49 protein-coding genes, 4 tRNA genes and 4 pseudogenes (2 of these 57 cut by a window edge) are annotated in these 56045 nt (G+C 71.1%); 22 read left to right on the top strand and 35 right to left on the bottom strand.

Annotated elements, in window-relative coordinates; all coding sequences use genetic code 11:
* Positions 1-899 carry the 3' portion of a glycoside hydrolase family 6 protein gene (locus KWI83_RS24755; RefSeq protein ID WP_218516586.1) on the top strand. Its footprint begins 148 nt before the window's first position, so 899 of the gene's 1047 nt are visible here — the last part of the coding sequence; its start codon lies beyond the left edge, outside the window; it ends in the stop codon at positions 897-899.
* Positions 900-988: 89 nt separating this feature from the next.
* Here KWI83_RS24755 and KWI83_RS24750 read toward each other — a convergent pair whose 3' ends face one another.
* The 4 genes from KWI83_RS24750 to KWI83_RS24735 form a co-directional block, all read right to left on the bottom strand.
* Positions 989-2926: a kelch motif-containing protein gene (locus KWI83_RS24750; protein WP_218516585.1), complete on the bottom strand. Its 1938-nt coding sequence runs from the start codon at positions 2924-2926 to the stop codon at positions 989-991.
* On the bottom strand, positions 2923-4929 hold the full coding sequence (locus tag KWI83_RS24745) for a glycosyltransferase family 2 protein (protein WP_218516584.1): 2007 nt from the start codon (positions 4927-4929) through the stop codon (positions 2923-2925). Before KWI83_RS24745 ends, KWI83_RS24750 begins: the two co-directional genes overlap by 4 nt.
* A gap of 231 nt (positions 4930-5160) precedes the next feature.
* Positions 5161-5874, bottom strand: coding sequence for a FadR/GntR family transcriptional regulator (locus tag KWI83_RS24740; protein WP_218516583.1), 714 nt, complete (start codon positions 5872-5874; stop codon positions 5161-5163).
* An 82-nt stretch (positions 5875-5956) separates the two neighbouring features.
* A tRNA-Lys gene (locus KWI83_RS24735) sits at positions 5957-6030 on the bottom strand.
* Between the two features lie 187 nt (positions 6031-6217).
* Here KWI83_RS24735 and KWI83_RS24730 point away from each other — a divergent pair.
* The 3 genes from KWI83_RS24730 to KWI83_RS24720 all read left to right on the top strand — a co-directional run bounded on the left by KWI83_RS24730 (position 6218) and on the right by KWI83_RS24720 (position 9589).
* Complete coding sequence (locus KWI83_RS24730; protein ID WP_218516582.1) at positions 6218-7678, top strand: peptidoglycan-binding protein; 1461 nt, start codon at positions 6218-6220, stop codon at positions 7676-7678.
* 79 nt (positions 7679-7757) lie between these two features.
* Positions 7758-8888 (top strand): SPFH domain-containing protein, encoded by a 1131-nt coding sequence (locus tag KWI83_RS24725; protein ID WP_218516581.1) that lies wholly within the window; start codon positions 7758-7760, stop codon positions 8886-8888.
* A 95-nt stretch (positions 8889-8983) separates the two neighbouring features.
* Complete coding sequence (locus KWI83_RS24720) at positions 8984-9589, top strand: lytic polysaccharide monooxygenase (protein WP_218516580.1); 606 nt, start codon at positions 8984-8986, stop codon at positions 9587-9589.
* Positions 9590-9643: 54 nt separating this feature from the next.
* Here the strand turns inward: KWI83_RS24720 and KWI83_RS24715 are convergent.
* From KWI83_RS24715 to ehuB, 6 genes are all read right to left on the bottom strand, one after another.
* Positions 9644-9717, bottom strand: a tRNA-Lys gene (locus KWI83_RS24715).
* Positions 9718-9818: 101 nt separating this feature from the next.
* Positions 9819-10577 carry an IclR family transcriptional regulator gene (locus tag KWI83_RS24710; protein ID WP_218516579.1) on the bottom strand — a complete coding sequence of 253 codons (759 nt, stop codon included), beginning with the start codon at positions 10575-10577 and terminating at the stop codon, positions 9819-9821.
* A 154-nt stretch (positions 10578-10731) separates the two neighbouring features.
* Complete coding sequence (ehuA, locus tag KWI83_RS24705) at positions 10732-11505, bottom strand: ectoine/hydroxyectoine ABC transporter ATP-binding protein EhuA (RefSeq protein ID WP_218516627.1); 774 nt, start codon at positions 11503-11505, stop codon at positions 10732-10734.
* A gap of 1 nt (position 11506) precedes the next feature.
* Complete coding sequence (gene ehuD / locus KWI83_RS24700; protein WP_218516578.1) at positions 11507-12157, bottom strand: ectoine/hydroxyectoine ABC transporter permease subunit EhuD; 651 nt, start codon at positions 12155-12157, stop codon at positions 11507-11509.
* Positions 12154-12801, bottom strand: coding sequence for an ectoine/hydroxyectoine ABC transporter permease subunit EhuC (gene ehuC / locus KWI83_RS24695; RefSeq protein ID WP_218516577.1), 648 nt, complete (start codon positions 12799-12801; stop codon positions 12154-12156). Before ehuC ends, ehuD begins: the two co-directional genes overlap by 4 nt.
* Positions 12798-13703, bottom strand: coding sequence for an ectoine/hydroxyectoine ABC transporter substrate-binding protein EhuB (gene ehuB, locus KWI83_RS24690; protein ID WP_218516576.1), 906 nt, complete (start codon positions 13701-13703; stop codon positions 12798-12800). Before ehuB ends, ehuC begins: the two co-directional genes overlap by 4 nt.
* A gap of 56 nt (positions 13704-13759) precedes the next feature.
* On the opposite strand from ehuB, the gene KWI83_RS24685 reads away from it, so the two are divergent.
* Positions 13760-14254: a DUF3830 family protein gene (locus tag KWI83_RS24685; protein WP_218516575.1), complete on the top strand. Its 495-nt coding sequence runs from the start codon at positions 13760-13762 to the stop codon at positions 14252-14254.
* Here the strand turns inward: KWI83_RS24685 and KWI83_RS24680 are convergent.
* Positions 14235-15626 carry an amidase gene (locus KWI83_RS24680; RefSeq protein WP_218516574.1) on the bottom strand — a complete coding sequence of 464 codons (1392 nt, stop codon included), beginning with the start codon at positions 15624-15626 and terminating at the stop codon, positions 14235-14237. The genes KWI83_RS24685 and KWI83_RS24680 overlap by 20 nt on opposite strands.
* A 17-nt stretch (positions 15627-15643) precedes the next feature.
* On the bottom strand, positions 15644-16591 hold the full coding sequence (locus KWI83_RS24675; RefSeq protein ID WP_218516573.1) for a D-2-hydroxyacid dehydrogenase: 948 nt from the start codon (positions 16589-16591) through the stop codon (positions 15644-15646).
* A 207-nt stretch (positions 16592-16798) separates the two neighbouring features.
* Between KWI83_RS24675 and KWI83_RS24670 the strand changes: the two genes are divergently transcribed.
* The 3 genes from KWI83_RS24670 (at position 16799) to KWI83_RS24660 (ending at position 19570) form a co-directional block, all read left to right on the top strand.
* On the top strand, positions 16799-17614 hold the full coding sequence (locus tag KWI83_RS24670) for an aspartate/glutamate racemase family protein (protein WP_218516572.1): 816 nt from the start codon (positions 16799-16801) through the stop codon (positions 17612-17614).
* On the top strand, positions 17611-18342 hold the full coding sequence (locus tag KWI83_RS24665; protein WP_218516571.1) for an aspartate/glutamate racemase family protein: 732 nt from the start codon (positions 17611-17613) through the stop codon (positions 18340-18342). Before KWI83_RS24670 ends, KWI83_RS24665 begins: the two co-directional genes overlap by 4 nt.
* Positions 18343-18427: 85 nt before the next feature.
* On the top strand, positions 18428-19570 hold the full coding sequence (locus tag KWI83_RS24660) for an LLM class flavin-dependent oxidoreductase (RefSeq protein ID WP_218516570.1): 1143 nt from the start codon (positions 18428-18430) through the stop codon (positions 19568-19570).
* Here KWI83_RS24660 and KWI83_RS24655 read toward each other — a convergent pair.
* A complete protein-coding gene (locus KWI83_RS24655; RefSeq protein WP_218516569.1) occupies positions 19549-21444 on the bottom strand; it encodes a bifunctional diguanylate cyclase/phosphodiesterase in 1896 nt (631 codons plus the stop codon). The genes KWI83_RS24660 and KWI83_RS24655 overlap by 22 nt on opposite strands.
* A 338-nt stretch (positions 21445-21782) precedes the next feature.
* On the opposite strand from KWI83_RS24655, the gene KWI83_RS24650 reads away from it, so the two are divergent.
* Positions 21783-23126, top strand: coding sequence for a M6 family metalloprotease domain-containing protein (locus tag KWI83_RS24650; protein ID WP_218516568.1), 1344 nt, complete (start codon positions 21783-21785; stop codon positions 23124-23126).
* A gap of 57 nt (positions 23127-23183) precedes the next feature.
* Here the strand turns inward: KWI83_RS24650 and KWI83_RS24645 are convergent.
* From KWI83_RS24645 to KWI83_RS24615, 7 genes are all read right to left on the bottom strand, one after another.
* Positions 23184-23257: transfer RNA gene (locus KWI83_RS24645), tRNA-Lys, on the bottom strand.
* Entirely contained in the window at positions 23248-23826 is a 579-nt protein-coding gene (locus tag KWI83_RS24640; protein ID WP_256362769.1) for a bifunctional DNA primase/polymerase, read from the bottom strand. The genes KWI83_RS24645 and KWI83_RS24640 overlap by 10 nt, the downstream gene beginning before the upstream one ends.
* Before the next feature lie 150 nt (positions 23827-23976).
* Positions 23977-24339 (bottom strand): hypothetical protein, encoded by a 363-nt coding sequence (locus KWI83_RS24635; RefSeq protein ID WP_218516566.1) that lies wholly within the window; start codon positions 24337-24339, stop codon positions 23977-23979.
* Between the two features lie 266 nt (positions 24340-24605).
* Positions 24606-25946: an AAA family ATPase gene (locus KWI83_RS24630; protein ID WP_218516565.1), complete on the bottom strand. Its 1341-nt coding sequence runs from the start codon at positions 25944-25946 to the stop codon at positions 24606-24608.
* A complete protein-coding gene (locus tag KWI83_RS24625) occupies positions 25943-27556 on the bottom strand; it encodes a hypothetical protein (protein WP_218516564.1) in 1614 nt (537 codons plus the stop codon). The genes KWI83_RS24630 and KWI83_RS24625 overlap by 4 nt, the downstream gene beginning before the upstream one ends.
* A complete protein-coding gene (locus tag KWI83_RS24620; protein WP_308122155.1) occupies positions 27547-28761 on the bottom strand; it encodes a hypothetical protein in 1215 nt (404 codons plus the stop codon). Before KWI83_RS24620 ends, KWI83_RS24625 begins: the two co-directional genes overlap by 10 nt.
* Entirely contained in the window at positions 28712-29668 is a 957-nt protein-coding gene (locus tag KWI83_RS24615; protein WP_218516563.1) for a phosphatase PAP2 family protein, read from the bottom strand. The genes KWI83_RS24620 and KWI83_RS24615 overlap by 50 nt, the downstream gene beginning before the upstream one ends.
* A 196-nt stretch (positions 29669-29864) precedes the next feature.
* Between KWI83_RS24615 and KWI83_RS24610 the strand changes: the two genes are divergently transcribed.
* Positions 29865-30461 (top strand): histidine phosphatase family protein, encoded by a 597-nt coding sequence (locus tag KWI83_RS24610; RefSeq protein ID WP_218516562.1) that lies wholly within the window; start codon positions 29865-29867, stop codon positions 30459-30461.
* A 109-nt stretch (positions 30462-30570) separates the two neighbouring features.
* On the opposite strand, the gene KWI83_RS24605 is transcribed toward KWI83_RS24610, so the two are convergent.
* Positions 30571-32019 (bottom strand): hypothetical protein, encoded by a 1449-nt coding sequence (locus KWI83_RS24605; RefSeq protein WP_218516561.1) that lies wholly within the window; start codon positions 32017-32019, stop codon positions 30571-30573.
* Between the two features lie 280 nt (positions 32020-32299).
* Between KWI83_RS24605 and KWI83_RS24600 the strand changes: the two genes are divergently transcribed.
* Positions 32300-32716, top strand: coding sequence for a hypothetical protein (locus KWI83_RS24600; protein ID WP_218516560.1), 417 nt, complete (start codon positions 32300-32302; stop codon positions 32714-32716).
* Between the two features lie 95 nt (positions 32717-32811).
* Positions 32812-33681, top strand: coding sequence for a spermidine synthase (locus KWI83_RS24595; protein WP_218516559.1), 870 nt, complete (start codon positions 32812-32814; stop codon positions 33679-33681).
* An 88-nt stretch (positions 33682-33769) separates the two neighbouring features.
* Here the strand turns inward: KWI83_RS24595 and KWI83_RS24590 are convergent, their stop codons facing one another.
* Positions 33770-34294, bottom strand: a complete 525-nt coding sequence (locus KWI83_RS24590; protein WP_218516626.1) for a hypothetical protein — start codon at positions 34292-34294, stop codon at positions 33770-33772.
* A gap of 129 nt (positions 34295-34423) precedes the next feature.
* Here KWI83_RS24590 and KWI83_RS24585 point away from each other — a divergent pair, with 129 nt between their 5' ends.
* Positions 34424-35128, top strand: a complete 705-nt coding sequence (locus KWI83_RS24585) for a response regulator transcription factor (protein WP_218516558.1) — start codon at positions 34424-34426, stop codon at positions 35126-35128.
* A complete protein-coding gene (locus tag KWI83_RS24580) occupies positions 35125-36534 on the top strand; it encodes a HAMP domain-containing sensor histidine kinase (RefSeq protein ID WP_218516557.1) in 1410 nt (469 codons plus the stop codon). Before KWI83_RS24585 ends, KWI83_RS24580 begins: the two co-directional genes overlap by 4 nt.
* 190 nt (positions 36535-36724) lie before the next feature.
* Here the strand turns inward: KWI83_RS24580 and KWI83_RS24575 are convergent, their stop codons facing one another.
* From KWI83_RS24575 to KWI83_RS24560, 4 genes are all read right to left on the bottom strand, one after another.
* A complete protein-coding gene (locus KWI83_RS24575; RefSeq protein ID WP_218516556.1) occupies positions 36725-38152 on the bottom strand; it encodes a GH1 family beta-glucosidase in 1428 nt (475 codons plus the stop codon).
* Between the two features lie 116 nt (positions 38153-38268).
* On the bottom strand, positions 38269-39174 hold the full coding sequence (locus tag KWI83_RS24570; protein WP_374106369.1) for a carbohydrate ABC transporter permease: 906 nt from the start codon (positions 39172-39174) through the stop codon (positions 38269-38271).
* 11 nt (positions 39175-39185) lie between these two features.
* A complete protein-coding gene (locus KWI83_RS24565; RefSeq protein WP_218516555.1) occupies positions 39186-40202 on the bottom strand; it encodes a carbohydrate ABC transporter permease in 1017 nt (338 codons plus the stop codon).
* A gap of 5 nt (positions 40203-40207) precedes the next feature.
* Positions 40208-41512: an extracellular solute-binding protein gene (locus tag KWI83_RS24560; RefSeq protein ID WP_218516554.1), complete on the bottom strand. Its 1305-nt coding sequence runs from the start codon at positions 41510-41512 to the stop codon at positions 40208-40210.
* Between the two features lie 362 nt (positions 41513-41874).
* Here KWI83_RS24560 and KWI83_RS24555 point away from each other — a divergent pair, with 362 nt between their 5' ends.
* The 3 genes from KWI83_RS24555 to KWI83_RS24545 all read left to right on the top strand — a co-directional run bounded on the left by KWI83_RS24555 (position 41875) and on the right by KWI83_RS24545 (position 45041).
* Entirely contained in the window at positions 41875-42930 is a 1056-nt protein-coding gene (locus tag KWI83_RS24555) for a LacI family DNA-binding transcriptional regulator (RefSeq protein ID WP_218516553.1), read from the top strand.
* A 271-nt stretch (positions 42931-43201) separates the two neighbouring features.
* Positions 43202-43498: a hypothetical protein gene (locus KWI83_RS24550; protein ID WP_218516552.1), complete on the top strand. Its 297-nt coding sequence runs from the start codon at positions 43202-43204 to the stop codon at positions 43496-43498.
* A 787-nt stretch (positions 43499-44285) separates the two neighbouring features.
* Positions 44286-45041, top strand: a complete 756-nt coding sequence (locus KWI83_RS24545; protein WP_218516551.1) for a GntR family transcriptional regulator — start codon at positions 44286-44288, stop codon at positions 45039-45041.
* 375 nt (positions 45042-45416) lie between these two features.
* Here the strand turns inward: KWI83_RS24545 and KWI83_RS39805 are convergent, their stop codons facing one another.
* Together KWI83_RS39805 and KWI83_RS40390 are read right to left on the bottom strand one after the other, a co-directional pair.
* A complete protein-coding gene (locus KWI83_RS39805; RefSeq protein WP_305733694.1) occupies positions 45417-45701 on the bottom strand; it encodes a hypothetical protein in 285 nt (94 codons plus the stop codon).
* Positions 45702-46542: 841 nt separating this feature from the next.
* A pseudogene (locus KWI83_RS40390) lies at positions 46543-46994 on the bottom strand (transposase); the annotation flags it as partial.
* Between the two features lie 146 nt (positions 46995-47140).
* Here KWI83_RS40390 and KWI83_RS40055 point away from each other — a divergent pair.
* From KWI83_RS40055 to KWI83_RS24525, 3 pseudogenes are all read left to right on the top strand, one after another.
* Positions 47141-47350: pseudogene (locus KWI83_RS40055) on the top strand (transposase); the annotation flags it as partial.
* A gap of 44 nt (positions 47351-47394) precedes the next feature.
* Positions 47395-47645 (top strand): annotated as a pseudogene (locus tag KWI83_RS40385) (transposase); the annotation flags it as partial.
* Positions 47646-48459: 814 nt separating this feature from the next.
* Positions 48460-48660: pseudogene (locus KWI83_RS24525) on the top strand (hypothetical protein); the annotation flags it as partial.
* Positions 48661-48957: 297 nt separating this feature from the next.
* Here KWI83_RS24525 and KWI83_RS24520 read toward each other — a convergent pair.
* The 4 genes from KWI83_RS24520 to KWI83_RS24505 all read right to left on the bottom strand — a co-directional run bounded on the left by KWI83_RS24520 (position 48958) and on the right by KWI83_RS24505 (position 51823).
* Positions 48958-49030, bottom strand: a tRNA-His gene (locus KWI83_RS24520).
* Between the two features lie 94 nt (positions 49031-49124).
* On the bottom strand, positions 49125-49727 hold the full coding sequence (orn, locus tag KWI83_RS24515) for an oligoribonuclease (protein WP_141313117.1): 603 nt from the start codon (positions 49725-49727) through the stop codon (positions 49125-49127).
* 135 nt (positions 49728-49862) lie between these two features.
* Positions 49863-51113, bottom strand: coding sequence for a helix-turn-helix domain-containing protein (locus tag KWI83_RS24510; RefSeq protein WP_218516550.1), 1251 nt, complete (start codon positions 51111-51113; stop codon positions 49863-49865).
* 377 nt (positions 51114-51490) lie between these two features.
* Positions 51491-51823 carry a hypothetical protein gene (locus tag KWI83_RS24505; protein WP_218516549.1) on the bottom strand — a complete coding sequence of 111 codons (333 nt, stop codon included), beginning with the start codon at positions 51821-51823 and terminating at the stop codon, positions 51491-51493.
* A 332-nt stretch (positions 51824-52155) separates the two neighbouring features.
* On the opposite strand from KWI83_RS24505, the gene KWI83_RS24500 reads away from it, so the two are divergent.
* Positions 52156-52683 carry a universal stress protein gene (locus KWI83_RS24500; protein WP_218516548.1) on the top strand — a complete coding sequence of 176 codons (528 nt, stop codon included), beginning with the start codon at positions 52156-52158 and terminating at the stop codon, positions 52681-52683.
* 150 nt (positions 52684-52833) lie between these two features.
* The gene (locus KWI83_RS24495) at positions 52834-53391 is read left to right on the top strand and encodes a GPR1/FUN34/YaaH family transporter (protein WP_218516547.1); all 558 of its coding nucleotides are present in this window, start codon (positions 52834-52836) and stop codon (positions 53389-53391) included.
* A gap of 145 nt (positions 53392-53536) precedes the next feature.
* Here KWI83_RS24495 and glmS read toward each other — a convergent pair whose 3' ends face one another.
* From glmS to KWI83_RS24480, 3 genes are all read right to left on the bottom strand, one after another.
* Complete coding sequence (gene glmS, locus KWI83_RS24490; protein WP_218516546.1) at positions 53537-55354, bottom strand: glutamine--fructose-6-phosphate transaminase (isomerizing); 1818 nt, start codon at positions 55352-55354, stop codon at positions 53537-53539.
* An 11-nt stretch (positions 55355-55365) separates the two neighbouring features.
* Positions 55366-55623, bottom strand: coding sequence for a hypothetical protein (locus KWI83_RS24485; RefSeq protein ID WP_218516545.1), 258 nt, complete (start codon positions 55621-55623; stop codon positions 55366-55368).
* A gap of 99 nt (positions 55624-55722) precedes the next feature.
* On the bottom strand, positions 55723-56045 hold the final stretch of the coding sequence (locus tag KWI83_RS24480) for a DUF4429 domain-containing protein (RefSeq protein ID WP_218516544.1). The gene runs 556 nt beyond the window's last position; the window shows 323 of its 879 coding nt (coding positions 557-879); the start codon falls outside the window, past its right edge; it ends in the stop codon at positions 55723-55725.

Here is a 56045-nt window from a genome sequence, read left to right as displayed (position 1 = left end):
TCACCCAACAGCCCAAGGACGCCGCCCCGTTCTGGATCAACCCGCACGGGAACGCGGCCCAGCAGGTCGCCGACTACGTGAAGGACGGCAAGAACACCGAGGCCGACCAGATCCGCAAGATCGCCCGGCAGCCGACCGGTGAGTGGATCGGCCCGGACAACCCCGAGCAGGAGACGCGCGGCTTCACCGAGGCCGCCGCCAAGGCCGACCGTACGGCCCTGCTCGTGCTCTACAATATCCCGCACCGCGACTGCGGCCAGTACTCGGGCGGCGGCGCCCCCGACGGCAACGCCTACCGCGCCTGGATCGACGGCGTCGCCCGGGGCATCGGCGACCGCTCCGCGACGGTGATCCTGGAACCGGACGCCGTGCTGCACCTGGTGGACGGCTGCACGCCGGGCGAGTTCCACCAGGAGCGCTACGACCTCCTGAAGTACGCCGTCGACAAGCTCAAGTCCCAGCAGAACACCAAGGTCTACCTGGACGCGGGCAACGCGGGCTGGGGCCACCCCGACCAGATCTTCGAGCCCCTCGACCGCGCCGGCATCGCCCAGGCCGACGGCTTCGCGGTCAACGTCTCCAACTTCTACTCCACCGAGGACTCCATCGCCTACGGCAAGGAGCTCTCCGCCAAGGTCGGAGGCAAACACTTCGTCATCGACACCAGCCGCAACGGCAACGGCCCCTACACGGAGGGCGACCCCGACGAACGCTGGTGCAACCCCCCGGGCAGGGCCCTGGGAGAAACCCCGACGACAAAGACGGCCGACCCGCTGGTGGACGCCTACCTCTGGATCAAACGCCCGGGAGAATCGGACGGCGAGTGCAAGGGCGGCCCGAAGGCAGGGGCTTGGTGGCCGACCTACGCCTTGCAACTGGCGCAAGCCTCAACCCCCTAGGGGCGCGGGGCTGTGTCAATGTGCGGCTCCGCCGCGTGGGCGCGACCAGCCACAGCGCTCCCGCCCCCGAACCACCACCCGCGGGAGCGCTACGGCACCCTCACCCACCGCGCCACACTCGGCGTCCCCTGATCATCCACCACAAACAGCATGTACCACCCACCCTGCACCAGATTCCGATTCCCCGGCACAGTCACCGTCACCTTGTCCCCGGAGACAGCGAAGTCCAACGCAATGGACCGCTGATCCACATCCGTCACATGCGTGGACGCACTCGGCCGAATCAACCGCACCTTCTCGATCGACGCCGCGTGTTTCGAGCTGAACGTCCCCGACTCCCCACGCGCAATCGTCCTCGGCCCCCCGGACAATGACGGCCGCGGCCCTCGGTGGAGATACGGCGGCGTATAGATCTCGATCCGCTGCTCGAACTTCCCCGGCTTGGTGTTCGCCGCGTCACCGAACAACGAATCCGACCCGAAGAACATCACCCGCCCATCGGGCAGCAGAATCGACCCCGCGTGATAGTTCCGGCCCACCAGGGGATCCGCGACCCGCTCCAGCTCATTGCGCTCAGGGTCGTACAGCCGCGCCTCCAGGATGTTGGAGTCACCGCGCCCCCGATAGTCCTCCGACCCCCCGGAGATCAGCACACTGTCGTCCGGCAGCACAGAAGCCTGCGGATACCGGGTGCCCTTGTCCAGCGGCGGCCCGTCGACGAACCGCGGCTCCGCAGCCTTCAGATCCACGATCCGCGTCTTCTCACTCGACAGCTTGGACTCGCCGACCCCGCCCCCACCGATCACCATGTACGTCTCGTCCTGCGCGGGCGGAAGCAACACGGAGTTCGCGGTCTCCAGCATGTTCCCATCGCTCATGCCGGGCACCTTGGTGAACTCGTTGGTCTCCACGTCCCAGATCCCCGGATCCCGGCCGACATCGTCCGGCCCGTACCCCGCGTTCGCCCCGGAGTAGAAGATCTTCCCGTTCTGCATCAGGAACAGCGCGGGGTACGTCGGGAACTGCCGCTCCTTGTCGGTGTAGCTCCACTTCCCGGTCTCCGGGTCGAAGACCTCGTTCTTCCCCGGCACCAACTGCCCGATGTCGTCCAGCCCGGAGACACTCAGGATCTTCCCGTCGCTCAACGTGGTGAGCGTCGGATACCAGCGGGCCTCCTTCATCGGATCGACCTTGATGTACTTCTCCGCGACCGGGTCGAACTCGTAGGCGTCCCGGATCCCCTGGAAGTCCTTCTTGTCCAGCGCGAGCTTCTGCGCGATGCCGTACGTGTTGCGCGCGTCGGCACCCGTCAGGCCCTGCACGCTGTAGTTGTCCTGCGTGCCGGTCTCGTACTTCGCGCCTTCCTTCGCGGCCTCGACATAGATCCGCCCGAAGCCCGGGTCGTTGCGCAGAAAGCGCCCGGTCGCCTTGTCGAAGACCTTCTTCGCGCGCGGCACCAGCACCGGGTCCCTGGAGACGAACGTCTTGCCGTTCTCCTTACCGGTGAACTTCGTGCCCGCGGGCAGTGTCATCGGCTTGTCCGGGTTCTCGTTGTAGACGATCATCAGGCCACCGGCCTTCTTCACGTCACCCTCGAGCTTCTCGTACCGCTTGGTGCCGCCCGCGATCAGCAGATTGCCGTTCGCCAGCTGCGTATGGCCGGTGCAGAACAGGTCGTTGGGCGTCGGGATCTTCTTGATGGTGCCCTCGACCGGATCCCAGAGCCGTGTGTCGAACTTCTTCGCGTCGAAGTTGTCCTGGTTGTTGCCCGACCCGGCCACCAGCAGAATCTTGCCGGTGTGCAGCAGCGCCGCGTGAATGGTGTTCTGGCGGTACTCCTTGGGGAACTCGACGATCTCCCAGCGGCCGTTCTCCGCTGTGTACTCGGGTCTGTTGATCTGGTACTGGTGGTACTTCTCGGACCCGACCCGATAGAGCCATGGCCCGTTCCACCCGGCCAGCGCGAGTACCACCGCCGTGCCTATCGCGAGTCGACGGGCGCGGCGGCGTCCGGCACGGTCGTTCATTCCTTACGCCCCCCGAGTCCACCCAGGGCGATCTGCATGGTCTGGCCGTCGTCCCCGTGCGCGGCCGCCCATGTGGGCCGCTGCCGGGGGGCGTGCGGTGCGTACGGCGAGCCCACGGAGTGCGCCCGCGTCGGGGCGGGCACGCCGTGCGCCGGATGCGGAGTGGGCACCGCGTCCTGCGGCTCCGGCGTGCTGTCGGCGGCGGGCTGCTGCTTCGCCCGCCGCAGCTCCCAGCGCCAGGCGAAGATTGGCGTGGCGGTGATCAGCATCGCGAACGACGCCCAGACGACCATCGCGGGGTGGGAGTTGCCGAAGGAGAATCCGGCCGCGATGGAGCCGCCGAAGATCAGGACGAAGTACCAGTGGTACCGGAAGGTACCGAACCAGCGGTCCGGGCTCGCCGAGTCGCCCTTGGGCGTGACCACGAACTTGCTCTTGCGGCGCAGCACCGAGTCGATCAGCGCCTTCGCGTACAGCGGCGCCGACAGCGCGGACATCACCATGCCGGCCACACCGCCGGAGCCCTCCGGCTCGTGCGGCGAGACGTTGTGGCGGCGGTTCCAGACGTACAGGCCGATCTGCAGGGCGGAGGCGTTGCCGTAGAGCATCAGCCAGACCGCCGGGTCGATGTTCACACCCGAGGCGCCGAGACCCAGGAACAGCGCGCAACTCAGCGCCGCGAGGATCCAGTTGAGGGCCGACATCGGGTAGAAGATGATCATCATCGTGTAGTTGAAGAGCTTGGTCGGCGGCAGTGAGTACCAGCCCTTCCAGTACTGCTTGAGGATCGTCTCGTAGGTCCCGCGCGACCAGCGCATCTGCTGGGTGAAGAAGTCCGTCCAGGCGCTCGGGCCCTCGCCGACCGCGAGCACGTCCGGGGTGTAGACCGAGCGCCACTTCCGGCCGGTGGCCGGGTTGCGGTGCCGGTGGATCTCGAAGCCGGTCGCCATGTCCTCGGTGATCGAGTCGTACAGCCCGCCGATCTGCTTCAGGGCCTTGATCCGTACGGCGTTGGACGTGCCGACGAACATCGGCGCGCCGTAGCGGTTGCCCGCGCGCTGGATGAGGGCGTGGAAGAGGAACTGCTGCGACTCGGCGGCCTTGGTGACGAACGTGTCGTAGTTGCCGTACACCTGCGGGCCGATCACGAAGCCGACGTCCGGGTCGCGGAAGAAGCCGAGCATCCGCTCCAGGTAGTTCGGCAGCGGTACGTGGTCGGTGTCGACGGACGCGAAGAAGTCGTAGTCGTCGCCGTACGCGTCGAGCCAGGCGTTGTAGTTGCCGTGCTTGGTCCTGGCGCGGTGCGGGCCCTTGGCCTGGTTCCACTTCGCGACGCTCTTGCGGGAGAAGTGGTGCACGCCGAGCCGGGCGCAGACCTCCTTGACCGCCGGGTCGTCGCCCTCGTCGAGCAGCCAGACGTGCATCAGACCCCGGTGGCGGATCCTCACCGCCGCCTCCAGGGTCTTCGTCACCATCTCCAGTGGCTCCTTGCCGGGCACGAAGGAGGTGAGGAAGGCGACTCTCGTGCCGGTCTCCGGTACCACCGGTATCGGGTCGCGGGCGACCAGCGTGGCGTGCGCGTTGGACAGCACGTTCATGCAGCGGAAGAACTCGATCAGGCCGATCGAGACCAGCATCACGACGTCCAGCGCGGGCAGGAAGTCGTAGGCCGGGTAGTCGCGTTCGGTCCAGTGCGCCGGCTGGAGCAGCCAGACCAGCAGGACCAGCGAGAGCAGGGGCGCGGCCGCCAGCATCAGGGCCACGCGGACGCGGTGCGGCTCCTGGGAGATCAGCGAGCGGTACCGCACCCTGTACGGCTTGTCGGGATCGGGCTCGGTGAGGGGGCCGGCCAGTCGGCTGTAGTGCTCGTAGTCGTACCGCGGCAGGGTCTTCTTGATCCGGCGGAACGCTCCCGTGTGGCCGGTCCGGTGCGAATCCACCCTGAGCTGGGCGGTCTGTAGCGGGTCGAAGTTCTGCCGGGCGCCCGTCGGCGTCGACGTCATGAGTCATCCCCCCACACGCGGCTCAACCCCGCGTGGCCCTCCGTGGACATGGAACTGCGACGAACCGGTCGCGTGACGCCCCCCGGCATCACTCCATGAACGGGGCCCCCTCCCCGCACTGCCTGCAACCGGTTTCCATCCCCCCAATGGGCGCGTATCCGCGGCCTCTTGAAAGCCAGGGTTCTACGCCGTTCCGCATGATCGCAAGATGGGATACAGGGTATTTACCCGTTATACGGGCTCATTCGGACGCAAGTTGGCGTCAGCTGGTGCGCTCGAGAACAGTCGGGTACGAACGTGATGGAAGTGGTCCCTTATGGCGTGCTCGGCGCGGAGCGCATCGCCGGACCGCACCGCGTCCAGGATCTCCCGGTGCTGCCGGCAGGTGATCCGCGGATCCTGCGGCACCTCGACGAGGTCCCTGCTCACCTGGTGGAAGGCGTCCCAGAACGCCTCCAGCACCTCGCTCAGCAGGACGTTGTCCAGCCCCCGGTAGAGGGCGGCGTGAAAGGCCCGGTCGGTCTCGGCGAGGCCGACGCCCTGCGCGGCCCGCTGATCCATACGCTCGACGAGCGTTTCCAGTTCGACGAGGTCCGGCTCCGGGAGCCGCCCCGCGAGCCGGGACACCAGTCCCGCCTCCATCGCCTCACGCAGTTCCAGCAGCTGCAGCAGACTGTCCTCGCCCCGGTGGTGCCCGGCGACCGTGCGGAAGGCGAGTCCCTCGATCATCGGGGCGAAGGACATACGGCCGACATAGGTGCCGAAGCCGTGCCGTATCTCGACGATCCCCATGGCCTGGAGCGCCTTCAGCGCCTCCCGGACCGAGTTCCGGCTCGCCCCGAGGAACTCCATCAGCTCGGGCTCGGTCGGCAGCGGTGCCCCGGAGGCCAGCCGTCGGTCGACGATGAGCTTCTTGATCCTCTCCTGGAGGTCACGCGCTGCCATGGCCAGAGGGTAACCGAGGGCATGCGGGTGACCGAGGGCATGCGAAAGGCCCCTCACTGAGGTGAGGGGCCTCGCTGTCGAGTGCGCCGCCAGGGACTCGAACCCCGGACCCGCTGATTAAGAGTCAGCTGCTCTAACCAACTGAGCTAGCGGCGCGTGCTGACGTCGTTAACTTTACATGACCTCCGGGGGTGCTCCTGACCACCTCGGAGGGGCCTGCCGGGCGGCGGGACGGGTGCCGTACATCATTCGGACCGTCAACATGCGCGCCCCCAAGACCGTTGTGAAACTGATCAACGTGCACTGGCCCGGAAATTCCCACCTGGAGTGTGAGGGGAATCGCATGGAAACTCCGGTATTCGAGGAAATCGATCCCGCGAGCGACTGCGCCTGCCCCGGATGCGCCCACTGGCGCCGCGCACTCCCGCACTCCGCTCCCCGTCGCCCGTCCGCACACCCCGCCACCCGACGTGCCCTCGCCCTGGCCGCCGTGACCTCCACGGCCCTCGGCGCCGGCCACGCCGCGCCCGCCCTCGCCGCCGCCCACGCCCCCCTCCGGCCCGGCGTTCCCGCAGGTGACGAGCCTCGGAGCCCGCAGGGCGGCACGGCCCCGCTGCACGGCCCGGCCGGGACACCGGCCAAGCCGTCGGACGCGGGGAGGATGCCCGGGATCACCCGCGCGGAGATCATCGAACGCGCCCAGAAATGGGTCGACGCGCAGGTGCCGTACAGCATGACCTCCTACTGGGAGGACGGTTACCGGCAGGACTGCTCGGGTTTTGTCTCGATGGCCTGGAGCCTGCGGCAGAACGAATGGACCGGCTCGCTCCACACCTTCGGCATCCGTATCACCAAGGCGGAACTCCGGCCCGGCGACATCCTGCTGTTCCACAACCCCGACAATCCGGTGAACGGCTCGCACGCCGTCCTCTTCGGCGGCTGGACCGACTCCACCCAGACGTACTACGTCGCCTACGAGTCGACCCGCCCGCACGCCCGCCGACTGATCACCCCGTACGCCTACTGGGTGGACTCCTCCCGGTACGTCCCGTATCGCTACAAGGGCGTGGTGGAGGTCCCACCCGCGACGCCGCCCACGACCCCACCGTCGCCCTCACCCACGACGCCCCCCACGACGCCCCCCGCGGAGCCGCCGGCAACGCCGCCCACGACCCCACCGGCCACCCAGCCCACGACCCCACCCGCCACCCCGCCCGCGACCACACCCACAAGCCCACCTGCCACCCCGCCCGCGACCGCGCCCACAAGCCCACCGGCGACCGCGCCCACGACACCACCCGCCACCCCACCGGCCACCCTGCCCACGACCTCACCCGAGGAGCCGCCCGTGAAGCCACCCTCGCCCTCACCCACGACCCCGCCCGCGAAGCCATCCACGACCCCGCCCGCGAAGCCATCCACGACCCCGCCCGCGAAGCCGCCCGCCACCCCGCTCGCGACGCCGACACCGACAGCGCCCTCGGCCGACGCGCAGCCGGACGGCAGGTCGACCGCGATGCCGTATCCCGGGGCGGCCAGGCCGTCCGCGCCCGCCTCGCACGGGGTGCCGGGCTATCCGGGGCGGGCGATGTTCCGGCCCGGCGCGAACAACCCGTACATCACCCAGCTCGGCGAGCAGCTGGTGAAGAAAGGGTTCGGCAGGCACTACCCGAACGGGCCGGGCCCGCGCTGGGGCGAGGCCGACCGGCGAGGTGTCGAGGCCTTCCAGCGCACCCAGGGCTGGCGGGGCGGCGCGGCGGACGGCTACCCGGGGCCGGAGACCTGGCGGCGCCTCTTTTCCTGACTGATCCGTTCGCACGGACGACCTGATCGTGCGACGCGTTCCTCGTACGACGCATCTGGCGCGGAGGCTGGAGACACGCATGACCACGACCACTCCCCAGATCCCCGACCCCGGGGAAGCCGAGCAGACCCCGCCGCCCCCGGCGCGGCCCACCCGGCTGATCCAGAACGAGGCGACCACCGAGATCCCCGTCCATCTGCTGTTCCGCGACGACCCCGACCCGGTCTCGGTGCAGTTGCGGCCCGCGGTGGTGAACCGTCGGCAGGGCACCGGCGAGCAGCCGCGGCTGCGCCGCCCGGTTCCGTCGCGGGCCCGCCCGGTGCCGCAGGCCGACCCCGACCTGGTGGAGCGGCCCGCGCGGGTGCTGCCCGCGACGGTGGGGCTGCTCGCCGGTGCCGCCGGGGCGGCCGGGTGTGCGGTCACCTCGTGGTGGGCGGGCTTGCTGCCGCCGGTCGTGGCCGCGGCGCTGGGGCTGTCGGCGTCCGCGGGGGCCGGGCTCGGTCTCGCGCACTGGGCGGCGTACGCCGGGGCCGGGGCGCTGGGGCTGTTCGGGTTCGGCGGGCTGGCGCGAGGACGGACGGGGCGGGCCTGGGTGCTCGGGATGTTCGGCCGCTACCGGGGGACCGTCCGGCGGACCGGTCTGATGTGGGTCAACCCGCTGCTGCTGCGCCGCGGGGTCGACGTACGGCTGCGGCACTGGCGCAGTGAGCCGATGCCGGCGGCCGACGGGAGCGGGGTCGCGCTGCGGGTGGTGGTGCTGGTGGTGTGGCGGGTGCGGGACACCGCGCGGGCGGTGCTGGCGGTGGAGGACCACGAGGCGTATCTGCGGGTGTGCGTGGAGGCGGCGCTGGCGCGGGTGCCGGTGGAGATGCCGGGCGCGGCGAAGCCCGCGGTGGACGCGGCGGCCGACGCGCTGACCCGGCTGGTGGCGGCGGACACGACACCGGTGGGACTGCAGGTCTTCTCGGTGCAGCCGGTGCGGGTGGAGTACGCCCCGGAGGTGGCCGCCGCGATGCACCGCCGCCGGATCGCCGCGCTGGACGCCCAGCACCGGGCGAGCGTGCTGACGTCGGTGGTGGACTCGGTGGAGGACACGGTGACCCGGCTGACCATGCGGGGGCTGGTGGAGCTGGACGACTACGAACGCAAGGTGCTGGTCAAGGACTTGACGGTGGCGTTCTGCGCGGGGCGGGGAGAAACAGGTCCGTGATTGGTATGGACATGTTCAAACAACGCCCATAAGCTCAGACTTGGTCTAGACCTGCAAGCTCACTGAACTTCCCCACGTTCTCCAGGAGCGGCAGTATGCACAAAAAGACCAAGTTGTCCGCCGCGATGGTGGGTCTGGCGACCACCGGCGCCCTCGTGCTCTCCTCCGGCGGAGCCAGCGGCCACGGCTACACCGACCTGCCCATCAGCCGGCAGAAGCTCTGCCAGAACGGCACGGTGACCAACTGCGGCGGCATCCAGTGGGAGCCGCAGAGCGTCGAGGGCCCGAAGGGCTTCCCCTCCTCCGGGCCGGCCGACGGGCGGATCTGCTCCGGCAACAACACGCGGTTCGCCCAGCTCGACAGCCCGCGCACCCCGTCCGGCGGAGCATGGCCGGCGACCAAGGTGAACGGCGGCCAGAGCTACACGTTCCGCTGGCAGTTCACCGCCATGCACGCCACGACCGACTTCAAGTACTACGTCACCAAGCCGGGCTGGAACCAGAACCACAACCTGGCCCGCTCCGACCTCAACCTGACCCCGTTCCTCACGGTCCCCTACGGCGGCCAGCGCCCGCCGCAGACCCTCTCGCACAGCGGCACCCTGCCGTCCGGGCTCAGCGGTCGGCATGTCATCGTCGCGGTGTGGACGATCGCCGACACGGCCAACGCGTTCTATGCCTGCTCGGACGTCACGTTCTGAGCCCGCCGGACACGCGAAGGAGCCCCTCGCTCGAAGCGAGGGGCTCCTCATCCGTGCGCCGCCAGGGACTCGAACCCCGGACCCGCTGATTAAGAGTCAGCTGCTCTAACCAACTGAGCTAGCGGCGCATGACTCCCGCCGTCCGCGTTCCGCGGTCGGCGACGTAGAAAATACTACCCGGTCCGCGAGGGTGCTCCCGACCCGTATCCGGGCGGCCCGGGTCGGCCGCCTAGAGCGTCAGGGAGAGCAGGACCGGGGTCGCGTTGCGGTTCAGGGCGTCCGCCGCCCGGCGCAGCCGGTGGGCGTGCTCGACCGGGAGGGACAGGGCCAGGCAGCCCACCGTGGAGCCGGCGGTGATCGGGACGGCCGCGCAGACCGTGCCGATCGCGTACTCCTGCAGGTCGAGCACCGGCACCGTGGGCGGCTGGGCCGCCAGACGGGAGAGCAGCACCTTGTCGCTGGTGATCGTGCGCGAGGTGAGGCGGGCCATCTTGTGCCGGGCGAGGTGGTCGCGGCGGCCCGCGTGGTCCAGCTGGCCGAGCAGGCTCTTGCCGACCGCCGTGGCGTGCGCGGAGTAGCGGAAGTCGACCCACTCGTTGACCGCCGGGGTGGCCGGACCGGCCGCGTACTGGGTGACCCGGACCTCGCCGTCGAGGTACCGGCTGATGTACACGGCCGCGCCGACCGAGTCCCGGAGCCGGTCGAGGGTGCGCTGGAGCTGCTCGCGCAGGGCCTGGTCACGGTGGTGCGCCGAGCCGAGACGGGCCAGCGTGACGCCGGTGACGTATGCGCCGTCCGTGACCTGTTCGACGTACCCCTCGCGGCGCAGCATCCGCAGCAGCCCGGTCAGCCGCTCCGAGCCGAGGCCGGTGTGGCGGGTGATCTCGGCGACGGTGACACCGGCGGGGTGCCGCGCCACCGACTCCAGCACGCGCAGCGCGTCCTGAGCCGAGTGGTACGGCGCGGTCGGCTCGTGCTTCAGCGCCACGGTGCCCCCCTGTGCGCTCGCTTCCCATCCTGGGCCTGCCTTCAACGATAACCGGCAAGAGGTCGGCAGCGAGCGGCAGTTGACGAGATTGCGCCCCTCTCAGCAGGGGCGTAACCGCTCGGCATGTGCCACCGGCACGAGCCATTCCGAGACGTCACAGCACAGCGCTGAGGAACTCCCTCGTCCGCTCGTGCTCGGCGTCCCCGAAGATCTTCTCCGGCGGGCCCGACTCGATGACCCGCCCCGAGTCGAACATCAGCACCTGGTCGGAGATGTCCCGGGCGAAGTTCATCTCGTGGGTCACGCAGAGCATGGTGATGTCGGTGCTGCGCGCGATGTCCCGCAGCACGTCCAGCACCCCCGCGACCAGCTCCGGGTCCAGTGCCGACGTCACCTCGTCCAGGAGCAGCACCTGCGGCCGCATCGCCAGCGCGCGCGCGATCGCCACCCGCTGCTGCTGCCCGCCGGACAGCTGGGACGGCTTGGCGTCGCACTTGTCGGCGAGGCCCACCAGGTCCAGCAGCTCCCGGGCGCGCGCCTCCGCCTCGTCCTTCGACAGGCCGAGCACGGTGACCGGCGCCTCGGTGACATTCCTCAGCACGGTCATGTTCGGGAACAGGTTGAACTGCTGGAACACCATGCCGATCTTCTTGCGGACCTCACGGATCTGCTTCTCCGGCGCCGGGAAGAGCTGGTCCCCGTCGACGGTGATCGTGCCCTTGTCGGGCTTGGTCAGGGTCATCAGCAGCCGCAGGATCGTGGTCTTGCCCGACCCGGACGGCCCGATCAGGGTGACGTGCCGCCCCGCCTCGACGGAGAAGTCGAGGTGGTCGAGGACGGTGTGGTCGCCGAACCGCTTGGTCACCTGCTCCAGGCGGACCAGCGGGGCGGGGCCGGTATGGGGGCGGTCGGACGGCTGCTTGCTGATCTCAGTGGACAAGACGTCGCTCCAGGGTGCGCAGAAGTACGGAGGCCAGGTACGAGACGAGGATGAAGGCCACGCCGATCACGGTGATGGGCTCGACGAACCGGAAGTGCTCCTGGGAGTACAGCCGCGCCTGCCCGAGCATCTCCAGCACGGTGATCGTCATGAGCAGCGGGGTGTCCTTCAGCATCGAGATCACGTAGTTCCCGAGCGCCGGCACCACCCGGCGGACCGCCTGCGGCAGGATCACCGCCCGCCACGTCCGGGCCGTCGGCAGGCTGAGCGCCGTCGCGGCCTCCCACTGCCCCGCGGGCACCGCCTCGATACCGGCCCGGTAGACCTGCATGGTGTACGTCGAGTAGTGCAGGCCGATCGCGAAGACGCCGGTGGTCAGCGCGGAGAACGTCAGGCCCCACTCGGGCAGCACGTAGAACAGGAAGAACAGCTGCACCAGCAGCGGTGTGTTCCGCACGAACTCCGTGAACACCCCGACCGGCCAGCGCACCCAGCGGCTCGGCGTGCGCATCAGCAGCGTCCACACCAGCCCCAGCACGAACGAGATCAGCGAACCCAGCACCAGCGCCTGCAGAGTGACGAGCAGGCCGTCCCAGAACTGCGGCATGAAGTCGCGGACGGCTTCCCAGTCCCAGTTCATCGGGCCACCCCCGCCTTGAGTCGGTGCTCAAGACCGCGCATCAGGCGGGTGAGCAGGAACGCGATCACGAAGTAGATGAGCAGCACGTACGTGTAGATCTCCGCGCTCTCCTGAAGGGCCAGCCGCACCAGGTTGCCGCTGAACGCCAGATCGCCCATGCCCATGACCGACACCAGGGCGGTGCCCTTGAGCAGCTCGACCAGCAGGTTGGAGAACGGCGGGATCATCTCCGGCACCGCCTGCGGCAGCAGGATCAGCCGCATCCGCTGCCACGGCGTGAAGCTGAGCGCGATCCCGCCCTCACGCTGCGCCGGGTCGACGGAGTTCAGCGCGCCGCGCACGATCTCCGAGCCGTACGCCCCGTAGGTCAGCCCCAGGGCCAGGGTGCCCGCCCACAGCGGCACGAGCTGCCAGCCGAAGGCGAGCGGCAGCACGAAGAACACCCAGAAGATCATCACCAGCGCCGAGGTGCCGCGGAACACCTCCGTGTAGAAGCTCGCGAGGAAGCGCACGATCCACAGCCGGTGGGTGCGCGCGATCCCGACGACGAAGGACACGGCCGCGGCCAGCAGCGCGCTGAGCACCAGCAGCTGGATCGTGGTCCAGGTCCCCGTGAGTACCAGTTCCCAGAGTCCCGAGGTCATCCGCCGCACAGCTCCTTCGCGGTCAGATCCGTCATCTCGGTCTCGGTGAAGCCGAACGGCTCGAGGATCCGGAAGACCTCGCCGCCCTTCTTCATCTTGTGCAGCTCGACGTTGAAGGCGTCCCGCAGCTTCGTCTCGGTCGGCCGGAACGCGAAGGCGCCCCCGGCGAGCTGCGGCTTGCCGTCGATGATCGGGGTGAAGGCCTTGGTCGCCTCCGCCTTGCGGGAGGTCCGCACGACCAGGCGGGAGGTGACCGCGGTGGCGGTGAAGAAGTCGACCCGGCCCGCCTCGACGGCGTTCAGCCCGGCGACCTGGTCGGGGACGATGAGGATGTCGCCGCGCCGGTACCCGGCCTCGATGGCATGCTCGATCTGGGCATAGCCGGTGCCGGTGGCGATCCGCGCCTTCTTCGCGAACGCGTCCCTGTAGTCGCGCAGCCCCAGCGGATTGCCCTTGCGCACGACGAAGGCATCGGGCATCTGGTAGTCGGGGTCCGCGAAGATGACCTGCTCACAGCGTTCCGGGGTGACGTACATCCCGGCGGCCACGACATCGAACTGCTGCGAGTTCAGGCCGGGGATGAGCGAGCCGAACTCGGTCGGCACCGGCTGCACCCGGTCCACCCCGAGCCGTTTGAAGATCACCTTGGCCAGCTCGGGCGCCTCGCCGGTCAGCTCGCCGTTCTTGTCGATGTACCCGAAGGGGACCTCACCCGCGATGCCCAGGCGTACGACACCGGCGGCCCGCAGCCGGTCGAGCAGGTCACCGCCGTTCGTGCCGGACGCGGTGGCCACGCGGCTGCACCCGACGGCACCCAGCGCGCCGAACGCCGCGACGCCCGCGAGCAGCGACCGGCGGGTAGGTCTGGATATGTGGTGGCTGTTTCTGTGTGGTGGAGCCATGGGCGCGCGGCTACCCGAGAGCATGCGATGTATGCCCCCTGGGCACGTGGGAACCCATGAGTGTTCGGTTCATTGAGGTCTCACTGGCCCGGCGCGGGGTGCGCTGCACGGCGAAACTGCTGGACGACCGTGCCCCGTTGACCTGCGCGGCCGTGTGGGACGCACTGCCGCTGTCCGGTGACGTCTACCACGCCAAGTACGCACGCAACGAGATCTACGCCCTGTTCCCGCCGTTCGCGGAGACGGAGCCACCCCTGGAGAATCCGACCGTCACCCCCATCCCGGGCGACCTGTGCTATTTCACCTTCGCGGGCGCGGAGTTGGGGACGAAGGCGTACGGCTACGACCGCGAGGTCCGCGCCGGTACGACCGTCGTGGACCTCGCCCTGTTCTACGAACGCAACAACCTGCTCCTCAACGGCGACGTCGGCTGGGTCCCCGGCATCGTCTGGGGCCAGATCGTCGAGGGCCTTCAGGACATGGCCGAGGCGTGCAACGACCTGTGGCGCTCCGGAGCGGCGGGGGAGACGCTCAGTTTCCGCCGGATGTGACACCGGCCTCGTACAGCGTGTGCGCCGCCCGCAGCACCAGGTCGTCCCGGTGCCGGGCCGCCACCAGCTGCATCCCGATCGGCAGACCGTCCCCGTCCGTCCCGACGGGCACGGTCGCCGCGGGCTGCTGGGTCATGTTGAACGGGTACGTGAACGGGGTCCAGCCCGTCCACCGCCGGTGACCGGAGCCCTTCGGCACCTCGGCGCCCGCCTCGAACGCGGTGATCGGCAGGGTCGGGGTGACCAGCAGGTCGTGGGTGTCGTGGAAGCGGCCCATCCGGCGGCCCAGGTCCATCCGGACGTCCACCGCGGCCAGATAGTCCAGCGCCGAGTAGCGGGCGCCCTGCGCGCAGACCTCCCGCAGCCCCGGGTCCAGCAGCCCCCGCTGCTCCGGCCCGAGACGCTGGGTCACCCGGGCGGCCCCGCTGAACCACAGGGTGTGGAAGGCGTCCACCGGGTCGGTGAGGTCGGGGTCGGTCTCCTCGACGTACGCGCCGAGCTCCGCCAGCCGCTGCACCGCCCGCCGTACCGCCGCCGCGACCGCCGGGCGCACCGCCACCTGCCCGCCCAGCGTCGGCGAGTACGCCACCCGCAGCCCGCGCACCCCGCCCGCCGGACTGTCGGTGAAGGCCGCCGTCGCCGGTCCCAGCGCCGACCAGTCACGGGAGTCCGGGCGGCCGATCACGTCCATCAGCAGCGCCGCGTCCGCCGCGTCCCGTGTCATCGGCCCCACGTGCGCCAGCGTCCCGAACGCGCTCGCCGGGTACAGGGGCACGCGTCCGTACGTCGGCTTCAGCGCGAAGATCCCGCAGAACGCGGCCGGGATACGGACACTGCCGCCGCCGTCCGTGCCGAGCGCCAGCGGTCCCGCGCCGAGCGCCACGGCCGCCGCAGCGCCCCCGCTGGAGCCGCCCGCGGTGCGCGTCCGGTCGTACGGATGGCGGGTCACCCCGCTGAGCGGCGAGTCCGTGACGCCCTTCCATCCGAACTCGGGGGTCGTGGTCTTGCCGAGGAACACCGCGCCGTGCTCGCGCAGCCGTGCGACGGAGGGCGCGTCCTCGTCCCAGCGGCCGTCCGGGTCGACGGTCTTCGAGCCGCGCAGGGTGGGGGCGCCGCGCAGCAGCAGGATGTCCTTCACGGTGACCGGCACCCCGTCGAGCAGACCGTCCGGCGCACCGCGCCGCCATCGCTCCTCCGACTCCCGGGCCCGCTTCAGCGCGTCCTCGGCGGTCAGCCGGACGAACGCGTTCACCTCCGGCTGGATCGACTCGGCGCGTTCCAGCGCCGCGCGGGTCGCCTCCACGGGGCTGAACTCGCCCTTGCGGTAGCCGTCGAGGAGCCGTACGGCGGTCAGCTCGGTGAGCTCGGTCATCGACCCTCCCAGGGACGTCAGTGTCCGGGTACGTACCCGCGCTGTTTGTCGACCACGTTCGGCAGCGGCCGCCCCGCCTCCCAGGCGTCGTACAACTCCACGAACTGGGCACCCAGTTCGTCCCGCCAGCCCACGGTGTCGCCGCTCATGTGCGGGGACACGATCAGGTTCGGGACCTGCCACAACGGGCTGTCCGGCGGCAGGGGTTCGGCCTCGAAGACGTCCAGGGCGGCGCCCGCGATCCAGCGTTTGGCCAGCGCCTCGGCGAGCGCGTCCTCGACGACCAGCGGCCCGCGGCCGACGTTGACGAACCGGGCGGAGGGCTGCATCACGCCGAAGCGGCGCGCGTCGAACATGCCCCGCGTCTGCTCCGTGAGCGGCGCGGCGGCGATCACCCAGTCGGCGCGGGACATCAGCCGGTCCAGGTCGTCGGGGCCGTGGACGCCGGTGCGCGGGGTGCGGCCGACGAGGGCGGCGGTGACGCCGAGCGCCTTGAGGGTGCGGGCGATGGCCCGGCCGATGGGGCCGGAGCCGACCACGACCGCCCGGGTCCCGGTCACCTTCTGCGACTCGCGGTGCCGCCAGGTCCGTTCCCGCTGGAGGTGAAGCGTGCGGGGCAGGTCCTTGGCCATCGCCAGGACGAGGGCGGCGACGTACTCGGCGATGGGCTGGTCGAAGACGCCGCGCGCGTTCGTCACCACCGTGTCGGACGCGGCGAGCTCCGGGCACATCAGGTGATCCACACCCGCGCTCGCCGTGTGCACCCAGCGCGGCCGCGGCCCGTCCCCCGGCCAGGCCTCGCGCACCGCGTGCGAGGTGAAGTCCCACACGAGCAGTACGTCCGCGTACGGCAGCCGCTCGGCGAGCGTCGAGGCGTCCGCGTGCTCGATCCGGGCGCGGCCGGTGAGACGGCCGAGCCGGGGGAGCGGGTCGGCGTCCAGGACGAGCAGGGTGGGGGTGGTCATGGGCAGCCGTTTCTCCAGCCGTTCGCGGGGCGGCCGAGCGTGGCGGGTCGGCCGGTGACGACGTGTCAACGGGGTTTAACCATGTGTTGACCTGGGGGTGATCCGGGCGGATTGACCACGCTCGCACCCGAACCTACCGTCGTCAACACGGGCGTTCCCCACGATCCGTTGCTCACTCGTCTGTCGAGCGTGAGGCCGGTGCCTGCCATGGACGTCGCATTTCTCGGCGGACCGGGTCCGCAGCGCGGGGTCGGTGTCGTCGCCCCCTTCGACTTCGCGCTGGACCGCGAACTGTGGCGCTGGGTACCGGACGAGGTGTCCCTGCACGTCACCCGGACCCCGTACGTCCCGGTCGAGGTCAGCCTCGACCTCGCCCGCCTGATCAGCGAGCACGAGACGCTCGGCGAGGCGGTGCGCACACTGAACGCGATCGAGCCCGAGGTGGTCGCCTACGCCTGCACCTCGGGCAGCTTCGTCGGCGGCATCGTCGGCGAGCGCGCGATGTGCGAGGCGATGAGCCGGGCGGGCAACGTGCCCGCGATCACCACCTCGGGCGCGCTGCTGGAGGCGCTGGTCGAGCTGGACGTCCGGCGGGTGGCGCTCGTGACGCCGTACACGGTGTCGGTGACACGGGCGCTGGAGGGGTACGTGGCGCAGGCGGGCGTCACGGTCACGGGCTGCGCGTTCATGGGCCTGACCCGGCACATCTGGAAGGTGCCGTACCGCGGGGTCGTGGACATGGCCCGCCAGGCCGTACGCGGCGCCGCCGACGCCCTGTTCATCAGCTGCACGAACCTGCCGACCTACGACGTGATCCCGCAGCTGGAGGCCGAGCTGCGCATACCGGTGATCTCGGCCAACCAAGTGACGATGTGGGCGGCGCTGCGCCGACTGGGTACCCGTGCCGTGGGGCCGTATCAGGCGCTGATCGATCCGGCGGCGCGCACCGGCCCCCTCCTGCCGGGGGCGGCCCCCGGTGCCGTAGTGCCGGAAGAAGAGCAGCAGCAGGAAGGCTGGACATGACAGCACTGGGATTCCTCTACCCGGGCCACTCCGCCGAGGACGACTATCCGCGCATCGAGCAGCTCCTGGGCAGCGACATCCGGGTGGACCTGGTGCACACCGACATCGGCGAGGACGCCCACCGGGTGGACGCCCTGCGCGAGATGGGCGCCCCGGAGCGCCTCGCGGCGGGCGTCCAGGAGCTTCGGCACGCCGGTTGCGAGGCCGTGGTGTGGGCGTGCACCAGCGGCAGCTTCGTGCACGGCTGGGAGGGCGCCCACGAGCAGGTGCGCACCCTGGCCCGGGCGGCCGGCATGCCGGCGTCCTCGACCTCCTTCGCCTTCGTGCACGCGGTACGGGAGCTGGGCGTGCGGCGGGTGGCGGTGGGGGCCACGTATCCGGAGGACGTGGCGTCGCTGTTCGCCGACTTCCTGGGCGCGGCCGGCATCGAGGTGACCGGCGTGCGCAGCTCCGGGATCATCACGGCGGCCGAGGTCGGCACCTGGGGCGAGGCCGAGGTCTTCGCGCTGGCCCGCGCGGCGGACGCGCCGGGCGCGGAGGCGATCCTCCTGCCCGACACGGCCCTGCACACGGCCGCCCACATCCCGGCCCTGGAGAAGGAACGCGGCAAACCGGTCCTCACCGCCAACCAGGTCACCGTCTGGGAGGGGCTGCGGCTGGCGGACCGCCGGGTGAACGCGCCGGAGCTGGGGACGCTGTTCGCCAGGGAGCCGATCGTGCAGGTGTGACACCGCGGCCGTCACGTGGAATAAGCGGAGACCGTCTCCTGTTGGCGCCGTGAGGACACCGCACGGCCCGACCAGGAGGCATCCCTTGCCCGACGACGAGCGTGACGAGCGCGACGAGATCCGCGGGACCGCCCACGGCAGCGCCCCCGTCCCCCTGTCCGTACTGGACCTGGTCACCGTCGGCGCGGGCCGTACCGCCACCGACGCCCTGCGCACCAGCGTCTCCCTGGCCCGCCTCGCGGAGGCCCGCGGCTTCCACCGGTACTGGGTCGCCGAGCACCACTCCATGCCGGGCGTGGCCTCCTCGTCCCCGGCCGTGATCCTCGCCCATCTCGCCGCCCACACCGACCGCATCCGGCTCGGCTCGGGCGGTGTGATGCTGCCCAACCACGCCCCGCTGGTGATCGCCGAGCAGTTCGGCACGCTGGAGGCGATGGCCCCCGGCCGGATCGACCTGGGCCTCGGCCGCGCCCCCGGCACCGACGGCGCCACCGCGGCCGCCCTGCGCCGCACCGACCTCCCCCACTCTCGGCTTCCCTCGAGCGGGGAGACCCCCATTCACTCGGGCGCGGACGACTTCCCCGAGCAGCTCGCCGAGCTGACCCGGTTCCTGGACGACGACTTCCCCGACGGCCACCCCTACCGCCGGATCCACGCGGTGCCCGGCCCGATCCAGGCCACCTCGCCCGGCGGCGTCCAGTCCCCGCACCGCCCGCCGATCTGGCTGCTCGGCTCCTCCGGCTTCAGCGCCCGTCTGGCCGGGCTGCTCGGCCTGCCCTTCGCGTTCGCGCACCACTTCTCCGCGCAGAACACGATCCCCGCGCTCGACCTGTACCGGGAGTCCTTCAAGCCGTCCGCCGTCCTCGACGAGCCGTACGCCCTCATCGGCGTCTCCGCGCTCGCCACCGACGACGAGCGGGAGGCCCGGCGCCAGGTCCGCGCCGCCGCGCTCAGCATGATCCGGCTGCGCACCGGACGGCCGGGACTCGTGCCCACTCCCGAGGAGGCGGAGGCGTACGAATTCAGCCCGCTGGAGCGGGAGTTCGTCACCTCGTGGAACGCCAACGTCATCCACGGCACCCCGGACGAGGTCCGCGCGGGCCTGGACGACCTCCACAAGCGCACCGGCGCCGACGAGTTGATGCTCACGGCCAACGCGCACACCGGCGAGGTACGGCTGCGTTCCTACGAACTCCTCGCCGATGCCTACGCGTTGCCGACGGCCTGACCGAACGGGCAGTCCAGCAGCTCGGAGATACGATCCGGCGGCACCGGCCGGGAGTACAGCCACCCCTGCCCGGTGTCGCACCCGATCCGGCGCAGCCGCCCGGCCTGCGCGGACGTCTCGACGCACTCGGCGGTGACGGTCAGCCCCAGCCGGTGCGCCAGCTGGATCATCGCCTCGACGATGACCTCGTCGGCCGGGCTGGGGTGGGCGCCTGCGTCCTCGTACTGGAAGCCCCGGACGAAGGACCCGTCCAGCTTCAGCACCGACACCGGCAGCCGGCTGAGGTAGGCGAGGTTGGAGTAGCCGGTGCCGAAGTCGTCGATGGCGATGCGGACGCCCATGTCGCTGAGCGCCTGCAGGGCCTGCAACGGGCGTCCGGCGGAGCCCATCACCGCGGACTCGGTGAGTTCCAGCTGGAGCAGCTGCGGGGCGAGGCCCGTCTCGGCGAGGATCTCGGCGACGTCCGCGACCAGGTCGGAGTCCCAGACCTGGCGCACGGCCACGTTGACGGAGACGAACAGGGGTGGCTCGTCGGGGCGTTCGAGCTGCCAGCGGCGGGCCTGGCGGCAGGCGGTGGCGAGCACCCAGCGGCCCAGCGGGACGATCGCGCCGTCCTCCTCCGCCAATCCGATGAACCGATTCGGCGTCAGCGTGCCGAACTGCGGATGGTTCCAACGGACCAACGCCTCGACCCCGTTCAGCCGCCCGTCCGCCATGCCGACCAGCGGCTGGTACTCCAGCACGAACTCGCCCCGGTCGATGGCCGGGCGGAGCGTGGAGGCGAGCGCCTGGCGGGTCATGCGGTGGGCGTTGCGCTCGGGGTCGAACAGCGTCCAGCGGGACTTGCCGTCGGCCTTCGCCCAGTACAGCGTGGTGTCGGCGGCCTGCATCAGACCGGTGGCGGTGGTGCCGGCGGCCTGCCGTTCGACGACCCCGATCGACGCCGACAGCGACAGCCGCTGACCGGCCAGGTCGAACGGCTCCTGAAGCGCCGTCAGCACGGACTCGGCCAGGTCGGCGAGTTGCTCGGTGCCCGTGGAGTCCTCGACCAGCAGGGCGAACTCGTCGCCGCCCAGCCTGGCCACCAGCGGCACGCTCGCCCTGCCGTAACCGGCCTCGTCCGCACAGCGGTTGAGGCGTTCCGCCACGGCCGCGAGCAGCCGGTCGCCGACCCGGTGGCCGAGGGTGTCGTTGACCGCCTTGAAGCCGTCCAGGTCCAGGTAGCACAGGCCGATCCGGCCGGTGCCGCCGCTTTCGTACGACTCCACGTCGAGGGCGGCCGAGAGGCGCTCGAAGAACAGGGTGCGGTTGGGCAGCCGGGTCACCGGGTCGTGCATCTGCAAGTGCCGCAGCCTGCCCTGGAGTTCACGCCGGGCGCTGATGTCGGCGGCGGCCAGCAGCAGGCCGTCCGCGCCGTCGGGCAGCGGGGCGACGGTGACCTGCACCCAGACGCTGTGCCCTTCGGGGTGCTTCAGCCGTCGTGCGCAGCGCAGTCTGGCGTCGCGGCCGCGCAGCAGTTCGCGGTACGCGTGCCAGGTGCGCGCGTCGGAGGCCAGGTCGACCAGGTCGGCGGCGACCCGGCCGGTCAGTTCGCCGGGGTCGGCGCCGAGCAGGCCGGCGAGGGCCGCGTTGGCACTGACCACCAGGCCCTCGCGGTCGACGACCGCCATGGCGAGCGGGGCCGCGGCGAAGGCGGATCGATAGGAGTCGAAGGGGTCGGCCTCGGTTCGATGGGGGTCGAAGGGGTCGGCCTCGGTTCGATGGGGGTCGAAGGGGTCGGCGCCGGTACTTCGCGGCGCCTCATGATCACTGTCTGTGACGGCCGGCCCGATGAGTTCTGCCGCGGGCGCCGGCCCTTCGGACGTTCCGCTCACCGCTCGCTCCCGCAGTGCACTCGATCTGCTCGATCTCTGCTCGATCTCTGTCCGGGCAGGAAAGGGTCAGGAAAGTGTGCCGATCATAGAGGGCCGCCCAGGGTGTTCGCAGCCCACTGTCCAGTGTCGCGGAACACGCGCGGAACGACCCGCCCTCCCGGCAGATCGTTTCTGCCCGCCTGAGGTCCCGTTCCCGCACGCCCCGCCCATGGTGACGGTCCGTGAGCGGTCCGGGGGTGTCGGCCGGTTCGGTGACCTCGCGCGGGCCCCCCGGCACTTCACTCGTCCGGGGTAGGCAAACAGGGCATACAACAATAAATTCACACAGTCTGGATGCGGTGTCCCGAGAACCGCATCCGGAGGTCCATGTGCCGCGCCAGCTGCCCCTGGGGAAACGCACCCGTGAGGCCTTCAAGGGGTTCGGTCACGCTGCCGCCCGCCCCCGACTGCGCAGCACCGCGGCCGTGTTCACCACCCTGTCGGCGGTCGCGGCGACCTCCCTCATCGCCTGCCCCTCGGTCGCCGAGCCCTTCGCTGCCGCGCCCTGCGCCCTCACCCGCACGCAGGTCCACCACTCCGAGGGCCTGGACACCTGGAACACCGCCTATCCACGGCCGACCGGCACGCTGGACGCGGTGATGGTCTTCCTGTCCTTCCCGGACTCCCGCCCGCTGACCACCCCCGCCGAACTGACCGCCGACCACTTCCCGGCCACCAGCAGCTACTTCGAGCGCGCCTCGTACGGCAGGTTCCGCCTCCGCCCGCACCCGCTGCGGCACTGGATCCGCATGCCGCGCCCTTCCACCGCGTACGCCATACAGCGCGACTGGGCAGCCCCGCAACGGGCCGCCTACCTGCGCGACGCGCTCGCCGTCGCCGACCCCCAGGTCGACTTCTCGCGCTACGACATCATCTACTTCATCGCCGACCCGCACGCGCCCGGCGTCGACTCGGACGCCACGAAGGTCGTCAACCTCGACACCCCGCTGCGCGCCGACGGCACCGACATCCACCGGATCGTCACGGTGTTCGAGAACCACCCGCCGGACCGGCTCGTCCTCGCCCATGAGACCGGCCATGTCTTCGACCTGCCGGACCTCTACCACCGCCCGGTCGACGGCAAGGGCGACTGGGACACCCATGTGGGTGACTGGGACCTGATGGGCAGCCAGTTCGGGCTGGCTCCGGATCTGTTCGGCTGGCACAAGTGGAAGCTGGGCTGGCTGGAGCCGCGGCAGGTGGTCTGCGTGCGGGGCGACAGGCCCGTACGGCTGACGCTGGAGTCGCTCGGCGCCGGGCCCGGACAGCCGACGACCGCCCCGGCCGGAGCCCCCGCCTTCGGGGTGGGCCGCGGGACCAAGCTGGCGGTGGTGCGCACCGGGGCGGAGAGCGTCCTCGCCTTCGAGGCCCGAGGCTCCGTCGGCAACGATCAGCACAGCTGCCGGCAGGGCATCCTCGTCTACCGCGTCCACGCCGGCGCCGAGTCCGGCGACGGCCCGGTCCAGGTGATCGACGCCCACCCGGGCACGGAGGCATGCTGGGAGGGCTCGGTGTACCCACCCCTCGCGGACGCGCCGGTCGCGCTGGGGGAGAGCTTCACCGTGCCGGGGGCCGGGGTGCGGGTGGAGGTGGAGGGGCGTACGGCTTCGGGGGCGTGGACGGTGAAGATCGCGAACGGGTAGCAGCTGCGCCGGTACATGAAAAAGCCCCTCGCTTCTGCGAGGGGCCTCTCATTGTCGTGCGCCGCCAGGGACTCGAACCCCGGACCCGCTGATTAAGAGTCAGCTGCTCTAACCAACTGAGCTAGCGGCGCCTGCTGACGTCGTAGACCTTAGCACCCTGGTCGGGAGGAGGAGAAATCGATATCCGCACAGCCGAGCGGGCCGCGCGGACGGCCGCCCAGAGCAGGATTTCCGGGCCGGGGAGCCAGGGGCGACGGGTGTCGGGGGCGACGAGCCAGCGGGAGCCGGAGGCCGACGCCGTGCCGGTGGGGGCGGGGACGGTGACCGCGTCGCCGGTGCCGTGGCAGAGCAGGGGCGGGACGGCGGCCGTACGGCCGTGGGATCCCGGGCCGGTGGCCCCCCACTCCTCCCACTCCAGCAGCGAGGGCAGCCGCTGAGCCGTGCCCGGCGTGGCGAACAGCAGCATCCGGCCCCGGAACACCGCGACCGGGCCCGGGCCCTCGTCCCACAACAGGTCCAGCATCTGCCGCCCGAAGACCGCGGGCGCGCTCACGATGTCGAAGGCGGAACCGCAGGGCAGCACCACGGGGGCGTCCGGGCGCTCCTCCCAGAAGGCGAGGGTGCTGCGCGGATACGTTCGGGCCGAGGCGAGCCAGGCGGCGCCGTCCGAGGTCAGTGTGCTGCTGCTCATGGCACCCAGAGGTACCCGTTGTGAACGCTTCGTTGCCGTGGGTTGCCGGAAATCGGGACAGGAGGGGGTGAGAGGGGGTACCTTGCGCGACTGGCATATGCCGGGGGATGGGCTTCCGGGCCTGTCTCCGGGCCTGTCTCCGGCCTTGGCGGCAGCTGCTCAGACGGGATCCGGTCCCCGCGCGTCGACCCCCCGCAGCAGATCCCGGCCGAACTCCACCATCTTCTTGGCGTAGTCCTCGGTCCACTCGGCCTGCTCGGCGATGTCCGCGGCCGTCAGCCGGTCGAACCGGCGGGGATCGGCGAGCTGCGCCGCCGCCATGGCCTGGAACTCCATCGCCCGGTCCGCCGCCGCCCGGAACGCCCGCGTCAGCTCCGTGGCACGGGCCAGCAGCGTCCCGGGGTCGTCGATCGACTCCAGATCGAAGAAGTGCTCCGGATCGGAGGCCGCTTCCGCGGGCTCGAAGAGCAGGGGCGCGGGGCGTAGCCGCGGTTCGTTCCGACGCGGCGTGGGCTCCGCCATGTCCTCATCTCCTCCTCGTACGGTTCCGAAGGCGCCGCCTGTTCGAGGTGGGCCACCCTCAATTCTCTCGCGCCCGCGCAAGGGGGCCTGGGGTGTCCATGGTCGCCCCTGCACCCGGCGCTCGGCGAGGTGGGCCAGGACGGCGTGGTTTGCCTCCCAGCCGTCCGGGCCGTGTTCCTTGGCCGCCTCCGGCGGCGTGCCGGACTGCGTCCGGCGGTTTGCGGCGTGGTGGGCGGCGGCGGTTGGGTGGTGCGGCGCGGTGCCGTTCATGGTCGCCATGCCACGCGGCGTTCGGCGAGGTGGGCCAGGACGGCGTGGTTTGCCTCCCAGCCGTCCGGAAACTTCACCACCGTCCCCAGCTGGACCGGCTCCGTCGACGGGTAGTCGTCCAGCAGCTCGCTCACCCCCGCCCGGCACACCACGACGCACGCGTGCCGGTGGCGGGAGGCCAGGACGCAGAGGCGCCCCGTCTCCAGGTGGAAGGCGGTGGCGTCGGGGCGGCCGGAGAGGGGGTGCAGGACGACCGTGACGTCGTACTCCCGGCCCTGGAGGCGGTTCGCCGTGTCGACGGTGACCTCGCGCACGCCCAGCCCGGCGAGGGCCGCCCGGACGGCCGCCGCCTGGTCGCGGTGGGCCGTGCCGACGGCGATGCGGTCGGCGGTCAGTGGCGTCGGGTCGGGCGAGCGCTCCGACGTGGCCGTCCCACCCCGGTCCAGCAGCCGTCGTACCACCGTCGCCACCGCCCGCACCGCCTCCGGATCGGTGCGCGGCGTGTGCCGCGCGGGCAGCTCCAGCAGGCCCCAGCCCGACTCCGCCGCCTCGTCGATCACCCGGTCGGGCCCGGAGCCGTCCGACGGGACGCCGAAGGTGAGCCGCCGGTCGCCGTGGCCGGTGCCGCTGCGGAACGGCGTGTACGGGTAGAACGCGTCCGAGACCAGCGGCGCCGCCGAGGCGGGCAGTCGCCAGGAGACCGGCAGGCGGTGCTGCGGCAGCTCGGGGTTGTGGGCCAGCAGGGTGGTGACCGCGGACGCCGAGGGGTCGTACGACAGACCCGCCCACTGCTCGCTGCCCACGATCGCGAACGGGTCCAGCTGCCCGGGGTCGCCCACGAACAGCGCCCGCTCGAACAACCCGGCGACGGCGAGCAGCGAGTCCGACCGCATCTGGTACGCCTCGTCGACGATCGCGTGCCGCCACGGCTCGTCGACCTTGACATGCCCCCATTTGGCGGCGGTGGAGACGACCACCGGCAGCCCGGTGAGGTCCCCCGCCTTCGCCGACTTCCGTACGTTCGCCAGGTCGTCCAGCGCCTTGTCGTACGGGTCGGCGTCACTGCTGTGCAACCGGCCCACCGGCAGCTCGGGGTTCTTCTCGGCGAGCCGCAGGACGAGGTCGTCCACCTGGGCGTTGGTCTGCGCGACGACCATCAGCGGGCGGCCCGCGTCGGCCAGCTCCAGCGCCGCGCGCACCACCAGCGTGGACTTGCCCGCGCCGGGCGGGGAGTCGACGACGACACCGCGGTGCGGGCCGTGCAGGGTGTCGCGGAGGATCGCGTCGGTGGCACGGGCCGCCGCGGCGCCGGGGTCGAAGGCGGTCTCCGTGGTCACAGGACGTCCTCCTCGGTGACGGGATCGGCGGGCTCCGCCTCGGTCCGCTCACCGGGCGGCCCGCCGTGCGTCCACGGCGTCTCCTCCGGGTCGGGCAGCTTCGCGCCGCCCCGCTGCTCGTGCTCGAACAGCGTGAAGCACACCGTGTCGCCCTTCTCCGGCACGGACCCGGCCTCGGGCTCCTTGCCGCGCCCCATCTTGTCGAGGATCCGCAGGACGACCAGGGAGCCCTCGTCGTCTCCGGTGCCGTCGGCCTCGTATCCGACGAACTCGGCGGACTGCGGTCTGCCGCCCAGCGAGCGGTACACCTTCGCCCGCTCGCCCAGGTGCGGCCGGTCGTCCGTGCGGACGGTGACCAGTGGGCGCGGGCTGGGGCGCTTGCCCTCGCTGTACGCCATCACCACATCCGTGACCTCGCCCGCGAACGCCTCCCCCGACAGCCGCCGCCCCGCCATCACCAGCGGGTCGTCGAGCGCCTCCTGCGCCTCCAGGCGGGCCTGTTCGCGCTCGCGCGCGGCCAGCTTGTTCGCCGCCGTCACCGCGTCGTCGCGGCGCGGCTGCGGGGGCTCCCCCGCGAGCACACGGTCCCGATGGCCGGTGAACGACCAGCGGTCGCGCGTCCACCGCTCCTCGACCCGCGCCCCCTCGGGCAGCTCCCGCAGCAGGTCCAGCCCGTGCCAGACCGCGTCCCAGGTGGGGCGCGTGACCCGCTCGATCAGGGCGCGGATCTCCCGCTCGGCGGCGGTGACGTCCCCGAGCCGGTCGTCCGCCTCCAGGCCGTCCTCGGCGGCGGCGAGGGCGGTCCGCGCGCGGTCGTAGCGCTCGATGGCGGGGGCGAGCAGCTTGTTGTCGAACGCCGGGTCGGTGGCCGGTCCCGCCGGTGGGCACAGGAGCTGGCCCCGCGCGTCCCGGTGCAACTCGGCCCGTAGTGCGGCCTCGGCGCCGGTGGTCCCCTCGGGCGGGTCGATCCAGGCGAGCAGCGCGCCCAGGTGCTGGTCCTCCAGGACGGACTGGCCGGTCGCCCAGTGCCGGGAGAGCACGTCCGTCAGGGCCAGCAGCAGCGAGGACCCGGGCACCCGGGCACGCTCGCCGTAGTGCGTCAGCCACCGCCCGAGCAACGGCACCCTCGGCGGTGCGGGATGGGGCGTCTCCGGGTCCTGTTCCGCCGTACGGCGGAAGCGCATCGAGCGCCCCAGCAGCCGTACGAAGTCGATGCCCGCGCGGCTCGGCACGACCAGCTGCGGGGCGTCCGCGCACAGTTCGACCTCGACCCTGACCCGCTTGCCGGTCTCCGGGTCGGTCTCGGTGCGCTCGGCCGCCTCGACGCTCTCGGCGTGGGCGTCGATGTACGGCAGGACCACGTCCGCCAGTTCGGCCAGGAACGTGAACCTGAGGTCGCGGTCGCGCGGCTGCGGTACGACCAGCAGGCGCGGCGCGTCCCGGTCGGTGCCGACCAGCGCGCCGAGCGGGGCACCGGCCTCACCGGCGGTGGTCAGCGGCACGAGCACGAGGGGGTGCTCGGACAGGTGCCGGTGCCGGACGGTGGCGGTGGGCTGGGCGCGGCCGCTGTCGACGGCTTCGAGGCGGGCGAGGGTGGAGATCAGCGACACCGGGCGGCCTCCGGGGACGCGGCGCGCGGGTGGGGTTCCTCGGGGCGCTGTCGGCCAGGCGTCTCGTGGTGCTGTCCGCCAGGGGTCTGGGGGTGCTGTCGGCCCAGTGCCTCGGCGCGCAGGCGGGCCGCCCGGCGCAGGGCCGCCACCGCCGGGTCGTCCGGGTCGCCGTCCTCGCCGCGGGCCGCCGCGAGGACGTCCTCGACGGTCGTCAGGCCGCCCAGTTCGGCACGGACCGAGCGGCCGAGGGAGGTCACCGCGCCCTGGGCGCGGGAGCGTTCGCGGCAGTGGAAGGCCAGCTCGCACGCGGACAGGCACTCGGGCGCGTACGTCGCCGGGACCGACTCGACGGCCGCCGTGAGCCGGTCCGCGGGCAGCTCGGGGGAGAAGCACGTGCCCTCGGGGAGCGCGTCGGCGATGTCCCGGATACGGGTGAGGCGGGCCAGCTGGCGGCGGGTGACCGCGCGCTGCTTGCGGACGTCGACGGCGGAGGCGGTGGGCAGGTTGGAGAAGTCCTTGGGGCAGACCAGCAGCACCTGGTGCCGTACCGGCGGCGTAGGCTGCATGCGGGCGGCGGCCTCCTCCAGCGCCAGCACGTACACCGCCGCCTGCCGGGCGGCCGCGCCCACCTTCGCCGGGTCCGCCGAACCGTCCAGCATCGGGAACGACTTGATCTCCACGACCGTCCAGCCGCCGTCCGGGTGCACGACCACGGCGTCCGGCTCCAGGAACGCGGGGGAGCCCGCGACGTCCAGCGCGAGCATCGGATGGTCGAGCAGGGTCCAGCCGCCGGCCTCGACGGCCTCGCGCAGCGCCAGCGCCGTGCGCGCGGCACGGCCCTCGGGGCCGATGGCGGACAGCTCCGGCACGCGCGCGTGTGCGGGTGGCTCGGCGTGCGGGTCCAGCTTCTCGTGCGCCAGCCGCAGCAGGTCCGCGCCGCCGTCCGCCTTGACCCGCGCCTCGAACGCGTTGCCCCGCACGAAGGCGAACTGCGACTGTCCGAACGCAGACGGGGAGCCCAGCGCACTGGCCAGCGCCGCCTTGTTCACCCCCGCGCCGTCGAGGATCGCACGGCGCCTGCAGCCCGGGTTGGCGGCCAGGGCCGCGAGGGCGCGCGCGTCCAGCGCCTTGGCCGGGACGTCGGGACCGCGCAGCTCAGCGAGCCGGTGCCGGAGCGCCGTCCCCCGCGTCCGTGGGGGAGGCACTCGGCTCGGCTCCCGGTCCGAACCGTGACTCGCGCTGCCGTGGAATTCGCTCACCCGCCGAAGTCTGACATCCGCCACTGACAATCGAGGCACGAGCGGCACGAGAGCCCGTTGCGGCCGGTGCGGTACGCGCCGACAGCCACGTCCGCGCGCGGTTCGCGCACCGCATCACATACGGCGCCAGCAGCAGCCCGGCGCCCATCACGGCGACGCCCGCGACCGCGTCGAGGAAGTAGTGGTTGGCGGTGCCCATCACCACGATCGTGGTCACCAGCGGGTAGACCACACCCGCGACCTTGGTGAGGCGCGTCCCGCCGTACCGCCACAGGATCACCCCGCACCACAGCGCCCAGCCGACGTGCAGGCTCGGCATCGCGGCGTACTGGTTGGTCATGCCGCCCAGCCCGCGCGGCGCGCTCGCCTGGCCGGCCCACCAGCCGTACGCGCTGTACTGGGCCATCGTGTCCACGAACCCGTACCCGGCCGACAGCAGGCGGGGCGGGCAGGTCGGTATCAGCGTGAAACCGACGAGGCCGATGAAGGTCGAGGTCATCAGCCAGGTGCGGGCCGCGCGGTACCGCACGGTCCGCGACCGGAAAAGCCATATCAGGAGCGCGGGCGTCACGAGGTAGTGCAGCGACGCGTACCAGAAGTCGGCGGGTATGCCGATCCACGGCTCGCGGGTGAACAGGCGGTTGAGCGGGTGTTCGGCGTTGAGGTGCAGGGCCTTCTCGATGCGCAGGATCGCCAGGCCGTGGTCGACGGCGGTGGAGACATCGCCGCGGGCGAGCAGCCGGCCCGCCGAGTAGCAGGCGTACACCAGCAGGATCAGCGGCAGCTCGGTCCACCAGCGCAGGCGGAGGTGGTGCGGCGCCGCCTCGATGCCCGGTGCCTCGGCGTGCGGCATCCGATCGCCCTCCCCCTTCTCATCGCGCGGCGCCCCTCGGCCCGGTCGTCACTTTACGGTGTATGTGTCGGCCCCCGGCGGGTGCCTCCCGGCCCTGATAGACGCCGGGATCGCCCCCCGGGTTGCCCCTGGACGGCGTGCGCGATGATGGAGAGGTTCCGCCTCAGTTCTTCCCCAGGAAAGGTCCCGTCCCCCCATGGCACCGCGCATCCTGCTGGCCCGGCACGGGCAGACGGAGTGGTCGCTGGCCGGAAAACACACCGGCAGGACCGACATACCCCTCCTCGACGAGGGGCGGCGCGGCGCGAAACTCCTCGGCGAACGCCTGCACCAGGCCCCGTACGCCGGGCTCCCCGGCGTCGAGGTCCGCACGAGCCCGCTCTCCCGCGCGCGCGAGACCTGCGACCTGGCCGGCTTCGGCTCCCGCGCCCGCACCTGGGACGCGCTCCTGGAGTGGGACTACGGCGCGTACGAGGGCCTGACCCCCGCCGACATCCAGTCCCTCCGCCCCGGCTGGCTGATCTGGCGCGACGGCGTGCCCGGGGGCGAGAGCCTGGCCGACATGACGGCCCGCGCGGACGAGGTGGTCACGTGGGCCCGCACCCACGACCACGACGTCCTGCTCTTCGCCCACGGCCACATCCTCCGCTCCATCGCGGCCCGCTGGCTGGGCCTGCCCCTCGACTTCGCGGCCCGCATCCGCCTCAATCCGACGTCCCTGTCGATCCTTGGCTGGGCGTACGGGGAGCCCGCGATCGAGAGCTGGAACGACGTGGGGCACTTGGCGGGATAGCTACCGCAGCTGCGGGCAGGCAGGCACCCCGCCGGCGCGGGTGAGCGTCCCACCCAGCCTCAGCCACGACGCCGGGGACGATGCCCCCGCCCAACCGCTGCGCGCCCCCTCACACCGACCGCGGCAACGAAGCATGCCGTTCCAGGAACTCCGACACACCTGACGCCCGCCGATGCGGCAACAGCACCCGCGCCGTCCCCGCCAACATCCCCTGAATCCGCGACGACTGCACCTCGTCCAGCAGATCCAGCACCCGCATCCCCGCAGCCGCAGCCTCATCGGGCCGCCCCCCGCGCGCGAGGTCGTCCGCGAGTTCCGCCGTGTACAGCGCGATGTTCCGGGTGAAGTGCGGGTCCTGCAGATGCGCCGCCCGCCGGGCGTGCCGTGCCGCCCGCGTCCAGTCACCCAGTGTCGACCAGCACTGCGCCTCCAGGGCCTCCAACTCGGCCTCACCGTAGAAGCTCATCCACTCGGGATCCGCGTCCGAGGCACCCCGGTCATACAGGGCGTGCGCGCGTGTGAGCGCCTGCGCGCACCCGGTGCGATCGGCGAGCCCCGCCCATCCCCCCGCCTCACGCAACGCCAGCAACGACATCAGCCGAGCCGACCCCAAGGGCTGCGCGATCCGCTGCGCGGCCTGCGCCGCCCGCACCGCCTCTCGTGGCCGCCCGGCATCCCGCGCGAGAAACGCCGTGTTGCAGAAGGCATGCGCCTCCAGCGCCGGATCCCCGGTCATCCGCGCGGTCGCCAGTGCCTCCGCGTAGTGCGAACGCGCGTCGTCGAACCGCCCCGAGTCGTGCGCCAGCCACCCCACGGAGATGGCCAGTTCACCGGCGCCCGAGTGCAACCGGTCGGCGGTCGCCTGCCGCGTCGCCCCGGCGTCCAGCAGCGCGTACGCGGCGCGCAGCGGAGCCGCCGCGCGCCGGTACAACCCGTCCGCGCCGTGCCGGTCGTCGAGCAACCGGATCCTGCGGACGGCCTCTTCGAGTGCGCCCGCATCGCTCGCACCGGCGCGCCGCACGGGGCGTTCCGCCGCCGACGCGTCGAGTGCGAACCCGAAGGGGCCCAGCGAGGCGGCGGCCACGGTGGCGCCCCCGCCGGTCATGAATGCGCGACGTAGCACGTCGCTCTCCTCGTAGTTGATGTGCGTGTCGTACGGGTCCTGCGTGTCATACGGTTCGCCCGTCCCGCGTGTCTCACTCGTGCTCTGCGCCGGGCTCAGGGAGTGCACGGGGGGCGTGTCCTCGTCCGCACGCGCCCCGCGTCCCCGTCCACGTACGGACGAGCGGGGCGCGAACCCCAGATCGGTGAGCGTGCGTCCGGGGAACATGTGCAGGAACACCCGCTCGTAGGCGTAGTTGGGGCAGCGGATCTCGCCCGCCTCCACCCGGCCGATGTAGCGCGCGTCACAGCTGACCCGCTCGCCGATCTCCCGCGCGGCCCGCCGCACCGCCGCGGCGAACTCGGCGGGCGAGCGCCTGCCGCGCAGCCGCCGAAAGGCGAGGTTCGGCCGCGGTGGCTGGTTGGGCTGGGACGAGGTCACGCTGGACGACGTCATGGCCGGGTCCTCTCGTGCGAACCGTCGAACCATGCCGGATCAGTGCGAGTTGAACGATTTACCCACAGTGATGCCCTGATTCCGGCGGGCAAGAACGTACCTGCTGTGCCGGGCCCGGCACGCAGTGTTTAGCTACAAACCGGATATCTCATCCGGCATCTGCCATGAACTGCCATCCTTTGCGGCGCACTTCCGCCGTAGCCGTTGACGTCGTCCGGCGTTGAACCGGGTGGACCGGGAGCCGCCCGGCTCCCGACCTGCTCGCCCAAGGAGGGGTTCCGTGGTGGAGGCCGGGATGGAGACCAGCCAGAGCATCGTTTCTCGTACGCCGTTGCCCGAGTGCGACCTCGTGACGGTTCCCGCCCGGCAGGGGCTGGAGGCGGTGGACATCCTCCGGCGCGGCGAGGTCGAGGCCATGGGTCCGGTCCTGCACGACGACGACTGCGGCACCCTCTGCTTCGTGGTGCCGCCCGGGACGGCGGCGGCGTGGGACGTGCCGGGCAGCACGTGCACGGAGACCAACGGGCGCGGCCTGACCCTGGCCCCCCAGCCGCCGGCCGGCGGACCCGGGGCGCTCCCCGGCTCGGCGTGGCTGCTGCCCCCCGGTGAGGCCGAGCCGGCGACCGACCCGGCGGTGCTGCGCCGGGCTCTGGGCGAGGCGGCACGGACGATCGAGGCGGCGGACAACTGTCGCTGACGGGCGAACGTGGCTGCCTCGGGAGGGCCGCCGCCCCGGCCCACCTGCGCCGACGCCGAAGAGCTGTTCCCGTCGTACCCGCCGATAATGGCTGAGTGGGAAAGTCCAGGAAGCCGCGGCGGGCGCAGGCCGCCCTCGAAGCCGTCGTCGAGACCGTCGACGGCGGCCTCGCCCAGCTGATCCCGGACCGGGACCGGGCGCGGGCCTGGACCCTGCTGATCGACGGAGCCCCGCAGTCGCACGTCGATCTGGACGACCCCGCGTTCCTCTCGTTCGAGTACCAGCGGCGCCTCGGCCATGTCATCGACCTCGCCGCCCCGCCCGGCAAACCCCTGCAGGCCGTGCATCTCGGCGGCGGCGCCCTCACTCTGGCCCGTTACCTCGCCGCCACCCGCCCCCGCTCCACCCAGCAGGTCGTCGAACGCGACGCACCCCTGGTCCAACTGGTCCGCCGCGAGCTGCCGTTGGCGCCGGGCGCACGCATCCGGGTGCGGTCGACGGACGCCCGCGAGGGGCTCGGCAAGGTACCGGACGGGTGGGCCGACCTGGTCCTGGCCGATGTCTTCAGCGGCGCCCGGACGCCCGCCCACCTCACCTCCACGGAATTCCTCGACGAGGTCCGCAGGGCGCTGCGGCCCGGTGGGCTGTACGCCGCCAACCTCGCCGACGGCCCGCCGCTGGCTCACCTGCGCGGCCAGATCGCCACCGCCGCCGCCCGGTTCGCGGAGCTCGCCCTGGTCGCCGACCCCGCGGTGCTGCGCGGAAAGCGTTTCGGAAACGCGGTCCTCGTCGCCTCCGACCGCCCCCTTCCGATCGCCGAACTGACCCGCCGCGCCGCCTCCGACCCCCACCCCGGCCGTGTCGAACACGGCAGGCAGCTCACCGACTTCACCGGAGGCGCCGTCCCGGTCACGGACGCGGCGGCGGTCGCCTCACCGGCACCACCACTGTCGGTCTTCCGCTGAACGCTGAACGCGGAGTGCTGAGTGCTGAGTGCTGAGTGCTGAGCGCTGAGCGCTGAAGGCCCAGCTCTTGACGTGGAACCGGGGGAACCTAGTACGTACCGATCTCCACCCGCGGCGGCCCGTCGTGCCAGGTGCAGAACACCGACACCCGCTCGGCGCCCGCGGCGAACTCCACCCGGATCCACGTCTCCGTCTTCCACACCTGCATCGACCAGCCCGCGTCCGGGGTCGCCGACACCAGCGTCGCGGAGCTCTCGCCGAGGTCGAAGACGACCCGGCCGCCGTCGGTGGCGTAGCTCTTGACCTGCCCGGACGCGGAAGCGGAGGCGGTCGGGCTCGGGCTCGGGCCGGTGCTCGCGCCGGCCGAGGGGGTCGGTTTCCGCGTCGGTGAGGGGCGGCTCGGGCTCGTCGACGGCTCGGGCCGCCGCGTGCTCGCGGCGGTGGACCGCGGCTCCGGCTCACGCGTCGTCGTGTCGGCCGCGGTGACGGGGAGGGCGCGCGGCGGGTCGTACGCCGTGCCCGCCATGACCGTGTGGACACCCCACCACGACAGCGTGGTCGCCGCGCCCGTGGCGAGCGACCAGGCCAGTACGTGTACGACTCCTCTGAGCATCGCGGGCCATACTGCCTCACCCACGCCACTGCTGTCCCACGGGTCACGGGAGTCGAGAAGTTGTCCACAGGCGCCGGGTTGTCCACAGGCGCCGGACCCGGCTCGTTCGCATGGCGTACGGTGCGGCGCATGGCAAGTGTGCTCGTGGTCGAGGACGACCAGTTCGTACGCTCGGCGCTCATCCGGCATCTGACCGACGCCTCGCACACCGTGCGCAGCGTCGGTACGGCACTGGAGGCGCTGCGCGAGGTCGCCCATTTCCGCTTCGACGTGGTCATCCTGGACCTCGGCCTGCCCGACCTGGACGGGTCCGAGGCCCTGAAGATGCTGCGCGGCATCACGGACGTACCGGTCATCATCGCCACCGCCCGGGACGACGAGACGGAGATAGTGCGGCTGTTGAACGCCGGCGCGGACGACTATCTGACCAAGCCGTTCTCCGTCGAGCACCTCTCCGCCCGGATCGCCGCGGTCCTGCGCCGCTCGCGCGCGGCCGGGGGTGACGCCCCGCCGTCCCGCGTGCTCCGGGTCGGCGGACTGACGGTGGACCCGCTGCGGCGCCAGGCGGAGCTGGACGGCGTACGACTGGACCTCACCCGGCGCGAGTTCGACCTGCTGGCCTTCCTGGCCGGGCGGCCCGGGGTCGTCGTCTCGCGCAGAGAGCTGCTCGCCGAGGTGTGGCAGCAGTCCTACGGCGACGACCAGACCATCGACGTCCATCTGTCCTGGCTACGACGGAAACTGGGCGAAACGGCCGCGCGGCCGCGCTATCTGCACACCCTGCGCGGCGTCGGTGTGAAGCTGGAGCCACCGGGAGCGGAGGCGCGGCCATGAGGTGGGCCCTGGTCAAGGTCTCGCTGGCGGTCACCGCCATGGTCGTGGTCGCCTTCGCGGTGCCGCTCGGGCTGGTCATCAAGGAGATGGCCCGCGACCGCGCGTTCTCCGACGCCGAGCGGGACGCGGCGGAGATCGCCCCCGCGCTGTCCATCACCACCGACCGGGCCCAGCTCGAACGCGCGGTCGCCGCCGCGGGTTCCGGCGACGGGATGGCCCTGCACATACCGGGCGGCGAGGGCACGCAGGCGGTCGGCATCGGGCGGCAGCGCGCCGCCGACGCGGACATCGAGGCCACCCGGGAGACGGGCCGCGCCTCCACGGCCGGGGCGCCCGGCGGTTCGGCCCTGCTCCAGCCGGTCGCGCTCAGTTCCGGCCAACTCGCCGTCGTCGAGGTGTTCATCCCCGACGCGGCGGTCGCCAAGGGGGTGGGCACGGCATGGGCGGTGCTGGCCGGGGTCGGGCTCGCGCTGATCGTCGGGTCGGTCGCGGTCGCCGACCGGCTGGGCGCGCGGATGGTGCGGCCGGCGCAGCGGCTGGTCGAGGGCGCGCGGGAGCTGGGCGAGGGCAAGCTGGGCGCCCGGGTGCCCGAGGAGGGGCCGCGGGAACTGCGGCTGGCCGCGGTGGCGTTCAACTCGATGGCCGACCAGGTCGTCCAGCTCCTCGCGAACGAACGGGAGTTGGCGGCGGACCTGTCCCACCGGCTGCGCACGCCGCTGACCGTGCTGCGGCTGAACGCCGCCTCGCTCGGGGGCGGGCCGGCCGCCGAGCAGACCCGGGCCGCGGTGGCCCAGCTGGAGCGTGAGGTCGACACGATCATCCGGACCGCCCGGGAGGCCAAGCCGCAGACCGCCGCGGCCGGTCCCGGCGCCGGGTGCGACGCGGCGGAGGTGGTGCGGGAGCGGATGGAGTTCTGGTCGGCGCTGGCCGAGGACGAGGGCCGCAAGGTGCGGATGGCCGGGGTGGACCGGCCGGTGCGCATACCCGTGGCGCGCGCCGACCTGGCCGCCGCGCTCGACGCGCTGCTCGGGAACGTCTTCCGGCACACCCCCGAGGGCACCGCGTTCGCGGTCGACGTGCACAACGGCGAGGACGCGGTGATCGTGCTCGTCTCCGACGCGGGGCCCGGCATACCCGACCCCGAGGCGGCGATGGCGCGCGGCCGGGGTTCCGGCAGCGACGGCTCGACCGGACTCGGGCTGGACATCGTGCGGCGGCTCGCGGAGTCCACGGGCGGTGACGTGCGGATCGGGTCGTCGGTGCTGGGCGGCACGGAGGTGCGGATCTGGATCCAGCTGGACGGGCGCGAGCGGCCGCACGGGCGGCGCAGTCACCGCGGGTCCATGAGACGCCGCAGACCGGGCAGACCGAGGGCGACCTTCAACCGCCCCAGATCCCTTCCTTGAGCGCACCACAAGATTCCCAACGCCGCTCTGGATCAGGCGCTTTGCCCGATTCCGGCTCGCTGGCGTGCTGCCGCGTCCTGCCCCAGGGATGAGCCCGGGGCGCGGCACCACTCCCCACCGGTGCCGCGCCCCGACCTCGTCCTCCCACCCCGGGACTACACGCCCCCCGGGACTACACGCCCTCCGCGGCCTACACCCCCTCGACCGGCGGCAACGTCCCCGACCGCGCCGCCTCCCCGTACCACCGGGCGCTCGACTTCGGCGTCCGTTCCAGCGTCGCGTAGTCGACGTACACCGCGCCGAAGCGCTTGCCGTAGCCGTACGCCCACTCGAAGTTGTCCATCAGGGACCACAGGTAGTAGCCCCGGACATCGGCGCCGTCCGTGATGGCCTGGCGGACGGCCGACAGGTGGCCGTGGAGGTAGGCGATGCGCTCGGGGTCGTGGACGCGGCCGTCGGGGTCGGGCTTGTCGTCGTAGGCGGCGCCGTTCTCCGTGATGTACAGCGGCAGGCCCGGCGCCTCCCGCGTGTACCGCATGATCAGCTCGTGCAGGCCGGACGGGTCGATGGTCCAGCCCATCTCCGTGCGCTCGCCCGGCGTCTGGTGGAACGCCACGTCGTCGGCGCCCGGCCAGGGGGAGTGGTCGCTGGAGCCGTGGCCGTCGGCACGCGGGCCCTTCGCGGCGGACGGTGCCGCCGAAACGAGGGTCGGCGTGTAGTAGTTGAGGCCCAGCGCGTTCAGCGGCTGGTTGGTCGCGCGCAGGTCGCCGTCCTTGACGAACGACCAGTCGGTCACCGTTTCCGTCGCGGTGAGCAGCGTCTCCGGGTAGGCGCCGTGCAGCATCGGACCGTGGAAGACCCCGTTGGCCAGGTCGTCGATCTTGCGGACCGCCGCCAGGTCGGCCGGGTCCTGCGAAACGGGGCGGACCACCGACGAGTTGAGGGACACCGCGATCGAGTTGCGGGCCGGCAGCACCGACCGCAGAGCCGACGTGCCCAGCCCGTGCGCCAGGTTCAGGTGATGGGCCGCCCGCAGCGAGGCCGCCGGTTCCGTACGGCCGGGGGCGTGCACCCCGGAGCCGTACCCCAGGAAGGCGCTGCACCACGGCTCGTTGAGCGTGATCCAGTGCTCCACCCGGTCGCCCAGCGCCTCACCGACGATCTGCGCGTACTCGGCGAACCGCAGTGCCGTGTCCCGCTCCGGCCAGCCGCCCGCGTCCTCCAGCTCCTGCGGCAGGTCCCAGTGGTACAGCGTGAGCGCAGGCTTGATCCCGGCGGACAGCAGCTCGTCGACCAGGCGCCGGTAGAAGTCCAGGCCGACCTGGACGGCGGGGCCGCGGCCGGTGGGCTGCACCCGGGGCCAGGAGACCGAGAAGCGGTACGCCGTCAGGCCCAGCTCGGCCATCAGCGCCACGTCCTCGCGGAAGCGGTGGTAGTGGTCGACAGCGATGTCACCGGTCTCGCCGGCGGCCGTCCTGCCCGGCGTATGGCTGAAGGTGTCCCAGATGGACGGGGTACGGCCGCCCTCCCTCACCGCACCCTCGATCTGGTAGGCGGAGGTGGCCGCGCCCCAGAGGAAGGCGGGAGGGAAGGACACCGGCGATTCGGGTTCAGGCATGGAAGCGCTCCCATCGGAGGTCGTGGACACCCACGAAGAAGTAGAGAAGAAGGAGAGGCGTGGGGGAGAGGAAGGGGCCGAGGCGGCGGTGACCCGGCCCCCTGGGTGGGCGGGCGTCAGCCCTTGACGGCGCCCTGCATGATGCCGCCGACGATCTGCTTGCCGAAGATCGCGAAGACCAGCAGCAGCGGCAGCGTACCGAGCAGCGCACCGGCCATGATCAGGGACTGGTCGGGGGTGTAGCCGCGGCCCAGACCCGCGACCGCCACCTGGACGGTCGGATTGCCGGTCTGGGTCAGCACCAGGAACGGCCACAGGAAGTCGTTCCAGGTCTGCACGAACATCAGCATGCCGAGCACCGCCATCGCGGGCCGGGCCGCCGGGAACACGATGTGCCACACCACGCGCCAGCTGCTCGCGCCGTCCACCCGCGCGGCCTCGATCAGCTCGTCGGGGAGGGCCTGGAGCAGGTACTGGCGCATGAAGAAGACGCCGAACGCGCTCACGATCGACGGCAGGATCACCGCCTGGAGCTGGTCGGTCCAGTCCAGCTTGGCGACCATCATGTACAGCGGGATCACGCTGAGCTGCGGCGGCACCATCATCGTGCCGATGACGATCAGCATCAGCGCGTTACGGCCCTTGAACCGCAGCTTGGCGAAGGCGAACCCGGCGATCGTCGACAGGACCACGATGGTGACCGCCGAGATCCCGGCCACGATGGTGGTGTTGAGGAAGGCCTCGCCCAGGTTGGCGTCCTTCCAGGCGATCTCCAGGTTGTCCATCAGGTTCGAGCCGAACCAGAACGGCGGCGGCGTCTCGGCCAGGCGCTGGTTGTCCCGGGAGGCGGCGATCGCCGTCCACACCAGCGGGAACAGCGAGCCGATGGTGAACAGGGCGAGGATCGCGTACGCCACGGGCCCGGCGTGCAGGGTCCCGCCGGCGCGGGCGGCCTTGGGGCGGCGTACGCGCCCCTTGGCGGCCTGCGCCTCCCGGTCAACCGGGGTCAGTGTCGTCGTCACGGCCGGTCTCCTTAACTACTGGCGCGCAGCCGGCGCGAGATGACGTAGTTGACGATCCCGATCACGATGAGGATCAGGAACATCGTCCAGGCGATGGCGGAGGCGCGGCCCAGGTGCTGGTTGACCCAGCCCTGCTCGTACAGGTACAGGCCGAGCGTCTGGAACTGGTGCTGGGACCCGCCCGAGGCGCCCTTGTTCGCGTCGAACAGCAGCGGCTCGCCGAACAGCTGCGAGGCGCCGATGGTCGACACCACGACGGTGAACAGGATCGTCGGCCGCAGCGACGGCAGCGTCACATGGAAGAACTGCTGCCAGCGGTTGGCCCCGTCCAGCGCCGCCGACTCGTACAGGTCCTGCGGGATCGCCTGCATCGCGGCCAGGTAGATCAGCGCGTTGTAGCCGGTCCAGCGCCAGATGACGATCGTCGACACCGCGATCTGCGAGGGCCACGTGTCGTTCTGCCAGTCGATGTTGTCGATGCCGACGGCCCCGAGCGCCCAGTTGATCATGCCGTAGTCGCGGCCGAAGAGCAGCACGAAGACCAGCGAGGCGGCGGCGATCGAGGTGGCGTACGGGGCGAGCATCACGACCCGGTAGAAGGTCGAGGCGCGCAGCTTGTAGTTGAGGATGTGGGCCAGGCCCAGCGCCATCAGCAGCTGCGGGACGGTGGAGATGACGCCGATGGTCAGGGTGTTGCGGGCCGCGTTCCAGAAGAAGTCGTCGTCGAAGATCCGGGTGTAGTTGCGCAGGCCCACCCAGCTCATGTCGGTGGGCGCGGTCAGCTCCACCTGGTGCAGCGAGGCCCAGCCCGTGTAGACCAGCGGGAACAGGCCGAAGGCCAGGAACAGCAGGAAGAACGGCGAGACGAAGGCGTACGGGCTGAAGCGCATGTCCCGCTGCCAGCGGCGGGACAGCCGGGCCCGGCGCCGCCGCTCCTTCTCGGAGACCGGCGCGCCGGCCGACGGGCGGGCCGGGGCCGCGCCCCCCTTGGCGGGGGACGCGGCGGCGGTGTCGTGCCCAGTGGTCATACGGGTCACTTGTCCAGGTTGTTGTCGATGGTCTTCACGGCCGTGTCCCAGGCCTCCTTGGCGGACTTGCCCTGGGCGACCAGGATCACCCCGTTGTCCGTCAGACCCTGCTGGATGATCTGGTCCTTCGGTCCGATCACCTGGACCGGGGCGCTCTTGGCGGCCTCGGCGAAGATCTCACCGATGGGTGCGTCACCGGTCATCTCGTTCTTGGCGTTCTTGACCGCGGGCATCTCGTACGCGGGCGGCGTGCTCGGGAAGTTGCCCTGCACCTCGAACAGCTTGGCCTGCTGCTCGGGCGCGGTCAGCCAGGCGGCCAGCTTCGCCGCCTCCTCGACGTTCTTGCCGGACTTGGGCACGGCCAGGAAGGAGCCGCCCCAGTTGCCGGACTTGGGCGCCGCGGCCACGTCCCACTTGCCGGCCGCGTCCGGCTTCGACTTGCCCTTGATGTAGCCGAGCATCCACGGCGGGCAGGACATCGCGGCGAACTTGCTGTTGGCGATGGTGGTGTCCCAGGCGGGCTGGAACTGCGTCTGGTTGCCGACCAGTCCGTCCTCCGCGGCCGCCGCGGTGAGATCGAAGGCGGCCTTCACGGCCGGGTTGGTCTTGTAGATGACCTCGCCGGAGGAGTCGTAGAACCGCTCGGTCTCACTGCTGAGGATGGCCTGCAGCAGACCGCCGGGGGAGTCCATGAAGGTGGTGCCGGAGGGCGCGTTCTTCTGGTAGTCGCGGCCGACGTCGACGAACTTCTCCCAGTCGCCCGTCCACAGCTTGCCCACTTCCTCGCGGTCGGTGGGCAGTCCGGCCTTCTCGAAGAGGTCCTTGCGGTAGCAGATGGCCATCGGGCCGACGTCGGTGCCGAGGGCGATCGTCTGGCCGTCGGGGGTGGCGGCCTGCTTCCACTTCCACTCCAGGTAGTCGCTCTCCTTGCCGTACTTCGACAGGTCGAGCAGCTTGGAGCCCTGGGTCTGCGCCACCTCGGCGATGTTGCCGACCTCGACGGCCTGGATGTCCATCAGGCCGCTGTTGGTGGTGAGGTGGTTGACGAGCGCGGGGTAGTAGTTCTCGTTGCGCTCGGTGACGTTCTCCTTGATCGTTATGTTCGGATTGCGCTTCATGTACTCGTCGTACAGACCGGCTTCCTTGAAGCCCATCGTCCCGAAGAGGCCCAGGGTGATCGTGGTCTTGCCCTCGCCGCCGCCCGACGACCCGGAGCCGCCCTCGTCGCCGCCGTCGTCGGCACAGCCGGCCAGCAGCCCGGCGCCCAGCGTCGCGATGGCCGCGAGGACCACCGACTTACGTGCTCGCATTGCGTCCTCCTGTTGCCCTGACGTGCCGACCCCCCGGCCAACTGCATGGTTGGGCCCGTAAGTTGTGCTCGCTGCGGCTCGGGCGGGGAACGTGCGGGTTGTGTATGTGTCAGGTACCGTGGGAGCGCTCCCACCAGTGATGTGTTGAAGAGTCGTCGGTTCCCGCGGGGGTGTCAAGGGCGCGGACGGCGGGAGATGCGTTCAGTTATCGGGCTGTTAACTGGACCGTGAGAGTCCGGGTCGGGCGGCGCACGGGACCGGATTCGGCCCCTCCGGAGGTCCGGCCCAGCGATGGTCACCCCACCACACGGGACTGTTAGATTCCAGGCCAGCGTGATGAACGGCGGCGGAAGGCGGAGCCCATGGCAGGCCACGGAGCGCGGGGCCGGAGCGGTGGCCGGCCCACCCTGGAGGAGGTCGCCGCGCGCGCCGGCGTGGGCCGGGGCACGGTCTCCCGGGTGATCAACGGCTCGCCCCGGGTCAGTGACGCGACCCGCGCGGCGGTGGAGGCCGCGGTCGCCGAGCTCGGCTACGTCCCGAACACGGCGGCCCGTGCCCTGGCCGCCAACCGCACGGACGCGATCGCCCTCGTCGTCCCCGAGCCGGAGACCCGGTTCTTCGCGGAACCGTACTTCTCGGACATGCTGCGCGGTGTCGGCGCGGAGCTGTCCGACACCGAGATGCAGCTGCTGCTGATCTTCGCGGGCAGCGACCGGGAGCGGCAGCGGCTCGCCCAGTACCTGGCGGCGCACCGGGTGGACGGTGTCCTGCTGGTCTCGGTGCACGCGGACGATCCGCTCCCGGACCTCCTCGCCCAGCTGGAGATCCCGGCGGTGATCAGCGGCCCGAGATCGGCGGAGGAGACGCTGACCTCGGTGGACTCCGACAACTACGGCGGTGCCCGCTCCGCCGTGGAACACCTGATCGCCCGGGGTCGCCACCGCATAGCCCACATCACCGGCCGCCTCGACGTCTACGGCGCCCAGCGGCGCATCGACGGCTACCGCGAGGCGCTGCGCGACGCCGGGTACGCGGTGGACGAACAGCTGATCGAGGCGGGTGACTTCACCGAGGAGGGCGGCCGGCGGGCGATGACTCGGCTGCTGGCCCGCTGCCCCGACCTGGACGCGGTCTTCGCGGCCTCCGACGTGACCGCGGCGGGCGCCCGCCAGGTCCTGCGCGAGGCGGGCGCCCATATCCCCGAGGACGTGGCCCTGGTCGGCTACGACGACTCGGCGATAGCCCGCCACATGGACCCGCCGCTCACCAGCGTCCGCCAGCCGATCGAGGAGATGGGCCGCAAGATGATCGACCTGCTCCTCACCGAGATCGCCGACCGGCGCCCGGCGGTGTCGCGGGGGCTGGAGCGGCGGCAGGTGGTGCTGGCGACGGAGCTGGTGGAGCGGGCGTCGTCGTAGGGGGCGGGTTGTGGGGTCGGGGTTGCGGGGCCGGGTTGTGAGGTCGGGTTGCGCGGGGTTGCGGGGCCGGGTTGCGCGGGGTTGTGGGGTCGGGGTTGCGGGGCCGGGTTGTGAGGTCGGGTTGCGCGGGGTTGCGGGGCCGGGTTGCGCGGGGTCGTGGAGTCGGGTTGCGCGGGGTTGCGGGGCCGGGTTGCGCCGGGTGAGTCAGGGCCGCCGCCCGGACGGCCCGGTCGGAGGGCTGGCTCCCCGGGCCGTGCATAAGATCCGCCGCGTGGCACACACCTTCGAGGAACTTCTGGCGAAACAGCGGGCCGCGGACGAGGCGCACACGAGAGTCCTGGAGCTACGGGACGCCTACGGACCGCCGACCCAGGAGGGCGGCTGGAACGACGTGCAGTCCGAGACGTACGAGACGGCGTGGCGGGCCTGGCGCGACCTCGACCGCGATCTGGGGCAGGCGGTGACCGAGTACGCCAAGGCGGAGGGGACGACGCGGGCGGAGGTCGAGGCGGAGCTGCGGAAGGTGCTGCCGGATCCGGAGGAGCGGTGGGGGACGACGCAGGGGTGACCTCTTGACTTCGGGAGTGGGAACTCGTACGCCTCTCGTCCGTGTGGTCGCTCGGCCAGGGGAACGCGCTGCTGTACACGGTTACGCCTCTCGCTCTCTCGCGACCCGCTCAGGCGCGGCACGGTGATCTCCAAGACGTCCGCGCAGGGCGCCGTCCAGGTGTGGGCCCAGGTATGCACGGGCCGCAGGACGAACGTCTCGCCCTTCACGTCGGTGATGACACCCTCCTTGTCGGCGTTGGAGTCGTACACCTGGTCCCCCACCCAAGGGGACTTCTGCTCGCTCACTGGGCCTCCGACTCGTGACAGGGGTTGCCTTCGGCAGGGGAGACCCGCCAGAAGCTCGTGATGATCGCTCGGTAGGTCCGGTGGGTTGGGTGGCTCCCCGTGTGCTTCAGGGCCCAGACCTCCGCCGGGAGGGATTCCCCCTCCCCGGCCCCGCTGGATTCACCGCACGAGGTGCACTCGGCCTCGTACATCGGGCCCTTGGGGGCGTCCTCGGCCGTCTCCGGCCCGAGTGTCCACTCCGCTGCCTTGATGATCGCTCTCACGTCTCGCCACGGGGACGCGGGCGATTGGCGGACTCGGTGGGCTTCGGCCGGGTGCGCCTTGAACTCCAGACGCCAGGAGCGACCTGTTTCCCACATGCTTGTCCCCCGATAGCCGTGAATTTCTGTGTACGGAGAACTCTTTTCTGTGCACAGATCGTCGGGGTTGGCGCTGGTCAAGCTGGTCGGGGCAGTCTGTGTGCACAGAAAGCGGCGATCACTCGAAACGGTGGTAGATCAGTGGCAGAGCCCGAGTACTTGCGGATCGCTGCCGAACTGCGCCGTCGTATCTCCTCCGGCGAGTTCGGGCCCGGGGGCCAGCTCCCGACCCTCCCGGCGCTCTCGTCGCACTATCGGGTGAGCGAAACGACGATCCGCAACGCCCTCGCCCTGCTGCGGAACGAGGGGCTGATCGAGACCCGCGCCAGGGCGGGCACCCGTGTACGCCAGGTTCCTCCTGTGCACCGCATGGCCGCCGACCGGTATCGGAACAAGCCCGGCACTCCTTCGACTCCGTACACCCGGGACCAGGGGATCGGCTGGAGCGAGTACCGTTTGGACAAGAGGTTCGAGCGGGTGCAGGCTACGCCGGAGCTGGCGTCCCTCTTCGAGTGCGAGGTGGGAGAGCGCCTGCTCGCGCGGCACTTCGTCTTCCACGACAACGACATCCCGACCCAGATGAGCACTTCATACGTCCGCTGGAGTGACGTGGAGGGCACTCCTGTCTCCGACCCCATCAACGAGCCCTGGCCGGGCGGGACAAGGGCTCAGATGGCCTCACTCGGGATCCGCGTCACAAGGATTACCGGGTCCTTCACCGCGGGCATGCCGACCGAGCGCGAGACGAAGACCCTCCGGATCGGCTCCGGCGTCCCGGTGCTCCGTTACACCCGGCGCCACATCGCCGACAACCGCCGGATCGTCGAGGTTGCCCGCCCGATCGTGCGGCGGGGCGACACGACCGTGGTGGACTTCGTCATCGACTTGGACGACTGAGCTTGAAGGGATGGCCACGGAGGACTCTCCACCAACTCATGGCCGGCCGCGATGAATTCCGCGCACGCCTGTGAGCGGGGTTCGCGCCTCTCCTGAAGGTTCTCGAAGCGTCGTTGACGAGCCGCTTCGGGCTCCTGGGCCTTGAGCAGGAGACGAGTTGTTCGCAGGCCGCACAAGCCCGTGCCGAGCGCCGCGAGTCCCGCCACCGATGGTGGCACCTGTGACGGCCGCAACTCCTGTATCCACACGGGGATTCTCACCGGCTGTGCCGATCACCGCAGGGAAACGACAAGAGTGCGCCCCTCCTTGCCGGAGTCGGGCGGTGGAGATTCCGCGATGGCGAGCAATTGTCAAAAGCTGTGGATCAGTAGCTGTTCACATAGTCTCGTGGTTCAGGTGGATGAGCCCTTCGATGGAGCCCAGGCCGGCCTCCAGGGCGGGTTCTGCAACCGGCGTGGTGGTGAGCAACAACACCTGGGCCGCCGGGTGTTCTGGAGCGTAAAGGCCGTCTTCGCCGGAGATTGAGAGCGCCCGCGGCTTGCGCCACGGTGCCAGCGCCGCCGATGACGCCTGATTCAGACCGGACTTGCGGACCGTCTCCACCAGCAGCACACTGCTGGCCTGGGACACCATCCCGCGGCCATCGCCCTCGTCGGACACGCGGGTCCCGGTCGGAGCAGAACTTCGGTTGTGGTCGGCAGGGCGGTCAGGGAGAGGGAACCTGCCCCTGTTCCTGACCGCCCCGGGGGTGGACGGATGGGTGGACTGCTTCCATGTGCGGTTGTGCGGTTGTGCGGTTTGAGGGCAGGAACTGCTCTCGGTTGTCCGTCAGTTACAGAAGTTGAGGATGGGGAGGAGGCCGTTGCCGCACTGGAAGTGCTCCCCGTCCCCGCCGCCGTAGGCTGGGGTGGCCTTTGTGGCGACGTGCGTGGCTGGCGTCGCGGCGACGGCGGATGTGGCAGTTGCCACCCCCGCCGCACAAGCGATGCCCACGGCGGCACTCACCGCGAATGCTCGCGGAATCCGGGAAATAGCCTTCTTGGGGTGAGGTGTGGTGTTCATGCACTCACCATGCACACCCTCGCGACCAGTTGCTCGCCGAGCGCATCCGAGCGGGTGAGCCCCCCCCACAGGGCCGGATCAGAATTCGCTTCCAGGGATACGCCGACCTCGGCTGACCGCGATACGCAGCACATCGCTCAGTTGGCCTCGGCACTTCATGACGGCTCGCCAGGCCAACTGGTAAGCAGTTTCCGCCTGTGGGCCGGGTGAGGGTCCGGCTGTCACGCCTGGTGGGCGCAGGGTTCCACGGCTCCGGCGGGCTGGTGCGGGTTCGGAGGGACCGGGCACGCTGCTGGTCAGCCTGGTTTCGGCAGGGCGGTGAGCCGGGCCAGGGCGTCGGTGATCACGTCGGTCCAGGCCAGCAGCTCCAGCGCGATCTGGACGATCTCCATCCAGATCTGGTTCTGCGCGGCCGGGCCGCTCGCTCCACCGGCCTGCCGCGCAACAGGGCACCGGAGTGAGGGCGTTCCTTGCGGACGATCAGGCGCATTCCTTCCGGCCAGTCCTTCAGGCAGTCGCCGTCGAGCTCGGCCGCCACCCAGGCTCCGCCGCGGATCTCGCCCCACCGGGCTTGACGGCTACCGCCCAGGCCTAGGTGGGGATCTTCAGGACAGATCGTGATGGATGGCGTCGGCGATGGTCATGCCGACCGAGTACGAAAGCCACCGGCCCCTGGCAGGGAGCCAGTTGGCGAACTCGTGCGTTCTGCCGCCGGAAACACACCGGATGAGCGATGTGGTCGCTCGCGGTGTTGGAGCCGGCGTTGCCAGGCCGCGGTAGGCCCGCGACCGGTTCACCGGACCCTCCGCGGCCGTGGTCGACGAAGCCCGACAGCGGGTGGTGTCCGAAGGTCTTCTTCCACGTCGCGGCGGCATCCTGCTTCTCGGAGTGCGGATGGTGTCCCGCTTCGTGGTGCAGCCGATCAACGTTGGGGCGTACACCCCGGGGCGTGTGTCGATAGGGATTCCGCTCCCTGCCCGGCAGGTGGGCCACCATGCAACTCTCCCTGGTGAACGGCCAGTTCAACCAGGAGGTGCATGATGGCCCTGTCCCAGCATGACTTACTTCGGCTGCTGGAGTCACTGCGTTCGACGGACGGACTCGAACTCGTCCGGTCCGTGGCCGAGCGGATGCTCCAGGAGCTGATCGAAGCCGAGGCGACGGCGAGGATCGGCGCGGAGTGGAACGAGCACACCGAGACACGCACCGGGCTGCGCAACGGGCACCGCGACAAGACACTGACTACGCAGGCCGGTGACCTGGACCTGGCCATACCCAAACTGCGCTCGGGCAGCTTCAGTCCACGAACCCGCTGGAGCGGATCAACCGCGAGATCAAACGCCGCGTCGATGTCGTCCAGGTCTTCCCCAACGACGACGCCCTCCTGCGGCTGGTCACCGCCGTGCTCTTCGAGATGCACGACGAGTGGATCGCCTTCCCCGCCGTTACCTACCCGAAGGCAGCATGGACCAGATCCACCCCACCCAAGCCGGCGAAAGCGCCCCCGCACTGCCCAACACCACCAACACGACCGACGATTGATCGCCTACACCACGTCAAGGGACACGACCGGAGTGCGCGATGACTACTGTCGAGGTCCACAATCAGCTGCCCGTCCGCATCTGGAGCCGACGCGTCGGCCATCTTCCACACGCGCTCGCGAACTTCAGCGCGTGCCGTCCTGATCACGTCAAAGGCCTTCGGCCCGGCCGAGGCGAGGGCGTCGACGAGGCGGGGAGACCGTCGGGGCCACCGGCAACTCGGCGCGCTCATGGCCCCGTTGGACGAGGCGCACCGGAGCGCTCCGACATTCGAGGCGCAGAGGCACGTGCGGAGGCCTTCGGTATGCGGGCGCTCAACGAGTTCAAGGCAAGCACGTGGGAAAGAGCCCGGAGCAGCTCGCTCAGCGCCTGCGTGATCAGGACGACCCAATGGGGAGGTCGCGGGTTCCAGTGTCACGAAGCAGCCGCACGACCGGTCCGATCCCCTGACCGGTTCCAAGGAGGCCCGGCCTCGATCCGCCCCTCGTCGTCAGCACTTCCATGCCGGCGCTCTGACCGATTGCGTCTGGCAAAAGAACCTCCGGTTGGGGAGTCGGCGAATAAGGGGTCCTTGCACTATGAGCGTCCGATCAGGTCGCGTGGTCTGGTGCCGTGCATCGCAAGGCGCCGGAGCGCCCTGGTAGCGGAGCTACCTGGGCGTTTCGGCAACGCGGCGAGGTGCGGTGCCAGGCCGCGCGACCCGGGCGGGCATAGTGCAAGGACCCCTAAGGGGAGGCATCCTGGCATCTCCAGGCCCGAGCCCGTCGACGTGCGGGCCGCGCGAGTGATCCTCAGACGTGACGCATCCCGTCCGCATGGATTCGTTTGACCGTCGATACGGCGAGCTGGACCAAGTGATCCGTGCCTACGCCGGACAGCCGGCCGACGACACACCGGAGCGACCGAGCCGGGCGTTGATCGCCTACCTGCGGCACACCTGGCACACCCGCCCATGGGCGTCGGCTGTCGCCGAGCGGCAGTTGCGCGAGTACGCCGAGCCTCCGCCCGGACGACTCGGCCGGCCCCCGTACAGCCCCAGCGGCTGGCTCGCCTTCGTCGCCGCCCGGCTCATGGTGCCGCGAGCCGAGTACGGGCCGCCGGTACAAGCACGTGAGTGCCGGGCGGCTTCCCGGGGCCGGTCCCGCCCCGGACGGGCCCGGCTTCCCGTCTCTGCCGTCGCCGCTGAGGTGTACGCCCTTGGACGGACCGCGGCGACGCAGATGCCGTCGCCCGGCGCGTGGTGGCCGCGGTGTGGCCATCAGGACAACGAAAGAGGCCGATGACCTCATGCAGTCATCGGCCTCTTCTAGCAGGGTGAGTGACGGGACTCGAACCCGCGGCATCCTGGACCACAACCAGGTGCTCTACCAGCTGAGCTACACCCACCATGACCGGCGGTTCTACTGTCGTTTCCCCGACCGGCCGAGAAAAAGTGTACAGGGTCCGAAGGGGTGCTCGCGCCCGGCTTTCGCCGGGGCGGTCACTGTGCGGGCAGAACGTGCTTCGCGGCGATCGCTCGGGCGGTGTCCGAGTCCGGGCCGGGCTGCGGTACGAAGATGGCCTCGCGGTAGTAGCGCAGTTCCGCGATGGACTCGCGGATGTCGGCCAGGGCGCGGTGGTTGCCGTTCTTCTCGGGGCTGTTGAAGTACGCGCGCGGGTACCAGCGGCGGGCCAGCTCCTTGATGCTGGACACGTCGACGATGCGGTAGTGGAGGTAGTCCTCCAGCGTGGGCATGTCGCGCAGCAGGAAGCCGCGGTCGGTGCCGACCGAGTTGCCGCACAGCGGGGCCTTGCCGGGCTCCTTGATGTGTTCACGTACATAGGTGAGGACCTGGTCCTCGGCGTCCGCGAGGGTCGTGCCGTTCGGCAGCTCCGCGAGCAGGCCGGACGCGGTGTGCATCTGACGGACCACCTCCGGCATCGTCTCCAGCGCCCGGTCCGGCGGGCGGATGACGATGTCCACCCCCTCGCCGAGTACGTTCAGCTCGGAGTCGGTGACGAGGGCGGCCACCTCGATGAGCGCGTCGTCGGACAGCGAGAGGCCGGTCATCTCGCAGTCGATCCACACCATGCGATCGTTCATGCGTCCACCCTACGGCCGACATGCGCATGTGAGGTGTGCCGCGTACGTGCGGGAGCAGGAGCAGGGCCCACAGGGGCTGCCTGCTCCTGTGGGCCCCGTCACACCGTTACGGCCGGGTCACGGACCTTACGGCCCTTACGACCCGCTGCGCTGCCCCGGCAGGCTCGCACGGGCGTACGCCTCCCGGGCGTGGTCCCCCGGCAGCGACGAGGAGCCGACCGCGCTCGCCGCCGCCGTACGGCGGGCCTGCATCGGCACCGGGCTCTCCGGGTGCAGGGCAGCGGACTGCGGTCCCGCCTGCGGCGGCGGGCCGGTCATCGGCGCTGGTGTGCTCGCCGGGCCGTCGCCCTCCGTCGGGCGGTCGGACTGCGGGCGGCGCGCTCGGTACGCCGCCCGGTACGCGGCCGGGGACGAGCCCAGCTGGCGGCGGAAGTGGCCGCGCAGGGCGACCGGCGAGCGGAAGCCGCAGCGGCCGGCCACCTCGTCCACCGAGTAGTCCGACGTCTCCAGCAGGCGCTGCGCCTGCAGCACCCGCTGGGTGATCAGCCACTGCAGGGGCGCGCTGCCCGTCAGCGAGCGGAAGCGGCGGTCGAAGGTGCGGCGGCTCATGTACGCGCGGGCCGCGAGCGTCTCGACGTCGAACTGTTCGTGGAGGTGCTCCAGCGCCCAGGCGACGACCTCGGCGAGCGGGTCGGCGCCGATCTCCTCCGGTAAAGACCGGTCCAGGTAGCGTTCCTGGCCTCCGCTCCGGCGGGGCGGCACCACCAAGCGGCGGGCCAGCGCGCCGGCCGCCTCGTTGCCGTGGTCGGTGCGCACGATGTGCAGACAGAGATCGATTCCGGCCGCGGTGCCCGCGGACGTCAGCACGTCCCCGTCGTCGACGAACAGCTCCCGCGGGTCCACATGGACCGACGGGTAGCGTTTCGCCAGCGTCGGCGCGTACATCCAGTGCGTGGTGGCCGGGCGGCCGTCCAGCAGGCCCGCCGCCGCGAGGACGAACGCCCCCGTGCACAGGCCCACGATCCGGGCGCCCTCCTCGTGCGCCCGGCGCAGCGCGTCGAGCGCGTCCTCCGGCGGTGGCGAGGTGATCGACCGCCAGGCGGGCACGACGACCGTGCCCGCGCGGGAGATCGCTTCCAGGCCATGCGGCGCGGTCAGCTCCAGGCCCCCTGTGGTCCGCAGCGGGCCTTCCTCACCCGCGCACACCAGCAGTCGGTAGCGCGGTACGCCGGCGTCCTGGCGGTCGATCCCGAACACCGACAGCGGTATGGAACTCTCGAAGATGGGGCCGCCGCTGAACAGCAGCACCGCGACGATCTCCTTGCGGCGGCGCCCGGACAGTTTCCGGGCCGCGGTATCCGGCGCGGCAGTGGAGTCGTGGCTCATACTGCTAAGCCCCCCTCGGTGGTCGCGGCTCCTCGGTTGTGTCGCTCCTGCACGTTTCCCCTCGGTCCTGCACGAGTCCCCCGCCGTAGACAGTCAAGATCGAATCTACTGTGTCCCGCCGTGCCGGCGTGGCCAGTTCATCACCCGGCACATTGTCGACTTGGCAACTTGGCGTGAAGCATTCGATCACGAAGCGTTGCACTAGCGGGCCGCGCAGGGAAGTGCGCCTTGTCGCAGTGGCCAATCCACGTAGGGTGCGCGAGCCCCCTGAGACCCTTTCCGTGCAGGTCGAACGGGGGTTGGGGGGTGCTCAGAGGTGCCGATGCACAGAGTTCAGAAGTTGGCTGAAAAGATACGGGCGCGTGCGCGGAAACCGGTCAGCCGACCGGTGTATGTCCGCCCGGGCGCCGCCCGCCCCTGTGTGCCCCCGAACCGCTGCGCTGATGCCGACCGCGGTGCGGCGCGCCCTCCGCGGCCCGCAGCCGGGCCGCGCCGCGCTCGGAGGCGCGCAACAGTGCCCGGCAGACCGCCGTGACGGCGGCGAGGCCCAGGGCGGTGCCCATGGCGCCCGCGAGGGAGCTGCCGCACCACACGAGGATCACCGGGACGAGCAGACAGCTGAAGGCGGCCCACCGGACCAGGTCGGTCACCGCGTCCGGGCCGGACGCGGCCCCGGGGCGCGTCTCGGGGGTCGGGCGGGGTGCGGACATGACGTACTCCCTAGGGCGGCGGCGCACGCTCCCTGTGGCGGTGGCTCACGGGGATCAACGCCGGTTCGACCGGTCGGTCACTGCCGGGCCGGGGATGCGCCGGCGGCGTAAGTGAATCCTGTGCAAACCGCCTGTACGGGGCAGCAGCCATTGCGTTACGGGCGCCCCCTCGTGCATGCTCCCTGGAACCCGCCGCCGACGTGAGCGGGATCTGGGCTAAGGAGGCGTGCCGCCGTACCCTTGGGGTATGGGGTTGGGAAGATGATTCCCGGACACAGCTCCGCCGCACACTGTCGTCCCACCCGATCAAGGATCACAACGCCGAGACAGCCATGGCCGGTCACGAATTCTTCGAACCCGCGGACCGCAAGCGGCCCGTCGCCGACCCGACGGCGGCCGATCCCCTGGCGGCGGAAGAGCCACGCCATTCGTGCGATCCCGCCTTCAAGCACGGCGTCGTCGTCGGCTTCGACGGCTCGACCTCCAGCGAGCGTGCCCTCGCGTACGCGATCGGCATGGCCCGGCGCTCCCACTCGGGCCTGATCATCGTCCATGTGGCCAACCGGCTGCCCACCACCGTGTGGGCCGGCTGTGAGCCGCCCGTCTTCGTCGACGTGCCGGACCACCGCACCGAGGTGCTCGGACTGGAGCTCGCCTGCGCGGACTACCTCGCCGAGGTGCCCTGGATCCTGGTCGAGCGTGGCGGTGACATCTGCCATGAGCTCGAGGAGGTCGGGTGGGAGTACGAGGCGGACGCCATCGTCGTCGGCTCCACGCACGGCATCGTGGGACGCATTTTCGGTTCCGTCGCGGGGCGGCTCGCCAAGCGCGCCAAGCGCCCTGTCGTTGTCATTCCGTAACTCGCCGTTGGCCCAGGTGAGATGCCCCGTGGGCACGGCCAACTTCCTTTGTGCGCCACCCGAATCTACTCACGCGTAGATGTGTTTGTGCCCTTGTGAAGGGCATATACCGGTCACCGTACAACTGCACATGCATGAAGGGAGCCCGCCGTGGACAACGGAGTCTCTGCGGGAAGCACCACCACGATCGTCGGCCGACTCGCGCTCGGCATCACCCTGTTGGCCGTCGGCCTCGGGTACACCGGACTGATCGACGGAGTGACGGCGGCGGACGCCGTGACCCTGGCTCACTACGTAGGCGGCGTCGCGTTGTTCGTCGCCGGACTGTTCGCGTTCCGGGAGGGTGACGCCGGGACGGGGACCGCGTTCGCCGCGCTCGGCGCACTCTGGTTCACATGGGCGGTCTCGCCCCAGGTCTCCGACAACGCCGCAGGGCTGTTCCTGCTGCTGTTCGCCCTCGTCGTCCTCTCCCTCACGCTCGCCGGGGGTGACACGCTCGGGCAGGCCGTGTACGGGCTGTTCTTCGTCGCGCTGCTGCTGCTCGCCATCGGGCGGTTCGCGGACAGCGGGGCGCTGGACAAGGCGGGTGGCTGGTTCGCCGTCGCCTCGGGCGCGGTGGCCTGGTACGCGGCCACGGCGGCGCTGGCGCACTGGCCGACGGCACTTCCGCGACGTGCCGCTGGCCGCGGGGTGACGGCTGCCGGTTAGCGGCGCCGGCTGGGGGGTTGGGCGGCTCCCCGGCGCATAAGACGGACCCCCGCGTGAAGGTGGCACACGTGGGGGTCCGTCCTGTTTGCTTTGCCGGTGCGGGTGCGTCGTGGTTTCTCGCGCAGTCCCCGCGCCCCTGGGCCGACTATTCGACCGTTACCGACTTCGCGAGGTTCCTCGGCTTGTCGATGTCCCTGCCCAGGGCCAGGGCCGTGTGGTAGGCGAGGAGTTGGAGCGGGATGCCCATCAGGATCGGGTCCAGCTCGTCCTCGTTCTTCGGGACCACGATCGTCTGGTCGGCCTTCTCCTGCTCCTGGTGGGCCACCGCCAGGATCTTGCCGCTGCGGGCCTTGATCTCCTCCATCGCGGCGCGGTTCTTCTCCAGCAGGTCGTCGTCGGGGACGATCGCGACCGTCGGGAGGGCGGGCTCGATCAGGGCGAGCGGGCCGTGCTTCAGCTCGGAGGCGGGGTAGGCCTCGGCGTGGATGTACGAGACCTCCTTGAGCTTGAGGGAGGCCTCGCGGGCCACCGGGTAGCCGCGGACACGGCCGATGAAGAGCATCGAGCGGGCGTCGGCGTACCCCTTGGCCAGCTTCTCGATCTCCTCCTCCTGCTTCATGATCTCGGCGATCTGCGTGGGCAGCCTGCGCAGGCCCGCGATGATCCGCTTGCCGTCGCGGACGGAGAGGTCGCGGGTGCGGCCGAGGTGCAGGGCGAGCAGGGCGAAGGCCACGCAGGTGTTGGTGAAGCACTTCGTGGAGACCACGCAGACCTCGGGGCCCGCGTGCACATAGATGCCGCCGTCGGCCTCGCGGGCGATCGCCGAGCCGACGACGTTCACGATGCCCAGCACCCGGGCGCCCTTGCGCTTCAGCTCCTGGACGGCCGCCAGCACGTCGTACGTCTCACCGGACTGCGACACGGCGATGTACAGGGTGTCGGGGTCGACGACCGCGTTGCGGTAGCGGAACTCGGAGGCGGGCTCGGCGTCGGCGGGGATCCGGGCCAGCTCCTCGATCATCTGGGCGCCGATCATGCCCGCGTGGTACGAGGTGCCGCAGCCGAGGATCTTCACGCGGCGGATCCGGCGCGCCTCGCGGGCGTCGAGGTTCAGGCCGCCGAGGTGCACGGTGGAGAAACGGTCGTCGATCCGGCCGCGCAGGACGCGGTCCACGGCCTCGGCCTGCTCGTGGATCTCCTTGTGCATGTAGGTGTCGTGGCCACCCATGTCGTACGACGCCGCCTCCCACTCCACGGTGGTCGGCTCGGCGGTCGTCCGGGTGCCCTCGGTGGTGTAGGTGCGGAAGTCGTCGGCCTTGAGGGTGGCCATCTCGCCGTCGTCGAGGGTCACTATCTGCCGGGTGTGGGTGACCAGCGCGGCGATGTCCGAGGCGACGAACATCTCCTTCTCGCCGATGCCGAGGACGACCGGGGAGCCGTTGCGGGCGACGACGATGCGGTCCGGGAAGTCGGCGTGCAGGACGGCGATGCCGTACGTGCCCTCGATGAGGCGGAGGGTCTCGCGGACCTTGTCCTCCAGCTTCTCGGCCTGCGAGCGGGCGATCAGGTGGACGAGGACCTCGGTGTCGGTCTCGGACAGGAACTCGACGCCGTCCGCCTCCAGCTTGCGGCGCAGGTCGGAGGCGTTGTCGATGATGCCGTTGTGGACGACGGCGACCTTGCCCTCGGCGTCCAGGTGCGGGTGGGCGTTCACGTCGGAGGGGGCGCCGTGGGTGGCCCAGCGGGTGTGGGCGATGCCGGTGGTGCCCTTGAAGCGCGCGGGGACCTTGGTCTCCAGGTCACGGACCCGGCCCTTGGCCTTGACCATCTTCAGGCCGGCCGCCTTGGGGGAGGTGACGACGATGCCGGCCGAGTCGTAGCCGCGGTACTCCAGGCGCTGGAGGCCTTCCAGGAGCAGGGGCGCGACGTCGCGCTTCCCGATGTATCCGACGATTCCGCACATATACGTATTCCTCAGCCGTAGACGATGCGGCGCAGCTGCCTGAGCGTGAGCTCCGGTGGTGCCACCGCCCGGTATTTCAGGTCCGCCGCGATCTGTTCGAAGATCGTCGCGTTGATCAGGCCCTGGGCCTGCAGCTCGCGGTGGCGGCGACGGACGAACCCCTCGGTCGTCTCGTCGAAGTAGGCGAGCACGTCCTGGATCACGCGCAGCGCCTCGCCCCGGTTGAGGGGCGTGGACCGCGTCAGATGATCAACGAGTTCGTCGTGCACCCGGTAGATCCTGGGGTACGGGCGACGCTTTCGCAACATCCCTGCCCGATTTCGGGCAGATGTGTGGGGTGGATGGGCTGCGATGCCCGGTGTATCCGGTTACATCCGTTTCAGGATCGCCTGCTTGGCCAGGGTGAACTCCTCGTCGGTCAGTACGCCGGTGCGATGCAGCTCACCGAGTTCGCGCAGGCGCCGGAGCAGTGCGTCGTGGTCGTCCTCGCGGGCGGACGCGGCGGGCTCCGGCTCCTGTGCGGGGGCCTCCAGGGCGGCGGCCGGGGCCGCCGGGTGCGGGATGCGGGCCTGGACGGCGGCCGCGACCAGGGCCATGAGCGGGTCCTTCTTGAAGCCCCACAGCTCGACCGAGTTGGGGTCGTACTTGGGCGGGGCCTTGGTGGGGGCGTTCTTCACGGTGAAACGCAGGT

The sequence above is a fragment of the Streptomyces sp. TRM70350 genome (assembly GCF_019219825.1).
Classification (GTDB): domain Bacteria; phylum Actinomycetota; class Actinomycetes; order Streptomycetales; family Streptomycetaceae; genus Streptomyces.
This window is presented reverse-complemented; position numbering and strand designations above follow the sequence as displayed.

Excerpts from the sequence above, each read along its gene's own strand:
- KWI83_RS24750 (WP_218516585.1), bottom strand. The coding sequence starts at position 2,926 with ATGAACGACCGTGCCGGACGCCGCCGCGCCCGTCGACTCGCGATAGGC.
- KWI83_RS24745 (WP_218516584.1), bottom strand. The coding sequence starts at position 4,929 with ATGACGTCGACGCCGACGGGCGCCCGGCAGAACTTCGACCCGCTACAG.
- KWI83_RS24740 (WP_218516583.1), bottom strand. The coding sequence starts at position 5,874 with ATGGCAGCGCGTGACCTCCAGGAGAGGATCAAGAAGCTCATCGTCGAC.
- KWI83_RS24730 (WP_218516582.1), top strand. The coding sequence starts at position 6,218 with ATGGAAACTCCGGTATTCGAGGAAATCGATCCCGCGAGCGACTGCGCC.
- KWI83_RS24725 (WP_218516581.1), top strand. The coding sequence starts at position 7,758 with ATGACCACGACCACTCCCCAGATCCCCGACCCCGGGGAAGCCGAGCAG.
- KWI83_RS24720 (WP_218516580.1), top strand. The coding sequence starts at position 8,984 with ATGCACAAAAAGACCAAGTTGTCCGCCGCGATGGTGGGTCTGGCGACC.
- ehuD (WP_218516578.1), bottom strand. The coding sequence starts at position 12,157 with ATGAACTGGGACTGGGAAGCCGTCCGCGACTTCATGCCGCAGTTCTGG.
- ehuC (WP_218516577.1), bottom strand. The coding sequence starts at position 12,801 with ATGACCTCGGGACTCTGGGAACTGGTACTCACGGGGACCTGGACCACG.
- ehuB (WP_218516576.1), bottom strand. The coding sequence starts at position 13,703 with ATGGCTCCACCACACAGAAACAGCCACCACATATCCAGACCTACCCGC.
- KWI83_RS24685 (WP_218516575.1), top strand. The coding sequence starts at position 13,760 with ATGAGTGTTCGGTTCATTGAGGTCTCACTGGCCCGGCGCGGGGTGCGC.
- KWI83_RS24680 (WP_218516574.1), bottom strand. The coding sequence starts at position 15,626 with ATGACCGAGCTCACCGAGCTGACCGCCGTACGGCTCCTCGACGGCTAC.
- KWI83_RS24675 (WP_218516573.1), bottom strand. The coding sequence starts at position 16,591 with ATGACCACCCCCACCCTGCTCGTCCTGGACGCCGACCCGCTCCCCCGG.
- KWI83_RS24670 (WP_218516572.1), top strand. The coding sequence starts at position 16,799 with ATGGACGTCGCATTTCTCGGCGGACCGGGTCCGCAGCGCGGGGTCGGT.
- KWI83_RS24665 (WP_218516571.1), top strand. The coding sequence starts at position 17,611 with ATGACAGCACTGGGATTCCTCTACCCGGGCCACTCCGCCGAGGACGAC.
- KWI83_RS24635 (WP_218516566.1), bottom strand. The coding sequence starts at position 24,339 with ATGGCGGAGCCCACGCCGCGTCGGAACGAACCGCGGCTACGCCCCGCG.
- KWI83_RS24615 (WP_218516563.1), bottom strand. The coding sequence starts at position 29,668 with ATGCCGCACGCCGAGGCACCGGGCATCGAGGCGGCGCCGCACCACCTC.
- KWI83_RS24610 (WP_218516562.1), top strand. The coding sequence starts at position 29,865 with ATGGCACCGCGCATCCTGCTGGCCCGGCACGGGCAGACGGAGTGGTCG.
- KWI83_RS24605 (WP_218516561.1), bottom strand. The coding sequence starts at position 32,019 with ATGACGTCGTCCAGCGTGACCTCGTCCCAGCCCAACCAGCCACCGCGG.
- KWI83_RS24590 (WP_218516626.1), bottom strand. The coding sequence starts at position 34,294 with ATGCTCAGAGGAGTCGTACACGTACTGGCCTGGTCGCTCGCCACGGGC.
- KWI83_RS24585 (WP_218516558.1), top strand. The coding sequence starts at position 34,424 with ATGGCAAGTGTGCTCGTGGTCGAGGACGACCAGTTCGTACGCTCGGCG.
- KWI83_RS24580 (WP_218516557.1), top strand. The coding sequence starts at position 35,125 with ATGAGGTGGGCCCTGGTCAAGGTCTCGCTGGCGGTCACCGCCATGGTC.
- KWI83_RS24575 (WP_218516556.1), bottom strand. The coding sequence starts at position 38,152 with ATGCCTGAACCCGAATCGCCGGTGTCCTTCCCTCCCGCCTTCCTCTGG.
- KWI83_RS24565 (WP_218516555.1), bottom strand. The coding sequence starts at position 40,202 with ATGACCACTGGGCACGACACCGCCGCCGCGTCCCCCGCCAAGGGGGGC.
- KWI83_RS24560 (WP_218516554.1), bottom strand. The coding sequence starts at position 41,512 with ATGCGAGCACGTAAGTCGGTGGTCCTCGCGGCCATCGCGACGCTGGGC.
- KWI83_RS24555 (WP_218516553.1), top strand. The coding sequence starts at position 41,875 with ATGGCAGGCCACGGAGCGCGGGGCCGGAGCGGTGGCCGGCCCACCCTG.
- orn (WP_141313117.1), bottom strand. The coding sequence starts at position 49,727 with ATGAACGATCGCATGGTGTGGATCGACTGCGAGATGACCGGCCTCTCG.
- KWI83_RS24510 (WP_218516550.1), bottom strand. The coding sequence starts at position 51,113 with ATGAGCCACGACTCCACTGCCGCGCCGGATACCGCGGCCCGGAAACTG.
- KWI83_RS24505 (WP_218516549.1), bottom strand. The coding sequence starts at position 51,823 with ATGTCCGCACCCCGCCCGACCCCCGAGACGCGCCCCGGGGCCGCGTCC.
- KWI83_RS24500 (WP_218516548.1), top strand. The coding sequence starts at position 52,156 with ATGGCCGGTCACGAATTCTTCGAACCCGCGGACCGCAAGCGGCCCGTC.
- glmS (WP_218516546.1), bottom strand. The coding sequence starts at position 55,354 with ATGTGCGGAATCGTCGGATACATCGGGAAGCGCGACGTCGCGCCCCTG.